The 57,671-nt window shown below is 40.7% G+C and carries 50 protein-coding genes (2 of these 50 running past the window's edge); 22 read left to right on the plus strand and 28 right to left on the minus strand.

Features of this window, described 5'->3' with window-relative positions; translation table 11 throughout:
* The 7 genes from FN809_RS03445 to FN809_RS03475 all read right to left on the minus strand — a co-directional run.
* Window positions 1–105: the beginning of an MGH1-like glycoside hydrolase domain-containing protein gene (locus FN809_RS03445; RefSeq protein ID WP_142532058.1), read on the minus strand. Its footprint begins 1,515 nt before the window's first position; the window shows 105 of its 1,620 coding nt (coding positions 1–105); the start codon lies at window positions 103–105; its stop codon lies beyond the left edge, outside the window.
* A 200-nt stretch (window positions 106–305) separates the two neighbouring features.
* Window positions 306–1,760, minus strand: coding sequence for a metallophosphoesterase (locus FN809_RS03450; protein WP_142532059.1), 1,455 nt, complete (start codon window positions 1,758–1,760; stop codon window positions 306–308).
* 57 nt (window positions 1,761–1,817) lie between these two features.
* Window positions 1,818–2,135: a PI-PLC domain-containing protein gene (locus FN809_RS03455; RefSeq protein WP_142532060.1), complete on the minus strand. Its 318-nt coding sequence runs from the start codon at window positions 2,133–2,135 to the stop codon at window positions 1,818–1,820.
* A gap of 128 nt (window positions 2,136–2,263) precedes the next feature.
* Entirely contained in the window at window positions 2,264–3,847 is a 1,584-nt protein-coding gene (locus tag FN809_RS03460; protein ID WP_142532061.1) for a RagB/SusD family nutrient uptake outer membrane protein, read from the minus strand.
* Window positions 3,848–4,153: 306 nt separating this feature from the next.
* Entirely contained in the window at window positions 4,154–7,474 is a 3,321-nt protein-coding gene (locus FN809_RS03465; protein WP_185957422.1) for a TonB-dependent receptor, read from the minus strand.
* A 285-nt stretch (window positions 7,475–7,759) separates the two neighbouring features.
* Window positions 7,760–8,797 (minus strand): FecR family protein, encoded by a 1,038-nt coding sequence (locus FN809_RS03470; RefSeq protein ID WP_142532063.1) that lies wholly within the window; start codon window positions 8,795–8,797, stop codon window positions 7,760–7,762.
* A gap of 313 nt (window positions 8,798–9,110) precedes the next feature.
* A complete protein-coding gene (locus FN809_RS03475; protein ID WP_246095421.1) occupies window positions 9,111–9,653 on the minus strand; it encodes an RNA polymerase sigma-70 factor in 543 nt (180 codons plus the stop codon).
* 170 nt (window positions 9,654–9,823) lie between these two features.
* Between FN809_RS03475 and FN809_RS03480 the strand changes: the two genes are divergently transcribed.
* Window positions 9,824–10,639, plus strand: coding sequence for a YoaK family protein (locus FN809_RS03480; RefSeq protein WP_221929345.1), 816 nt, complete (start codon window positions 9,824–9,826; stop codon window positions 10,637–10,639).
* Window positions 10,640–10,831: 192 nt separating this feature from the next.
* Here FN809_RS03480 and FN809_RS03485 read toward each other — a convergent pair whose 3' ends face one another.
* On the minus strand, window positions 10,832–11,083 hold the full coding sequence (locus FN809_RS03485; protein WP_142532065.1) for a hypothetical protein: 252 nt from the start codon (window positions 11,081–11,083) through the stop codon (window positions 10,832–10,834).
* A gap of 86 nt (window positions 11,084–11,169) precedes the next feature.
* Here FN809_RS03485 and FN809_RS03490 point away from each other — a divergent pair, with 86 nt between their 5' ends.
* Window positions 11,170–11,853: a DUF2293 domain-containing protein gene (locus tag FN809_RS03490; RefSeq protein WP_142532066.1), complete on the plus strand. Its 684-nt coding sequence runs from the start codon at window positions 11,170–11,172 to the stop codon at window positions 11,851–11,853.
* A gap of 103 nt (window positions 11,854–11,956) precedes the next feature.
* Window positions 11,957–13,207 (plus strand): DUF1015 domain-containing protein, encoded by a 1,251-nt coding sequence (locus FN809_RS03495; RefSeq protein WP_142532067.1) that lies wholly within the window; start codon window positions 11,957–11,959, stop codon window positions 13,205–13,207.
* 153 nt (window positions 13,208–13,360) lie between these two features.
* On the opposite strand, the gene FN809_RS03500 is transcribed toward FN809_RS03495, so the two are convergent.
* Window positions 13,361–13,579, minus strand: a complete 219-nt coding sequence (locus tag FN809_RS03500; protein WP_142532068.1) for a (2Fe-2S)-binding protein — start codon at window positions 13,577–13,579, stop codon at window positions 13,361–13,363.
* Window positions 13,580–13,884: 305 nt separating this feature from the next.
* Between FN809_RS03500 and FN809_RS03505 the strand changes: the two genes are divergently transcribed.
* The 8 genes from FN809_RS03505 to FN809_RS03540 all read left to right on the plus strand — a co-directional run bounded on the left by FN809_RS03505 (window position 13,885) and on the right by FN809_RS03540 (window position 22,781).
* The gene (locus tag FN809_RS03505) at window positions 13,885–14,880 is read left to right on the plus strand and encodes an AAA family ATPase (RefSeq protein ID WP_142532069.1); all 996 of its coding nucleotides are present in this window, start codon (window positions 13,885–13,887) and stop codon (window positions 14,878–14,880) included.
* 164 nt (window positions 14,881–15,044) lie between these two features.
* Complete coding sequence (locus FN809_RS03510; protein ID WP_142532070.1) at window positions 15,045–15,911, plus strand: DUF58 domain-containing protein; 867 nt, start codon at window positions 15,045–15,047, stop codon at window positions 15,909–15,911.
* Entirely contained in the window at window positions 15,911–16,960 is a 1,050-nt protein-coding gene (locus tag FN809_RS03515; protein WP_246095423.1) for a hypothetical protein, read from the plus strand. Before FN809_RS03510 ends, FN809_RS03515 begins: the two co-directional genes overlap by 1 nt.
* Window positions 16,961–17,247: 287 nt before the next feature.
* Complete coding sequence (locus tag FN809_RS03520; RefSeq protein WP_221929346.1) at window positions 17,248–18,240, plus strand: vWA domain-containing protein; 993 nt, start codon at window positions 17,248–17,250, stop codon at window positions 18,238–18,240.
* 60 nt (window positions 18,241–18,300) lie between these two features.
* Window positions 18,301–19,341, plus strand: a complete 1,041-nt coding sequence (locus FN809_RS03525) for a vWA domain-containing protein (RefSeq protein ID WP_142532071.1) — start codon at window positions 18,301–18,303, stop codon at window positions 19,339–19,341.
* Complete coding sequence (locus tag FN809_RS03530) at window positions 19,338–20,060, plus strand: tetratricopeptide repeat protein (protein ID WP_142532072.1); 723 nt, start codon at window positions 19,338–19,340, stop codon at window positions 20,058–20,060. Before FN809_RS03525 ends, FN809_RS03530 begins: the two co-directional genes overlap by 4 nt.
* 119 nt (window positions 20,061–20,179) lie before the next feature.
* Window positions 20,180–22,024, plus strand: a complete 1,845-nt coding sequence (locus FN809_RS03535) for a BatD family protein (RefSeq protein WP_185957423.1) — start codon at window positions 20,180–20,182, stop codon at window positions 22,022–22,024.
* Window positions 22,025–22,031: 7 nt separating this feature from the next.
* A complete protein-coding gene (locus FN809_RS03540) occupies window positions 22,032–22,781 on the plus strand; it encodes a tetratricopeptide repeat protein (protein WP_142532074.1) in 750 nt (249 codons plus the stop codon).
* A 954-nt stretch (window positions 22,782–23,735) separates the two neighbouring features.
* Here the strand turns inward: FN809_RS03540 and FN809_RS03545 are convergent.
* Both FN809_RS03545 and FN809_RS03550 read right to left on the minus strand, forming a co-directional pair.
* Window positions 23,736–24,062 (minus strand): STAS domain-containing protein, encoded by a 327-nt coding sequence (locus FN809_RS03545; protein WP_142532075.1) that lies wholly within the window; start codon window positions 24,060–24,062, stop codon window positions 23,736–23,738.
* A 15-nt stretch (window positions 24,063–24,077) separates the two neighbouring features.
* On the minus strand, window positions 24,078–24,557 hold the full coding sequence (locus FN809_RS03550) for an Hpt domain-containing protein (protein WP_142532076.1): 480 nt from the start codon (window positions 24,555–24,557) through the stop codon (window positions 24,078–24,080).
* A 272-nt stretch (window positions 24,558–24,829) separates the two neighbouring features.
* Between FN809_RS03550 and gcvT the strand changes: the two genes are divergently transcribed.
* From gcvT to fumC, 4 genes are all read left to right on the plus strand, one after another.
* A complete protein-coding gene (gene gcvT, locus FN809_RS03555) occupies window positions 24,830–25,918 on the plus strand; it encodes a glycine cleavage system aminomethyltransferase GcvT (protein ID WP_142532077.1) in 1,089 nt (362 codons plus the stop codon).
* A 135-nt stretch (window positions 25,919–26,053) separates the two neighbouring features.
* The gene (gene serC, locus FN809_RS03560) at window positions 26,054–27,124 is read left to right on the plus strand and encodes a 3-phosphoserine/phosphohydroxythreonine transaminase (RefSeq protein WP_142532078.1); all 1,071 of its coding nucleotides are present in this window, start codon (window positions 26,054–26,056) and stop codon (window positions 27,122–27,124) included.
* Between the two features lie 27 nt (window positions 27,125–27,151).
* Entirely contained in the window at window positions 27,152–28,066 is a 915-nt protein-coding gene (locus FN809_RS03565) for an NAD(P)-dependent oxidoreductase (protein WP_142532079.1), read from the plus strand.
* A gap of 487 nt (window positions 28,067–28,553) precedes the next feature.
* Complete coding sequence (fumC, locus tag FN809_RS03570) at window positions 28,554–29,948, plus strand: class II fumarate hydratase (RefSeq protein WP_142532080.1); 1,395 nt, start codon at window positions 28,554–28,556, stop codon at window positions 29,946–29,948.
* 35 nt (window positions 29,949–29,983) lie between these two features.
* On the opposite strand, the gene FN809_RS03575 is transcribed toward fumC, so the two are convergent.
* Window positions 29,984–31,252: an LVIVD repeat-containing protein gene (locus FN809_RS03575; protein WP_142532081.1), complete on the minus strand. Its 1,269-nt coding sequence runs from the start codon at window positions 31,250–31,252 to the stop codon at window positions 29,984–29,986.
* A gap of 174 nt (window positions 31,253–31,426) precedes the next feature.
* Between FN809_RS03575 and FN809_RS03580 the strand changes: the two genes are divergently transcribed.
* Together FN809_RS03580 and FN809_RS03585 are read left to right on the plus strand one after the other, a co-directional pair.
* Window positions 31,427–31,999 carry a hypothetical protein gene (locus FN809_RS03580; protein ID WP_142532082.1) on the plus strand — a complete coding sequence of 191 codons (573 nt, stop codon included), beginning with the start codon at window positions 31,427–31,429 and terminating at the stop codon, window positions 31,997–31,999.
* Between the two features lie 160 nt (window positions 32,000–32,159).
* Window positions 32,160–33,062, plus strand: coding sequence for a DMT family transporter (locus FN809_RS03585; RefSeq protein WP_142532083.1), 903 nt, complete (start codon window positions 32,160–32,162; stop codon window positions 33,060–33,062).
* Window positions 33,063–33,141: 79 nt separating this feature from the next.
* Here FN809_RS03585 and FN809_RS03590 read toward each other — a convergent pair whose 3' ends face one another.
* From FN809_RS03590 to FN809_RS03625, 8 genes are all read right to left on the minus strand, one after another.
* Window positions 33,142–34,335: a MalY/PatB family protein gene (locus tag FN809_RS03590; protein WP_142532084.1), complete on the minus strand. Its 1,194-nt coding sequence runs from the start codon at window positions 34,333–34,335 to the stop codon at window positions 33,142–33,144.
* A gap of 162 nt (window positions 34,336–34,497) precedes the next feature.
* On the minus strand, window positions 34,498–34,986 hold the full coding sequence (locus FN809_RS03595; protein WP_185957424.1) for a DUF4625 domain-containing protein: 489 nt from the start codon (window positions 34,984–34,986) through the stop codon (window positions 34,498–34,500).
* A 20-nt stretch (window positions 34,987–35,006) separates the two neighbouring features.
* On the minus strand, window positions 35,007–36,107 hold the full coding sequence (locus FN809_RS03600) for a GDP-L-fucose synthase family protein (RefSeq protein ID WP_317131252.1): 1,101 nt from the start codon (window positions 36,105–36,107) through the stop codon (window positions 35,007–35,009).
* Window positions 36,108–36,193: 86 nt separating this feature from the next.
* Complete coding sequence (gene gmd, locus FN809_RS03605) at window positions 36,194–37,309, minus strand: GDP-mannose 4,6-dehydratase (RefSeq protein ID WP_142532087.1); 1,116 nt, start codon at window positions 37,307–37,309, stop codon at window positions 36,194–36,196.
* A gap of 117 nt (window positions 37,310–37,426) precedes the next feature.
* Window positions 37,427–38,419 carry an SDR family oxidoreductase gene (locus tag FN809_RS03610; RefSeq protein ID WP_142532088.1) on the minus strand — a complete coding sequence of 331 codons (993 nt, stop codon included), beginning with the start codon at window positions 38,417–38,419 and terminating at the stop codon, window positions 37,427–37,429.
* Between the two features lie 77 nt (window positions 38,420–38,496).
* The gene (gene rny / locus FN809_RS03615; RefSeq protein ID WP_221929347.1) at window positions 38,497–40,026 is read right to left on the minus strand and encodes a ribonuclease Y; all 1,530 of its coding nucleotides are present in this window, start codon (window positions 40,024–40,026) and stop codon (window positions 38,497–38,499) included.
* Window positions 40,027–40,132: 106 nt separating this feature from the next.
* The gene (locus FN809_RS03620; protein ID WP_142532089.1) at window positions 40,133–40,423 is read right to left on the minus strand and encodes a cell division protein ZapA; all 291 of its coding nucleotides are present in this window, start codon (window positions 40,421–40,423) and stop codon (window positions 40,133–40,135) included.
* A 10-nt stretch (window positions 40,424–40,433) separates the two neighbouring features.
* Window positions 40,434–40,874 (minus strand): hypothetical protein, encoded by a 441-nt coding sequence (locus FN809_RS03625; RefSeq protein WP_142532090.1) that lies wholly within the window; start codon window positions 40,872–40,874, stop codon window positions 40,434–40,436.
* Between the two features lie 58 nt (window positions 40,875–40,932).
* Between FN809_RS03625 and FN809_RS03630 the strand changes: the two genes are divergently transcribed.
* Both FN809_RS03630 and FN809_RS03635 read left to right on the plus strand, forming a co-directional pair.
* Complete coding sequence (locus FN809_RS03630; RefSeq protein WP_142532091.1) at window positions 40,933–42,639, plus strand: M23 family metallopeptidase; 1,707 nt, start codon at window positions 40,933–40,935, stop codon at window positions 42,637–42,639.
* Between the two features lie 329 nt (window positions 42,640–42,968).
* Window positions 42,969–44,393 (plus strand): type III PLP-dependent enzyme domain-containing protein, encoded by a 1,425-nt coding sequence (locus tag FN809_RS03635; RefSeq protein WP_142532092.1) that lies wholly within the window; start codon window positions 42,969–42,971, stop codon window positions 44,391–44,393.
* An 80-nt stretch (window positions 44,394–44,473) separates the two neighbouring features.
* Here the strand turns inward: FN809_RS03635 and FN809_RS03640 are convergent, their stop codons facing one another.
* From FN809_RS03640 to trpB, 6 genes are all read right to left on the minus strand, one after another.
* Window positions 44,474–45,823, minus strand: coding sequence for an SGNH/GDSL hydrolase family protein (locus FN809_RS03640; protein WP_142532093.1), 1,350 nt, complete (start codon window positions 45,821–45,823; stop codon window positions 44,474–44,476).
* A 48-nt stretch (window positions 45,824–45,871) separates the two neighbouring features.
* The gene (locus FN809_RS03645) at window positions 45,872–47,095 is read right to left on the minus strand and encodes an OmpP1/FadL family transporter (protein WP_142532094.1); all 1,224 of its coding nucleotides are present in this window, start codon (window positions 47,093–47,095) and stop codon (window positions 45,872–45,874) included.
* Window positions 47,096–47,875: 780 nt separating this feature from the next.
* A complete protein-coding gene (locus FN809_RS03650) occupies window positions 47,876–48,289 on the minus strand; it encodes an acyl-CoA thioesterase (protein ID WP_142532095.1) in 414 nt (137 codons plus the stop codon).
* A gap of 128 nt (window positions 48,290–48,417) precedes the next feature.
* Window positions 48,418–49,464: a threonine aldolase family protein gene (locus FN809_RS03655; protein WP_246095425.1), complete on the minus strand. Its 1,047-nt coding sequence runs from the start codon at window positions 49,462–49,464 to the stop codon at window positions 48,418–48,420.
* Window positions 49,465–49,805: 341 nt separating this feature from the next.
* Window positions 49,806–50,357: a glutathione peroxidase gene (locus tag FN809_RS03660; RefSeq protein WP_142532096.1), complete on the minus strand. Its 552-nt coding sequence runs from the start codon at window positions 50,355–50,357 to the stop codon at window positions 49,806–49,808.
* A gap of 518 nt (window positions 50,358–50,875) precedes the next feature.
* Entirely contained in the window at window positions 50,876–52,081 is a 1,206-nt protein-coding gene (trpB, locus tag FN809_RS03665; protein ID WP_142532097.1) for a tryptophan synthase subunit beta, read from the minus strand.
* 519 nt (window positions 52,082–52,600) lie between these two features.
* Here trpB and FN809_RS03670 point away from each other — a divergent pair.
* A complete protein-coding gene (locus tag FN809_RS03670) occupies window positions 52,601–54,541 on the plus strand; it encodes a PAS domain-containing protein (protein WP_142532098.1) in 1,941 nt (646 codons plus the stop codon).
* Between the two features lie 5 nt (window positions 54,542–54,546).
* On the opposite strand, the gene FN809_RS03675 is transcribed toward FN809_RS03670, so the two are convergent.
* Window positions 54,547–55,164: an IMPACT family protein gene (locus FN809_RS03675; RefSeq protein ID WP_142532099.1), complete on the minus strand. Its 618-nt coding sequence runs from the start codon at window positions 55,162–55,164 to the stop codon at window positions 54,547–54,549.
* A 263-nt stretch (window positions 55,165–55,427) separates the two neighbouring features.
* Window positions 55,428–56,129, minus strand: coding sequence for a NigD1/NigD2 family lipoprotein (locus FN809_RS03680; RefSeq protein ID WP_142532100.1), 702 nt, complete (start codon window positions 56,127–56,129; stop codon window positions 55,428–55,430).
* Between the two features lie 235 nt (window positions 56,130–56,364).
* Here FN809_RS03680 and FN809_RS03685 point away from each other — a divergent pair, with 235 nt between their 5' ends.
* Window positions 56,365–56,598, plus strand: coding sequence for a hypothetical protein (locus FN809_RS03685; RefSeq protein WP_142532101.1), 234 nt, complete (start codon window positions 56,365–56,367; stop codon window positions 56,596–56,598).
* 320 nt (window positions 56,599–56,918) lie between these two features.
* On the plus strand, window positions 56,919–57,671 hold the 5' portion of the coding sequence (locus FN809_RS03690) for a sensor histidine kinase (protein ID WP_142532102.1). The gene runs 291 nt beyond the window's last position; 753 of the gene's 1,044 nt are visible here — the first part of the coding sequence; the start codon lies at window positions 56,919–56,921; its stop codon lies beyond the right edge, outside the window.

Raw genomic sequence — 57,671 nt, forward strand, 5'->3', positions numbered from 1 at the left:
ATATTGATGTTCTTTATTTTGGTTGCTACCGATTAAAGGAACACTAATTAGCGAAGCACCTGCGAGTGCCCCGCCTTTTAAAAAATTTCTTCGATTGATGGCCATAGTAATTTATTTAAGATGGTTATAGCTGAGCTTGACGAGCTGTAAAAATATTGAGTCAAGTGTCAAGATAAAAGTAGCAAGTAGCAAGATACTTAGTATTCGGCGTGAGTAATACGGGAAAAATGACATTCAACCCGCAACCTTTCGCAACCCATTCATGCACAAGTACAGCTAAGGAGAATGACTTGTCAGGCTCCAATTTATTCTTCAACAAAGAAAAAGGAATCGGGAATGATGCATTCCCTGATTTTTACACTCGAAAAACCAACTTCCAGTTTTTCGCCCATATAACTTTCGAAATACAGCAGTTTAAACTCATGAAACCCTTTGTCTAAGGCAATTACTCCTTCTTCGCGTTTTGCACTGTGCGATCCGTCATTGTCAACCACAACTTTACCGTCGATTAGTAATTTCGATCCATCATCTGAATAAGTATAAAAACGATAAAGCCCTTTAACGGGAATGTTGATCAATGCGTTGTATTCGAAACCGAAATAGTCCGTCACATCCGCTTCTGCCAAGGATATATTGCTGATAAGTCCGGTCTTTTTGGGTGTTTGCCCTGAGAGCTCATCAGTTGAACTGAATTCGCCCTCGAAGTATTTATATTTTACCCCGGGTTTTACCTTACCCACATTTTTAGCCGGTGAAAATTCCGTGTTCTCATCGTAGGCGGCGAGACCCGAGGGAAAATAATACATATGATCCGTTCCGCTGGGGGTTCTGATCCAGGTATCATAACTAAAATCGCCTTCGTGCATGCGGATAATACGGCAGCCCGGCTCCAATTGCCCGTATGCCTGGAAACCTGACCTTTGCCCAAAAGCAAGACCTATACCTTTATGAATTCCGATATAGTTATTGTCATGGTCGTGCCCTACAAATACACCGATAACATCATTTTTATCGATGAAAGAAGCAAACATACCGGAGTTTATATCGGCAGATGCTACTCCTTCGTATTGATCGCCCACCGTGGTTTCTGCCCCTACTATTTCGTTATATTCGATTAGCGGGATATGAAAAAACGCCAGAGAGGGAAGTGGCATTTGATTGTTAGCAGCGGTAAACTCATCACTCTTATTCCGGTACCACGCAATCTGATCGAAGCGAATCCAATCGTAGTTGCTGATCATTGGATTACTGGAATAATCATTGGAATCGATACAGTATAAAACTGCTGCGGTGCTATTTCCTTTAGCGCCTTTTACCGGTAATGCATAATTACCCGCACCGTGCACATCTCCGGCCTCCCCAACAAAGTAGGGTAAGCCTTCCAGTATCTCGAAAATTCCGTTACGGGTAACATCGGGTTCGGCATCGTGGTTACCCAAAGTAACTGCCCACGGGATTTTTTCTTCCTCAAAAATTTTAGCCAGCGATAACCAGCCTTCTTTTGCCGGGTCGGCAGTAACAATGTCGCCCGTTAAAACGGCCAAATCCGGTTTCTCGGCTCTTAGCACAATACGTATGGTTTCTTCTGTTTTCTTATATTCGTCGGAAGAGTTGTTCCAATGCGTATCGGTTATTTGTGCGATTTTAAATGTACCCTCATTATTGAACCTTAGCTCAACTTTATCTTGTGCGCCAGCTAATGTTATTCCAATATGAAATAACAATATAACAACGATAGATAAATGATATATATGTTTCATAATTATTTAATATTACCTATTTCATTAAAATTGAAAATACCATTTCATGGAAGGGTATTAATGGAGAAAAAATTTGATCTCATCTAAATAATCGGTCCCAATTAGATCAGCCCGGGCACCCAACAATTCTGTCCAGATAGCCCTTCTTTGCTTTTTAGTTGCGTTAGGGGTACCCCAAAAGCGAATTACGTAGCCTTCTTTTTTTACGTCAGAGATGATACTTAGTAATTTCTTTTTTTCTTCGAGAGGAATATCTCCATTTCCGTTCCAACTAAAATAATCACCCCAATGATCACTAATTATTGGCATTAATTTATTTGAGATGCCTTTATTTAAATGAATAAAACCATCCCATTGCTCAAATATAGTATCCACATAACACTCGATTTCATGGAATTTAAAATTGTACGGCAATTTTCATTATTGAAGTCTCACACCCTATTTATTCAAACGAAAAAAGAGTAGAGAAAGCCTTGAATTACAGGCTTTCTCTACTACACTTGTTAATTCCAACCTTCGTTTTGAGGTATTCCTGATATGGCAATATCATCGTTGGGAATAAGCCATACATGATGTACTGTCGGATCGAATTGTGAACGTGCAGCCAGCACCTCGATTACGGTATATGGCGAATCAGGATCGGTTTTATCAGCATGGTCACGACCGTGCAGGGGCATATTGTAGGTATCGTCGGCATCGCCCCAGCGAACCAAATCAAAGTGCCTGTTGGCAAACTCACCTGCGAATTCTACACGTCGTTCTTGTTTTAAATCGCTCATGCCAGCATTGGTAATAGGAGCCAAACCAGCCCTGTTACGAACCATATTTATTTCGGCATCGGCATTCTGGCTTTTCATAAGCAGGGCTTCTGCTTTCATCAATACTATTTCGGTGTAACGCATAATAGGCACATTGGCAATAGTTGTTGGAGCATTTCCGTTTGGATTGATGGTTGTTCCAACAGGGTTTTCATAGCCATAGGCGTCCATATATTTGTTAAACTGAAAACCCGATTGTGAGTTCTGCGAAGTATATCTCCGGGTTTCGCCGAACCATTTAAACTCCTGGCCAAACTCCAAAATAGTTTCGCTACGGCGCATATCGCCCGGTTCATAGGCATTATACAATTCAAGCGTTGGCTGATAGTATCCCCAACCATTGTAATCGCCCCATCCTTTGTTTTCGAGCATTACCCCGGGTAGTTTGCTTCCGGCATCCACTCCTGAAACTACCGACCAAATGTACTCTGGTCCATAATTTTGCTGGTAGGTGAACACATCCCCAAAATCAGTTGCAGGACTGTCCGTATCCAGGATTTTCCGGCCCGATCCGGAGTTGGTCACCTTATCGCAATACTCAATTACTTTGTCCCACTTGGAGTTATCGTACTGTGCCCAATATAAGTATGTTTTAGCTATGTAGGCCAGTGCAGCATCTTTGTGGGCCCGTCCCAGATCGGCAGAGGCATACGCGGTGAAAAGGGGCAGTATCTCAACCGCCTTTTCCAGGTCGCTGATGATGTGTTCGTAGTTTTCGACTACACTGGCAGGCCGTGTAAAATGATCCTGAAACATGTTCTCTTCAGTTACGATAGGTACACCACCGTTTGGTCCGTTATCGCCATAGGTATGAGCCAGCCAAAAATAATGGAAAGCACGCATAAAGTAGGCTTCGCCCAAGATTCTGTTTTTCAACGATGTCTCTATCTCAATGCTTGGCACATGTGCCAGCACGTCGTTTGCTCTGCGGATAATTTTGTACGACTGCGGATACATCCAACTAAAATACCCCTCATCGCCACTTAAGGTAAAGTTGACGGCAGCATCGGCTCGCGCATTATTACGGCCTGTTATCATATCGTCCGAGGCATTGATGTACCACATAAATCCACGGGCAAACATATCTTCGTCCTTCATGTAATAATACATGGCATTTGCTCCTGCCAGCGCATCATCCTGAGTCTGCCAGTAGTTTCCTTCCGTTGCACTTCCCTTAGGGGTTAAATCGGTAAAGCTATCCGAGCATCCCCAGGCTGTAAAAATCATTATCACAGCGGCAACAATATTCGATATTCTTATATTTTTCATGTGTCTAAATTTTGTTTTTCAATGGTCACATGGAACTCACCAAACTCAATCCTCCTCGTGTGTGAGAAAGGTTTGTCATGGCTCGTTTCATCATTGTTTTCGTTTTTAATCTTCTTAAAATAATCATTTTCTTCAAATCAAATTAACCCAAATAATTGACTATGTCGAACGTTGTTTCTTGAATTATTTCTACCTCCGGTAGCGACTAAGTTTCACTAATAATTTTTTTTCAAAAATAAAAGTTCCGCTATGTCGGGGTTAACCTAAACTTTATTCATATTTTAAAAAATTTATGAATAGTTCAGGCTAAAAAGTAAATGACAAACCAGTTGACAATGTGCGCGCTACCGGATAGGAACCTACATCAAGTCCTATTCCGCCTACTTCCGGATCCAATCCAGAATAATCGGTAATGGTAAACAGGTTTTCGGCTGTAACATAAATACGCAGATTAGAACCTTTAATTACCTTATTGAGCACATTTTGCGGAACGGTATAGCCCAGGGTCATATTCTTCATACGCAGGTACGACGCATCTTCGAGATACCACGTTGAGTTGGTAGCAAAGTTTCTGTTGTCGTCACTGGTTTGCAACCTGGGGATATTTGAATTGGGATTACTTGTAGACCAAGCACCTAAAATACGATTGTCGCGATTATAAGTTTGTTCGCTCATATTGTATGTTGAGTACTTATATCCATTAAACGCCTTCGACCCTTCAACTCCTTGTAAAATAATAGCCAGGTCAAAGCCTTTGTATTCCAGGTTAATATTGAAAGCATAGGTAAAAGTGGGAAAAGCGTTACCATGAAATACCCTATCCTCGTCCGAAATCTTTCCATCGTTGTTGGCATCGGTAAATTTAAGATCACCGGGTTTGGCATTGGGCTGAATGGGTGCACCGTTAAATGTGTGCGCATCTATTTCGGCCTGTGTTTTAAAAATACCCTCCGAAGTAACCAAATGGTAGCTATATAAAGGCTGCCCGGGCTCGGAACGGAACGGAAATAAAGAGGAGCGAACATTGTTGCTATGATAAATGTAATCGCTGGTATATCCGTCCAGATCCAATAGTTCATTATCTATCGTCGAAAAATTAGCTCCTATGGAGTATTTTAGTTGTCTATCGTTATTCCTATAAATCAAAGATCCTTCAAACCCCTTGTTTTTAACATTGCCTACATTGGAAGTTGGCCCATCGCTCACACCGGTATGCGGATCTGCAGCATTTGTCAGGATCATGTCGTGGGTAGTCTTCTCAAAATAATCGGCAACCAATTCCAGGCGACCGCCAAATAAAGTAGCATCTAAACCCAAATCGTAGGTTTCTGATCTCTCCCATTTCAAGTCTCTGTTCGATTGCTGTGCCACATAATATCCCGGAAGATAAGCCGGGTTCTCACCAAGGTAAGGCCTGTGGGAGCTCATGGGCACGTTATATGCATAATAATTCACTGACTGGATATTCCCAATCTCTCCCCAGGAAGCCCTCAGTTTTAAGGAGCTCAACCAATCTACATCATTCAGGAAAGGCTCTTCGGACAATCTCCAGGCTGCCGAAAGAGAAGAAAAAACATCACTATTGTTTTCTTTTGCCAGACGCGACGAACGATCTTTTCGTATGCTGGCCGAGAAGAAATAACGACTGGCATAATTATAACGGAAACGGCCGATTGCTGAGGTTAAAGCGTCTTCATATACATCACTGTCCCACTCTACTATTTCGCCCGCATTTTTTAAATAATGATACCATTCTTCTTCGCGTGCAAAATCCTGTGCATTAACCACGTTATACTCATAATCGGTATGCTGGGCCGAGTACACTGCAGTAAGGTTAAAATTGTGTTTTTTATAAGATCTTTCGTAATTAATCTGATTATCCCAGATCCATTTGTTGCGATTAGACCAGGATTGATCCATATAATTCATATCCGTACGACGACCGGACTCCGGTATCCTGGGTGTAAACTTTTTATAATCGTCATCTCTCAGGTCGATAGCAAACGAGGTACGGAACTTGAAACCTTCAAAGGCTTTATAATCCAGGTAGGCGTTCGCATTCATGTTTGTAATAGGATTCGTTGTGCTTGGTCTGCTCAATAAGGCAACGGGATTATACACATCGCCATAAGCACCGGCAAATACAGAACCTTCGGGGGCAACTCCATGAAAATTACCTTGTTCGTCGCGTATAGGTGCAGCTGAAGGCATGTACATGGCGTTAATAATCGCACCGGAATAACTGGAAGAGGTATTGGCACCTACCGCTTCGGTACGAGCCATATAAAAATTCTCACCTACTGTTATTTTATCCGTAATATCATATGCACTTTTTAACCTGAGGGCAAAACGTTTTGAGTTTGTTCCTATTAGTAGACCGTCCTTATCCTGGTAATTGAACGAAGACATATACCGTCCCTTTTCACCGCCGCCGGATACAGAAGCATTTACATTATTTACTTTGGCTGTCCTAAATATGGCATCCACCCAATTGGTACGCGTAACAGCACCCCACGGATTTTGGGCAGCATCGTGAGCCGGTAAGCGCGACGCACCGGAATTATCGGTTGCCGTATTATAGGCCCAGCTCTGCTGCTCGGCATTCAAAGGTGTTGGTTTGTTCATGGCCTGTTGTACACCGGTAAAAAAATCGAAGCTAACCTTGGGCTTGCCACTCTTACCACTTTTGGTGGTAACAACAATTACACCTGAAGCAGCCTGTGCTCCATATATGGCAGCCGAAGCCGCATCTTTTAATATGGACATTGTTTCAATATCGTTGGGGTTGATTGCTCCGCCATAGTAAGGCATTCCGTCAACCACCCACAATGGCGACTCGTCGCTAACCGAACCAACACCACGTATTACTACTTTAGCCGTTTTAGTTGGATCGCCACCCTGCTGCACTACAGTAACACCGGCCGTATTTCCCTGCAGAAAGTCCGATGGACTTGTAATGGCACGACTGTTAATTTTATCCAACCCGGTAACGGTAGCTATAGATGAAGAAAGATCTGATTTTTTTGCTGACCCATAACCTATGGCCACCACTTCGTCCAGTCCTATGGTTTCTTCCTCCAAGGTGATATTTACAACTGACTGTCCGGACAAGACCACCTCTTGGTTTATCATTCCTATAAACGAAAACACCAATGTGGCATTAGCAGGCACCTCGCTCAAACTGTAATTACCATCCATATCTGTTATGGTTCCCATTGTACTGCCCTTCACCATTATAGATGCACCCGGAACCGGTTCGCCCAATTTATCGCGTACTTTACCCGTAATAGTTCGCTGCCCGGCCTGTTGTACACCACTCATCGCTTTAGCCGATGACAAAACAATTTGCCTGTCGAGTATGGCGTAGGTCACATCGGTGCCCCTAAACAACTGATCGAGTACAGTACTTATCTTTTCTTTTTCTACATCTACATCAACCTGTCGTTCAACATCAATAAGCTTGTTGTTATAGGCAAAATAAAATTCCGATTTATCTTCAATAACTTTGAGCACATCGCGAACCGTTGTGTTGCTCTCGCGCACAGTGATACGGGTGTTTTGCGAGTAACTATTGGAAGCCTGCAGGCTAAATATCGCACCCAACATCAATAGTAATGTTATTTTCATAACTCGTCTGTTTTGCTTTGAAAAAGGTACATAGTTCCTTCTCCAAAAATTCGACATTTTTTTCATATATTTGAGCGTTTTTAAATTATGGTTTTTCCTGTTTCAGCAGGTTAAAATCGTTTGGGAGAGTGCTGGTAACACTCTCCTTTTTTATTTAATATTAATTAGTTTAATAATGGCCTAACCATCATTGATTTCTCCATTTTTTTTAAGGGGGTTTTTGTACGTTTCGTTTCATAGATTTTTTTTATTTAGTTAATAATTAGCACTCACCTTATGTACTTATCATTGTGCCTTTCGTAAAATTATTTTTCTCTTGCTAAATACGCCCTCGTTATTTTCATTCTGTTCAATAACTTCAGATGATATGGGCGACGATAGCTGCAGTATTTTCAACGCCCTTTCCAGCGTTTCATTGGTAAAGGTAAGAGTAAAACGGTACTCCAAAAGCTCATCATTTTCAATCACTACATCCACATTGTACAGTTTCTCAAAACGGGCTACTACAACCTCAATGGGGTCATTATCAAATATGGTACGCCCTGATTTCCAGGATGTAAACTTACTGATATTGTTTGATTGGCTGATATCTAAAGTATTTTTGGCTTTGTTTAAAGTAGCTACCTCATTGGGGTTTAAATCTGCTATATTTTTAAATATTCCTTCCGTTTGGTTTAGTTCTCCTATTTCAACGGCTCCCTCCACCAAGGCCACCGACATCAGGTTTTCGTCGGTGTACGATCGGATATTAAAGGCCGTACCGGTTACTTTTACATCCAGGTTGTTCATGTCTATAATAAAGGGTAGCTCAGAATTATTCTCTACATCAAAATAAGCTTCGCCTTCGAGTTGAACCAGGCGCATATCATTTGCTTTAAAAGACGACGGATAGGTGAAGGTGCTTCCTGAGTTAAGCCAAACCAAAGTGCCATCGGGCAAGGTTAATTGACTTACCGCTCCCAACGGAACTGTAATTTTGTTGCTGGCAACATAGTTATCCTTTGTGCTTTTGCCAATATAATATACTAAGGCCATCAACAAAGGTATCATCACAATGGCAGCAATCTTCGAAAACAGGAGATAGACCTTGCGCCCGGTTGATATTTGTTTTGCTGACAGGTTAATTTGGTGATGTACCTTACTTAATATCCGATCGAAATGCTTTTCATCCCCGATAGGGTCGTTTCCACATTTTTTCCAATATCCATGCATTACTTTTTCCAACTCCGGCTCAGCTTCCTTATCGTTAAGTATAGATATGACCTCATTTAGTTCTGTATTGGAATAGTTTCCCTCAATATATTTATCAATCTTCTTCTTCATATTTTATCGCTCTGATATCTGTAAAACGCACAAGCCGCCTTTTACCCCTGCTCTCTACTTGTTTTTTTACTATTTATTCTTATTATTTTTTCAACGACACAATTGTCGAGTTGGAATTCAACTAACGTATTCCGCATTTATTACAGGTATAACGCACAAGTTGTATGCTACCCCTGCTTTATTTTTAAAAATAATTTCTTTGAATCGCAATACCGATCCGTCACCGTTTCTCACAATGCAGTAGATTACACTGAAACAGGCCATTGGCTTGATAAGGAAATAAAATAATAGTAAGGAAAAACTTGCGCGTTATTTATTGTAAAAATAGGTTGACGTATAGCCCGGCCCATACGCCAAAAAGCAAAAAATCTTTTCGAAGAAATGCGAGCGCTTTAGTAATATGATCTTCAACTGTTTTTTCCGAAATTCCTTTAAGTTTAGCAATTTCTTTATTAGAAAGTCCTTTTTCCCTACTCAATAAAAAAATGGCCTTTCGTTTTGGTGGTAGCTGGGGAACTAGCTTATCATACTGTTCCTTCAAAAAAAAGTAATCGACTTGTTCTTTTGTCCCTGAGCTGTTGGTATCCACCGTTTGTTTTAAATAATTCAGGTATTTTTGTTCGGAAGAACGCTTGCGAAATATTGAAAGTATGGTATTTTTTGCAATGGTAAAGAAGAGGGCCTCTATATTACTGTCTGAATTTAAAGATGAGCGCTTCTCCCAAAATTTAACAAACACCTCTTGAACAACATCGTAGGCGTCTTCTTCGTTTTTTAAAAACGAAAATGAAAAGCGAAAAATTTTATGATGAAACTGCTTGTAAATTTCATCAATCACTCTTTTGTCATTATTCATTAATCGCCTGCAATATGCCTGTTGAATATGCTCCATGTGGGGTTTGCGTGTAGATTTAAAAAGAGCCTTCACAATAGTATAAAGGATTATTGAAAATTCCAACTCCAACGTTAATTTCTCTTAAATTGAATAGTTCAGATGCTTTAGTCTTATCGAAACATTATATTTGTATGCTTCAGATATACAGCACGCCAGCAACCCATAACATAAGCTGCGCGGTGCTGCACAGTCAAATTACCTCAAATCAATTAAAAATGTTCCGACACCAGGGAGAATCACGCACACCCAGGCACAATGTGCGAATTGCCGTGCCCCTTTCTTTTATTGCAGGCCTGGTTAATATAACAGGTTTTTTAGGTATACATACGCTCACTTCAAATGTTACAGGTCATTTTGCCACCTTAATATTAGGTACGCATGCAATGGATTGGACTATCGTATTTATATATATAGGCTATCTCGCCTCATTTTTAGTTGGTTCATTTACTTCGGGCGTATTAATAGAATGGATAAGAATACACAGGAAAATAAACAAATATTTACTGCCCACATTGTTAGAGTTTACCATACTTGTTATTGTTCCCTTTATGGTGTATAGCAATGTTGCAATATCACCAAGTTGGATAGCATGCTTATTACTGTTTGCCATGGGCGTACAGAACTCATTTGTAACCCGAATATCAGATGCAGTTGTAAGAACCACCCACCTAACCGGATTATTTACTGACTTGGGACTGGAGTTGTCGCATTTATTGTTTTCGTCGCAGAAACAGTTTTATCGTGAAAATGTATCCACCATAAAGTTGAGGTTAAACATTATTTTCTTCTTCTTTTTAGGTGGTCTCGTGGGTGTAATCCTCTATAATAAAATTGGATTCTTTGTACTACTATTTGCTGCAGGCATTTTACTAATAGGTTTATTTTTGGATGATGTGCAATACAATGTTAAAAAGCTGTTCCGATGGGTAAACAACAAGTCTGCCTAACTATTATGACTGTATTTTTTCATGACAACGAATTATCATCTTTATAACTTTGTGAACTAAATAAAATTATGGGGAAAACATACCACGTTTCGCTGTATCAATTGATAAAATAAACGCTATGCTTCACTACCTTTAAAAATATATTATTACAAAATAAATTAGTACTTTACTTTCCAAACCAAGTTTTTCACTTTAAAAAACAAGCTTCACAACAAAGTAAGCCATTTCGGATGTTCTAACGGCTATGGTTATTGGCATCGTAGCACTCAATGCCTTTCCCGTAGCCTCCGGAGCAACACCAGTAAAAGGATTGGTTACCGGATAATCGCCGGTATCATTTAAAAAAGCTATTTCAAAAGCATTAAGGGCAAAAATCGCCGCTTTTTCTAATCCCTGACACGAATTATAAGTACACCCAATAGCGCAATTTTCATATTTCCTCAAACTATTCGCTCTACTTTAATGTAGTCTTTCCGCTTACCTTTTTAACAGCATATTGATCCGTTTTTTCGTTTCTTTGCTTAAAAAAAATGAGCGAAAAAAACCTAACCGTCACGAGCAATAAAACCGGACAATTATTTGATGCAAAAGGACAGCTCTTGAGCCCTCCCTCGCAGTGGAGTTTTTTACCTGCGGGCGATGCAGGGGTGACCCGAAAAGTGACGGCCAATGGCAAATATTGGCGGGTAGTATTTAAAAAAGGTCGTCGCATTATGTCCAAAGGTGTTTGGGCACCTACCCAAGTTATTGAAATGGCAAAAAAAGAAATGGAGGCTACCCGAAGCACCGATGATTACCTAAAGAAAAAGGAATATAATGCCAAACGTCGCAAAAAACAGCAACAAGCCTATGAAATAGAATTCTGTGCCGAGGTGGAGAAATTCTTAAACTTTCATTCCGATTATGCACCTGTTGCACGGGCAATGGCCATTTTAGTTACACGCCATGCAGTACCTGTGGGTAGCGGAACCGTAGCACGTACCGCCATGATACCCGTCCATGAGCGGGCTGCACGTGCTGTAATTGCCTGGATGCGCCACCAAACAACGGCCTACGACCACATGAAAATTGCCCGTATAAAAGGCGAAAGAAGAGAAGTGCGACGTATGCTGGCCCAAGAATCTACACGCTTAATGAACAACTATCGGCGTGGTTTGCCCATACCGTTCACTTGCCCTTTAAAAAAAGCCCTGGATAAAATCATATCACCATAATGAAATAAAACTCCTTCCGAACTACTTGACAAAAATCACCTTGTGTTGCAACAATTAGTGCTTATCTTGTAAAGCGTTTAAAAAATGTATAAAACCAAAGCATATGGCAATAGTAAAACCATTTAAAGGCCTTCGTCCTCCTCAAAAAATAGCAGCTACCTTAGCCTGCCTACCCTATGATGTGATGAACCGCGAGGAAGCGGCACGCATGGCGCAGGGAAAACCGGAATCGCTACTGCATGTTACACGAAGCGAAATAGATTGTCCGGCGGATACGGATATCCACTCGCAAGAGGTATATGATAAGTCGGTACAGAATTTTAAGCTGTTTCAGGAAAAGGGCTGGCTGGTGCAAGATACCGAAGCCCATTTTTACATCTACGCCCAAACCATGGACGGCCGAACGCAGTATGGCATAGTGGGTGCAGCATCCATTGACGATTATTTAAACGGCATCATTAAAAAACATGAGCTTACGCGCAGCGAGAAAGAAAAAGACCGCATGGTGCATGTACGCATTAACAATGCCAATATTGAGCCTGTTTTTTTTACCTATCCTAATGTAAAAGAGATAGACCGAATAGTTGAAGACATTGTAGCCAGGCAAAAACCGGAATACGATTTTATCGCCGAGGATGGTTTCGGACACCATTTCTGGGTGGTTAAGGATGCCCAAACCAATCAGCATCTCGAGCAGCTTTTCGCTAACAAAGTACCTGCCACCTATGTTGCCGACGGCCATCACCGAACTGCCGCAGCCGCTTTGGTGGGCAAAGAAAAACGCGAACAGAATCCCAATCATACCGGGGAAGAAAACTACAACTTCTTTTTGGCGGTACATTTTCCGGATACACAACTTAAAATTATCGATTACAACCGTGTGGTAAAAGATCTGAACGGTCTGAGCAAGGCATCCTTTATCCATAAGCTAAGCGAAAGCTTTGAGGTGGGGCCGGCTGCAAAAGAAATCATTAAACCTACTGCCTTGCACGAATTTTCGATGTATTTAGATGGGCATTGGTATAAATTGAATGCCAAGCCGGGCACCTATAACGACAAAGACCCTATTGGCGTATTGGATGTAACGGTATTATCGGATCTTGTTTTAGATAAAATTTTAGGCATAGTAGATTTACGTACCGATAAACGGATTGATTTTGTTGGCGGTATTCGTGGTCTTGGCGAATTGAAGAAAAGAGTGGACAGTGGTGAAATGGAAGTGGCTTTTGCCATGTATCCGGTTAGCATGCAGCAGCTTATCGATATTGCCGACACAGGCAACATCATGCCGCCAAAAACTACCTGGTTCGAACCTAAGCTACGATCGGGATTGGTGATCCATAAGCTCGATTAAATATTCCCTCGTTTAATGGCAGAAGCTGCTTTTAATTTAGATGGAATCGAAATACATCATTTACAATGTTTTGTACACGGAGGTGGCGCTATGCTCACCTCCTTTTTTATATATCATCGGCCACCGTCTCCTGGCTTTTAAAGTTCTGTGAACCTATCCGCGAAGCAATTTCAACTTCCTTTCTTTTTCCAGTTCTTCATGCAATATCTCCTCCACATCATCGTAGCAAGCTCCGCAAATGGTGGCAGCACCGGTCTCATCCTGCACATCGTCCACCGTTTTTAGTTGTTTATCGTGTATGGCTTTTACCAAATCCTGCTTTCGGAGCATCATATGCTTACATACAAAATCTCTATCTTTAAATTTGCTCATTATTTTTTGTTTTATTTAATGTCTGTTACAAACAACCATGGACGCACTTAATCATTTCAACACAATCCATGCGCTTGATTATCTTAAATGAATTATTACTTTAAACCAAACTTTGCCAAATTAGTTCAAAGCGTTAAAGCAATCCATACAATAAGTTAAGGAAGTGTTAAATTATACTATTTATAGGTCATCAGAACAATTCATTAACATCTTTTAACAGTCCTGAACTCTCCACTGGACATTAAAAAACTAATTTTGAAATCCATTGAAAAAAGCATTATTTAATTAACAATAACAATATACCCATGGAGCAATCTGTTGATATTAGGGAGTTAAACGAAAGGATAAAAAACGAAAGTTCGTTTGTAGATTTGTTGACCATTGAAATGAACAAGGTCATCGTAGGCCAAAAACATCTGGTAGAGGGTTTGTTAATTGGCTTGTTGAGCGATGGCCACATCCTGCTGGAGGGAGTGCCGGGATTAGCAAAAACATTAGCCATCAACACCTTAGCCACTATTGTGGATGCCGATTTTAGCCGGATACAATTTACACCGGATTTGCTGCCTGCCGACCTTTTGGGTACGATGATTTATAGCCAAAAGAACGAAGAGTTTATTATTAAAAAAGGGCCTATCTTCACCAATTTTGTACTGGCCGACGAAATAAACCGTGCCCCGGCCAAAGTACAAAGCGCCTTACTTGAAGCCATGCAGGAGCGTCAGGTAACCATTGGCGAAACCACGCACAAATTGCAAGAACCCTTTTTGGTGATGGCCACGCAAAACCCCATTGAGCAGGAAGGAACTTACCCTCTTCCTGAAGCACAGGTTGACCGGTTTATGCTCAAGGTTGTTATCGACTATCCCAAAAAAGAGGAGGAACAAATGATTATCCGACACAATCTGGCACAATCATTCCCTAAAGCATCGTGCATTTTAAAACCCGAGGATATCCTCCGCGCCCGTAAAGTGGTAAAGGATGTTTATATGGACGAAAAAATTGAAAAGTACATCGTTGATATTGTTTTTGCTACTCGTTTCCCATCGCAATATAAACTAGAGAAATATGAGGAGATGATTTCGTACGGTTGTTCGCCTCGTGCCAGTATCAACCTGTCAATGGCAGCTAAGGCCTATGCTTTTATCAAACGCCGGGGGTATGTGATACCTGAAGATGTTCGCGCTGTTTGCCACGATGTGATGCGCCACAGGATTGGACTCTCTTACGAGGCGGAGGCCAATAATATTACTTCGGTAGATGTGATCAACGACATATTAAATACGGTGGAAGTTCCTTAAAGGGTGAAGAGTTAAAAGTGACATGTTTAAAGCTTTAGCGAGCTATAAACTATTCATTGCCAACTAATTTCTCGTCAGTAAATTCATTAGATTAAGATGACGGGATGTCACATTGTTGCAACGGATGACTGATAACTGAATACCGATCATTACAGCAAAAAAACATGGATACAGCAGATCTAATAAAAAATGTACGACGGATAGAAATAAAATCCAGAGGGCTTTCCAATAATATATTCGCAGGCGAGTACCATTCGGCATTTAAAGGTCGTGGTATGACCTTTAGCGAAGTGCGCGAGTACCAATACGGCGACGACATACGGAATATCGACTGGAATGTTACTGCGCGCTTCAACCATCCCTATGTTAAAATATTTGAGGAAGAAAGGGAACTGACGGTGATGCTGCTCATTGATGTTTCAGGTTCGCGGGAATTTGGAACCTCATTTAAATACAAGAAAAACATTATCACCGAAATAGCTGCTGTATTGTCTTTTTCGGCTATACAAAACAATGATAAAATAGGTGTTATCTTTTTTTCGGATAAGATAGAAAAGTTTATCACTCCCCAAAAAGGACGTAAACACATTTTGCATATTATCCGCCAGTTGATTTCGTTTACACCCGATAACCGTACCACCAACATTGCCGAAGCTTTGCGCTACCTCACCAATGCCATAAAAAAAAGGTGTACAGCATTTGTGATTTCCGATTTTATGGATGACGACTTTGAGAACGCACTTAAAATTGCCAATCAAAAACACGATGTGGTGGCGCTAAAAATTTACGACAAACGCGAAACAGAAATGCCCGCCGTTGGTCTGGTAAAAATGAAGGATGCCGAAACGGACAACTATTCCTGGATTGACACCTCAAACAAAAGTGTACAGGAGGCCTATGCCCAATGGTGGAGAGACAGTGATGCAAGCACACAAGCCATATTCCGCAAGTGCGGTATCGACAATACCTCTATCCGTACCGACGAGGATTATGTGAAATCGTTGATGTACTTATTTAAAAAACGAATGTGATGAGCGGAATGGTAATTTTAAATACGATGAAACGTTTTGGCTTAAAAATTAGCTTTGTGGCCATGCTGCTTTCGGCTATGAGTTTTGCTATGCAAGCGCAACAAGTAAATGTAACGGCCACATTGGATAGTACCATGATTGTTATTGGCGGACAAATAGACTTAAAGTTGGAGGTAAGTCAACCGGAAGGATTAATCGTCAATTTTCCGTTTTTTACCGATACCATCACCAAAAATATCGAGATAGTGGATAAAGGCGGGGTGGACAGTATGAAGATAGACAATAACCGTCTGGTACTTTCTCAACTGTACCGGATTACCTCATTCGATAGCGGATTACATTACATTCCGCCCATACAAATAGAGGTTATTCAGCAGGAAGCAAAAAACATCGCTTCGTCTAATGCACTGAGTTTGATGGTGGTTAACCCCTTTAAAGAGGTTAACCCCGAAAAAGGGGTGATGGATATTAAAGGGCCGCAGGAGGCGCCATTTAAATTGAGCGAAGTACTACACTATATTTACTTATACGGGGGAATCGCAATAGCCTTGGCACTCCTGATATGGCTTTTTCTGTACTTACGTAATAAGCACACCAAAGGTGGATTATCGTTGATTAAAGCCAAACCCGAAGAACCGGCTCACATTATCGCACTGCGCGAACTCGATAAAATTAAAGCATCCAAACTTTGGGAACATAATAGAGTGAAGGAGTTTTATACCCAGGTAAGCGACACTATTCGTAACTACATCGAAAAGCGTTACGAAAAACCGGCCATGGAACAAACATCACAGGAGATATTCGACTCACTCAGCAAACTGGAGATTGGGCCTAAATCGATGGAGCAACTAAAGCAAGTACTCGAACTGGCCGACTTGGTTAAGTTTGCCAAGTTTACTCCCTTACCCGACGAAAACGGGATAAGTTTGATGAATGCCTACTTTTTTGTAAACCAGACCAAAAAAGAAGAAATAAAACCCCTGGAGGAAGAAAAAGAAGAAATGCTGGCTAAAGAAGCCGAAACCAGTATAACGGTTTCCGATAAATAGCATATTTAAGCTGAACGATTCATCTTTTATTAAATATGAATAAATTTCAGAGCCTGCCCGTCGTTTTTACGGGGTGAATCCCGATACAGCTGAAGTCAAACTTTTGGAAAAAGTTTTTTACCGAATTGAAAATCGACAGCCTGCTCGCTGATTTTATTTCTGGATGCCGAACATAGTCACTATCGGTGACAGAGATAATTTTTGAAATAAGGATAGGCATAGCCAATTATTTGGGCTAAGAAAAACCAGGACAGTTTAATTAATATAGTTACAGAAGATTATTTACAATGAACGACATAACTTTTTTACATCCCAATTACCTATATCTGGCGTTGCTGGTGTTGCCCATGGTAGCCTGGTATGTCTGGAAACACAAAAGCGCCCAAGCCTCGCTGCAAATATCATCGCTTAAAGGATTTAAAAAGGCGCCTGTGAGCTGGAAAGTATATTTAAGGCATCTGCCTATTGTGTTGAGATCGTTGGCCATACTTTTTCTGGTAATTGTACTGGCGCGCCCGCAATCGTCCAACAGTTCGCACAACGTGGTTACCGAGGGTATCGACATTATGATGGCGATGGATATATCATCAAGTATGGAGGCACTGGATTTTAAGCCCAACCGACTGGAAGCGGCTAAAGAAGTAGCGATACAGTTTATGTCGGCACGCGAAAACGATAAAATTGGTATTGTAATATTTGCCGGACAAAGTTTTACGCAATGTCCGCTTACCACCGACAAAAAAGTGCTGGTGAATATGATGGCCGACATTACTACCCATATGGTAGAAGACGGTACTGCCATAGGTTTAGGGCTGGCTACAGCAGTGAGTCGTATTAAGGACAGTGATGCGAAATCGAAGGTAATTATTCTGTTAACCGACGGTGTAAACAACCGCGGCGAGGTGGCACCTCTCACAGCAGCCGAAATAGCCAAAACATTTGGCGTTAGGGTGTATACCATTGGCGTTGGAACACAAGGCGTAGCGCAACGACCCGTACAAACGCCTTACGGTACCCGGCTTGTAGAAGAGGAAGTACGGATAGATGAAGAGATGATGAAACAGATTTCGAGTATAACCGATGGAAAATACTTTAGGGCTACTGATAAAAGCGGCCTTAGAAAAATATACGAGGAGATTGACCAGCTGGAGAAAACCAAAATAGAAGTTAAAGAATATACCAAACACTCCGAAGAGTATATGCTGTGGGCTATTTTAGCTGCTGTATGTGTATTAACGGAAGTGTTTTTAAAAAGTACTGTGTTGCGCAATCTGCCATAACGGATTCGCCGCATAAAAACTCAACTAATGATAATTTCTTTGCATTAATTATAAAACACCATGTTTAGATTTGAACATCCCGATTTTTTATACTTGCTGATTCTAATTCCCGTATTGGCCTTTGCCAGTCTGTTGATAGCTCGTAAGCGCAAACGGGCTTTGCAACGTTTTGGCAATCCCGAGCTGCTGGAGCCGCTTATGCCGGGAGTCTCAGCTATTCGTCCGGTCATCAAATTTTATTTGATACTGCTGGCACTTAGCGCCATCATCTTTACCTTGGCAGGGCCACAGTTTGGTACAAAGCTTCAAACGGTAAAACGTAAGGGCATCGAAATAATGATAGCTTTAGATGTGAGTAACAGCATGAATGCGCAAGACATTGCACCCAGCAGACTCGACAGGGCAAAAAGAGCCATTTATCAATTGGTTGACAAATTACAGAACGATAAGGTGGGATTGATTGTTTTTGCCGGAGAAGCGTATACACAGTTGCCCATCACTACTGATTATCCCTCGGCAAAAATGTTTATCTCTTCCATTAATACCGACATAGTACCAACGCAAGGGACCGCTATCGGGGCGGCCATTCGGCGTAGCATGAGCTCTTTTAGTGCGCAGGAAAACGTTAACAGAGCCATCATAGTTATCACGGACGGCGAAAATCACGAAGACGATGCCATCGGTGCCGCTAAAGCAGCCGTAGAAAAAGGCATAAAGGTTTATACCGTAGGGATGGGATTACCCAAGGGGGCACCCATCCCCATACCTGGTGGTGGAAAAAATAATTTTATGAAGGATCGGGAGGGCAACGTGGTGATATCCAAACTCGACGAAGCCATGTTGGTTGAAATTGCTAAAGCAGGGGATGCCGAATTTATACCCGCCAACAATATACGTAAGGGAATAAACGATTTAGTTGACTACCTCTCTAAACTCGAAAAAACAGAAATGGAGGCTAAGATTTATACCGACTACGAAAACCAGTTTCAGTATATAGCACTGATAGCACTGATTATGTTGTTGATAGATTTTATAGTATTAGAACGGAAAAACAAATATTTAAGCAAAATTAAATTGTTTGAAGAGGAGGATAAAAAATGAGAAGCTTACTGAGTATCCTATTGATATTAATTGCGGCACAAACATTTGCCCAAAAGGAACGCAAACATATACGCAGCGGAAACGACCAATACAACGAAGGGAAGTTTATCGAGTCCGAGATTGAATACAAGAAAGCTTTAGATAAACTTAAAGAAGGAAAGTCGTCGTTCGAGGCTGAATTTAACCTGGGTGATGCCTATTTTAAACAAGAAAAATACGAAGAGGCCTATAATCAGTTCCAAAGTATAAGCCGGGAAGGACTCACTAAAGTGCAAAAATCCGAACTATGGCACAACATTGGCAACACCTATATTACTAAAAAAGAAATAGATAAGGCCATTGATGCGTATAAACAAGCCCTGCGCAACAACCCTTTAGATGACGAAACACGGTATAATTTGATTGCAGCCATGAAAATGAAGGAGCAGCAAGATCAAAATAAAGACCAAAATCAAGAGCAGGAACAGGAGCAGGATAAAAAAGATCAGGAACAGGAGGAGCAGGATAAAAAAGACCAGAAAAAAAAGGATCAGGAGCAGCAAAAACAAGATCAGAATAAAGAAGATCAGGCCAATAAGCCGGAACAACAGGAAAATCAAATATCCAAAGAAGCGGCTGAGCGTATCCTCAATGCACTGGATCAGGACGAACAGGAGCTTCAGGACGAAAAAAGAAAAATTAAAGGAGCACCTGCTAAAAATATCGAGAAAAACTGGTAATAGGTCTTTGTAATAAAGAAACCTTGACTACAAAAAACTGATTCCTTTGTAGCACTATTTACATTACCACGGCACATTTAGAATTATGTGCTATTTTTGCGAAGAATTACAATATGGAGATGATGCACAAATTAAAATATATATTATTCGGGCTTCTGTTGCTTAGTGCTTTTAATAGCCTTAGCGCCCAGGACATACAGTTTTCGGCACAGGCCAAGCAAGCAGTATTGTCGGGAGAGAAATTTCAGCTGGTATATTCGGTCAACGAAGAAGGCAGTGACTTGCGCTTACCCCCCCTGCCCGACTTTACCGTTTTGATGGGTCCCAGCGTAATGACAAGCTCCAGTACGCAAATAATCAATGGTAAAGTTACGCGGAGCAAACAATATACCTACACTTACATCTTAAAATCGGACAAGCCGGGTAACTATGTGATTGAACCGGCACAGATAAGCATTGACGGGCGAAAATATTCGAGTAACAAATTGAATATTGAAGTGGTAAAGGGGACATCCGGATCCGCACCCCGGCAACAGCAGCAACAGCAACAAAGTTCGGCAGGTGATGGTTCTTTTAGCAAGGACGATCTTTTTATTAAAGTAAGCCACAACAAAAGCAGCATTTATCAGGGCGAACCACTTGTGCTAACAACCAAAATATACACGCGCATCGATCTGGACAATGTATCTGATATCAAACATCCCGATTTCCGTAACTTTATTGTGCAGGATGTGGCCGATGCCAGTAACATAGACTGGTCGTATGAAGTGATCAACAACAAGCAATACCGGGTTGGCACTTTCGAGAAAAAAGTTTTGTATGCTCAAAATACCGGAACGCAAACCATTGAACCCACCGAGATAGAATTTTTAATAAAGCAACGCATACGCCGCAGATCGCAAAGTATTTTCGACGATTTTTTTGATAACAACTACCGGGTAATAAAAAAACGGGTGAAATCTGATCCTATAAAAATTCAGGTTAAACCTTATCCTTCTGGCCAACCGCAATCCTTTTCGGGAGCAGTAGGCCAATTGAACATGGCTGTTTCTGCCTCCACCGATAAGGTGAAGGTAAACGATGGCATCACCATCAAGGTAGTTGTATCGGGTACGGGCAACCACAAACTAATGTCGGCACCGGAGTTGAATTTCCCCAGCGATTTTGACATTTTTGATCCTACGGTGAAAAATAGTTTTCAGAATACCATTGCCGGAATGAAAGGAAGCAAAACTTTTGAGTATCTGATAATTCCCCGCTTCCCAGGTAATTTCACCATCGATCCGCTCAAGTTTTCGTATTTCGACTATAAAACCAAAAGTTTTAAAACAATAAGTTCTCAAGCCATAAACATAACCGTTGAAAAAAATGGAGATGGACAGGAATATACGGGCGGCACCTACAGCCCGTCGGGTGTTAACCGCGAAGATGTACGGTTTGTGGGTAAGGACATACGTTTTATCAAAACCGGTAATCCCCACCTTAAACCCCGAGGTACGTTTTTATTTGGTTCTACTTTATTTTATCTGGGTTACATTGTGCCTTTGCTATTGCTGGCTTTAGCATTTATTTTGTACCGTAAGCGAATGCACGAAAATGCCAATGTGCTGCAAACAAAAAACAAAAGAGCCAATAAGATAGCCAAAAAACGCTTGAAAAAATCGTCCACCTACTTAAAGGCTAAAGATCATGAAGCCTTTTACGACGAAGTACTCAGGGCTTTGTACACCTATTTAAGCGATAAGCTTTATTTACCTGTAAGCGAACTGAACAAGGACAAAGTAAGTATGCTGATAGAAGAAAGAGGAGCTAATGCAGAGGTACGCCAAGAGCTGATTTCGATACTCGACACTTGTGAGTTTGCCCGCTTCTCGCCCGGATCCGCAGGGGCTGAGCAAATGGATAAACTTTACCAACGTGCACTGACCAACATTAGCCAACTCGACAACCAAATTAAAAACTAAAGTAACAATGAAGAAATTAATCCTATATACGCTTATCCTGTTGTCGTTTACCTCGGTTTATGCCCAGGATAACAGATTCCAGGATGCAAACGCCTTTTATACCGATGGCAAGTTCGAAGAAGCTGTTTTGGCTTATAACGATATACTTAAAACAGGGGTAGAAAGTGCCGAGTTATATTATAATTTAGGCAACGCGTATTATAAATCGGGCCAATTGCCCCAGGCTATATTAAACTATGAGCGGGCGTTGTTGCTTGCACCACACGACAAAGACATTAGGTACAATCTGGAGATGAGCAACATGCAGATAACCGATAAAATAGAAACGGTCGGTGATTTTTTTCTAATTACCTGGTTCAACGATTTTAAAAACAAAACAAAGTCCGATACCTGGGCAATGATATCAATTGTAGCTTTTGCTCTTGCTGTATTTAGTTTCGGTATCTTTTTATTTTCACGTACACGAAACCTAAAACAAGCCACATTTGCATTGGCCATCTTTTTATTTGTGGGTGCCATGGTGGCATTTAATTTTTCGTCATCACAAAAAAACCGACTGACCAAACGCAATGGTGCTATTATTTTTGAACCTTCGGTAAACGTTAAAAGCTCCCCCTCGGCAGGAGGTACCGATCTTTTTATCCTGCACGAAGGAACCAAAGTAAACATATTGGAAGAATTGGGCGAATGGAACAAAATAGAGATAAGTGACGGCAGTGAAGGCTGGTTGCCCGTTTCGGCTATTGAAATAATCTGAAAAAATAAAAAAAACCGAATTAAAGGTGACCAAGCCCCTGAAATTATAAGTGTTTATTATTCTATTCTTAATGAAATATCCGGGTAAATCTACCCCAAAATTCAGATGGCAATCAATTTCAAGATGAAATTAATCGACTTACTCTTTTAATTGAAAAATAGGATAATGAACACAACACATTTAAAGCCTCAGACCCAATTGAATATTTAAATCTTTGATGTAAAAACACAATTTAAAGGCGGAGGATTGAGGTGATATTTTGGATATATCGAAATGGACTATATCTAAAATTTTAATTTATTACAAAGGCCTTTCAAAAGATATGATCAGGAAATTATCTGAATACTTTAAAATGCTGCCAGAGGCATTTAATCGTCTATATAAACTTACCAATAAAGTAAACAGACATTTTAAGAATACCAGTTTGATGAATGCTATAAAAGTATGATAAGCAAGATAATGCACATTTTGCACAACCGAATGCTTGCTTCCGTTTTAGTATTCCAAAACCTTCCCTTGAAAAAGTAGGTTATAGACCTCACATTCTACAATAATAAAATTTTCAACATAAACAGATTAAGTAATGAAGTTAGCTACTGTTAATTTAATTACTGCATCGTGTTGCAAATAACAATAATCAAGGCATAATTAAAGGTGTAATTAATGGTACACAAATAAATATCCCGTTATTGTTAAGTCGTGTTATGTTCCTATCTGAAACAAGTTCAAATATTATCGAAACACATCAAATTAAACCGTTTAAGTCAGCCAATTAGAATTTAGTGCAGGTTATTCATTCAATAGAATTTCAGGTCTCGTTTGGGTCTCAATCGTTGTGCGTTGCGTTAAGCCTCATTACCAAAGCACCTAGGGCAAAGTAAAGGAAGAAATGGTTTTATGAAAACAGCCAGTCTGGCAATAAACAAAAGCAATAAAACACGCTACTTGCTTACCTTATTCAAGTATGCTTTCATCTTCACATATTTCAAACACTTTATCCAATTTCATCAGTGTCAGCAGGCTCATCACATCTTTGTGGATGCAACATAAAACAAAGGGGACATCTTTTTGCCGAGCTGTTTTTAAAGCCGATATGAGCACCCCAAAACCGCTACTGTCGATAAATTGAATATTCGACAAGTTAAGCACCACTTTACTATTGCTTTCGGATATTATTTTTGTGAGCACTCTTTTTACATCATCCGCTACTGCGGCAGTAAGTCTGTCCGAATCTTTAATACCGGCGACTACTATTCCGTTATTCATTCTTGTTTCAATCATAAGAGTATTTAAGGTTTAATAGGTACTTATCACTGTACTCAGCTCATCCCCAGCTTTTAAGCACAGGGTGTTAAATTTATCTATAAGATTTTGCAAAACATCTCGGTTTGCATTTTCAATCACCCACTCCACTCTATCTTTAGGGTAACTCTCCAGATTTAATTTTATTTTTTTTATCTCCTCTTCCTGCTCTTGCGTAACGCTTTCCTTTTCGGATAGTTCAATCACACGGAGCTGCTTAGCCAATAGTTCCGTATTTTTAAGGTCTATATTACCCAGCTCTTTCATCCCCATTGACATAACCGATGATTTGGCTTTGTGCGCAATAGCTGCCACTTTCATCCAATCATTGTTTAGCATACCTTCCGTAAAGCCATCCGTAAACTCTGGGATCTGATCTATAAATATCTCTACCAATTCTTTTATAATATCAGTATCTCCTTCTGCAATCCCCTCAAGATAAGTCAAATCGACGTATTTAAGATCCCCTTCCATAGAGCATGGCTTTTAATATTTAAATAGATTACAAATCTATGTTTTTTTATCATAAGAACATAAACCTGTAAGTTAATAATTCTTTATTGGACTTAAAGATATATATTCTTTAAAAAAAACAAATACTATATTGTATTTTTAGCGCCTCCTTCCCAATTATTTAGCCAAAACCTAAAAAGAAAGTAATTGTCATATTGCAAGGAATAACAATTGTATACATTTGTATCAGCAACAAAAACATTAAATATAAGACAATTAAAACGAACTAAGGTATGACCATTAAAAAAACTGCATTCCACGCCATCCATAACCGTCTACATGCCAAAATGATGCCTTTTGCCGGCTACGAAATGCCCATTGAATATACAGGTATAAGCCTTGAGCATCTTCAGGTTCGCAACGCAGTAGGTGTTTTTGACGTATCGCATATGGGTGAGTTTTGGGTTAAAGGACCCAATGCACTCGATTTTATACAAAAAGTTAGTTCAAACGATGCCTCCAACCTTGATGTGGGGCAGGCGCAATATGCTTATTTCCCTAACGGTAAAGGCGGTATCGTAGATGATTTTTTGGTTTATAAGTACGAAGAGGAAAAGTACCTGCTGGTGGTAAATGCTGCCAATATACATAAAGATTGGGACTGGTGTGTTAAAAACAATACTGCCGGAGCCGAACTGGAAAATGCATCCGATGCTATCTCGCAGTTGGCTATCCAGGGGCCAAAATCTATCGATACTTTGCAAAAAGTAACGGATATTGACCTATCCAAAATCCCTTTTTATAGTTTTGTAAAGGGTAAAATTGCCGGCGTAGAGGAAGTGATTATATCTAATACAGGATATACCGGAGCCGGTGGTTTCGAGTTATATATGTACAACAAAGATGCGGTACAAGTTTGGGAAGCAATATTTGAAGCGGGCAAAGAGTTTGGTATACAAGCGGTAGGTCTGGGAGCCAGGGATACCCTTCGGTTAGAAATGGGTTACTGTTTGTACGGCAACGACATCGACGAAACCACCTCTCCGATAGAGGCAGGCTTGGGATGGATTACAAAATTTACCGACAACAAACAGTTTATTGATAAGGAAACCCTGCTGGCACAGAAAACCCATGGCGTTAAGCAGCGTTTAAAAGGTTTTAAAATGATTGACCGAGGTATCCCACGTAAAGGATACCAAATTGTTGATGCCATGGACAAGGTGATAGGTCGCGTGACTTCCGGAACACAATCGCCTGTATTAAAAACGGGGATAGGCCTGGGCTACGTGGAAAGTGAAAAAGCTAAGCCGGGTTCCGAAGTTTTTATTAAGGTGAGAAATAAAACCCTAAAAGCCGAGATTGTAAAAACCCCATTTATATAATGATCGAGAAATATAAATGATAAAAATCATTAAATAGTAAATTACGCACAGATTAAATTCTATATTTTTCTATTTTTGCGAATAAATCATCAGCGAACTACAAATTACTTTAAGTAAGTTTAATATATTCAATTTATGAAAAAACACAATTTTTCCGCCGGACCATCCATTTTACCGGAATTTACCATTAAAAACACAGCCGAAGCAGTAACTAATTTTGCCGGAACAGGTTTATCTGTTATGGAAGTATCGCATCGTTCAAAAGAATTTGTTGCGGTAATGGACGAGGCCATTTCTACGGTTAAAGAATTATTGCACGTTCCCGCAGGTTATCACGTACTTTTTTTGGGAGGTGGCGCTAGCACGCAATTCTGCATGGCTCCGTACAACCTGCTAAAAACCAAAGCCGGTTATTTAAATACCGGAGCCTGGGCTGCCAAAGCACAAAAAGAAGCCAAGTTATTTGGTGAGGTAATAGAGATCGCTTCTTCTAAAGACAAAAACTACAATTATATCCCCAAAAAATTCGATGTACCATCTGATTTAGATTACTTGCACCTCACCACCAACAATACTATTTATGGTACAGAAACTAAAACCGATTTAGATCTTGGGGTACGGTTGGTAGCCGACATGTCGTCCGATATTTTTTCTCGTCCCGTGGACATCTCTAAATATAACCTTATATATGCCGGAGCGCAAAAAAACCTTGCTCCTGCAGGTGTTACGCTGGTTATTGTAAAAGAAGAAGCACTGGGAAAAATGGATAGGGCTATACCATCCATGTTAGATTACCGCACACACATAGCGGCCGCCTCTATGTACAATACACCTCCCGTATTGCCTGTTTATGCTGCGTTACAAACATTAAACTGGCTTAAAAACAATGGAGGCATTAGCACCATAAATAAAAAGAATATTGAAAAAGCTGCGGTTTTATACGATGAGATAGACAGCAACAAGTTTTTTAAAGCTACTGTTGAGGATCCTGAAGACAGATCCATTATGAACATTTGCTTTGTAATGCAGGATGAGTATGCCGATCTGGAAGGCGAGTTCATGCAGCTTGCCACTTCCAAAGGATGTGTAGGCATTAAAGGGCACCGCTCAGTTGGAGGTTTTAGGGCTTCTACCTACAACGCCATGCCTAAAGAGAGTATTGAAGTATTGGTAGCTGCCATGCAGGAATTTGCCGCCAAGCATTAAAAACAAAAAGAATTCAAGAAAATTATTATGACAAAAGTACTTGTTGCCACTGAAAAGCCTTTTGCTAAGGCTGCCGTGGATCAAATAAAAACAATTGTTGAAAACGCTGGTTTCGATTTTGCTTTGCTTGAGAAATATAACGATAAATCAGCTTTGTTGGAAGCCGTAAAGGATGCCACAGCAATGATTGTGCGTTCGGATGATGTTAATGCGGATGTTGTACGCGCTGCCAAAAACCTGAAAATTGTGGTAAGGGCAGGCGCCGGATACGATAACCTTGATTTAGATGCTTGTACTGCCAACAATGTGGTGGCAATGAACACACCGGGTCAAAACTCCAATGCCGTTGCCGAGCTGGTTTTCGGGATGCTGATTTCGATGGTACGTAATGCCTACAATGGAACTGCCGGAACAGAACTTAGAGGTAAAAAAATTGGTATTCATGCCTACGGAAACGTAGGTATCTACGTGGCCAAAATTGCCAAGGGAATGGGAATGGAAGTATATGCATTCGATCCATTTGTAAGCGCCGACAAAATAAAAGCCGACGGTGTTACCCCCCTTGATACTGTAGAAGAGCTCTACTCCACTTGTCAGTATGTTTCGCTGCATATACCGGCCACTGAAAAAACCAAAGAATCTATCAACTACGCATTGCTTAACAGAATGCCTAAAGGTGCGGTTTTGATAAATACTGCACGTAAAGAAGTAATCCACGCCGATATTGTTAAGCTGATGAAGGATAGAAGTGATTTTGCTTACATCTCGGACATTATGCCCGATAATAAAGACGATTTTGCCCCCTTTGAAGGAAGATATTTTTTCACTCCGAAAAAAATGGGGGCGCAAACCGCCGAGGCCAATATTAACGCAGGTGTAGCGGCTGCCAACCAAATTGTTGATTATCTTAAAAACGGCAATACTACCTACAAGGTAAATTAATACGCACTGTAGATGATACCATTGTAACAATAGTTACATGCAGCAGATAAAATAAAAATGGGCAACGCTTAAATGCAGTTGCCCATTTTTTTATACGCAAATTATATGTAGAATGACGAATTACGATAGTGATTTTCTTTAGTAAAAACGCTTTTAAAAACCCTTTGAACTCGATTTTTACTGCGGGGATTAGCCATAAGACACCTTGAACCATCAGAACAGCAAGCAGCGGTGCTATTCACTTCACCCATCGTGTTTATAGGATCTTATCTACGCCCAATACACCTATTTAATACGAGCGAACGAATCATGCTACCAAAACAATCCACATACAATACGGCTGTAAAACCATTAAAAAAAAACTTGCCATACACAATAAAACCCTAACTTAGGGTAGTAGTAGTTATTAAGAGATACGATTTTAAAGCCCAAAAGCTTCTTCAAGCAAAGGATTTAAAAAATTCAACTTACATATATTTTACCAATTATGGATTTTAGAATAGAAAAAGACACGATGGGTGAGGTTAAGGTACCTGCCAACAAATACTGGGCAGCACAAACACAACGTTCGCTCCTGAATTTTCCCATTGGCCCGGAAGCTTCGATGCCAAAGGAGATTATTCAGGCTTTTGGCTACCTTAAAAAGGCAGCTGCCTATGCCAATCACCAACACGGGGTGTTACCCAAGGAAAAACGCGATTTAATCGCTAAAGCATGCGAAGAGATTATACAAGGTAAATTAAACGACCAGTTTCCTCTTGTAATATGGCAAACAGGCAGCGGAACACAATCGAATATGAACTGCAACGAGGTGGTAGCCAACCGCTCGCATGTGCTCAACGGCGGAAAATTAGGACGAGGCAATATGCTGGTTCATCCTAACGATGACGTCAACAAATCGCAATCGTCCAACGATACTTTCCCTACAGCTATGCACATTGCAGCTTATAAAATGCTTATTGAAAAAACCATCCCCGGCATCGAAACCTTACAACATACCCTGGCTGCCAAATCAAAGGAAATGATGGAAGTAGTAAAAATAGGCCGTACCCATTTGATGGATGCCACACCACTGACTTTGGGGCAGGAGTTTTCGGCCTATGCCTATCAGCTGAGCTTTGGACTGAAAGCCCTGAAAGCTACACTGGCACATCTATCGCAACTGGCTCTGGGGGGAACGGCCGTAGGCACAGGGCTCAACGCGCCCGGGGGGTATGACATTACCGTAGCCAAATACATTGCTCAATTTACCGGTCTGCCCTTTATAACGGCCCAAAATAAATTTGAATCCTTAGCAGCGAACGATGCCATCGTGGAGAGCCATGGAGCACTTAAGCAAATTGCGGTGAGCCTGATGAAGATTGCCAACGACATTCGCCTTCTGGCATCCGGCCCGCGGTCGGGTATTGGCGAGATATCTATTCCCGAAAATGAGCCCGGTTCTTCCATCATGCCCGGAAAAGTGAACCCTACGCAGGCCGAAGCTTTGACTATGGTGTGTGCACAAGTAATGGGCAACGACGTAGCTATAATGGTGGGTGGTTCCAATGGTCATCTTGAACTCAACGTTTATAAGCCCATGATGATTTACAACTTTTTGCAAAGCGCCGAATTATTGGGTGATGCCTGTATGGCTTTTAACAACAATTGTGTGCTTGGCATAAAGCCGAATCATACGCGTATAAAAATGCATTTGGACAACTCTCTGATGTTGGTAACTGCACTTAACACGCACATTGGTTATTATAAGTCGGCTGAGATTGCCAAAAGAGCCCACAAAGAGGGAATTACCCTTAAACAAGCTGCTTTGGCACTAGGATACCTCAGCGCCGATGAATTCGACAAGTGGGTGGATCCCGGTAAAATGACCGGAACACTTTAAGGGGAAAAATGCATAAGTTTGTTTATTAAGGATAGCTAATTGCCATATACCTTAATATGGCTAAGCAGCTTTATATTTTTAATATCGGAGTAATCGTACTGGTATAAACCGTCTGTACCAATCATAAGTAATACATTGCCCAAGGGGATTACATCAAAGGCATTAATTTCTTTATAATGTGCTAATAAGTTATCGTCGATAGCCAAAGGGTCGCTGGCATCATATATTTTGAGTCCATCGTTACCATCGCACACAAATAAAATTTCATCGTCAATACCCAGGCCATAAGGCTCTCTCATGGGATACTCTTTTAACAGCTTAGGCGCTTCAATGGTTGAAATATCTATCACATCAAGCTGGCTTTCGATAGCCCCACATAAATTGCCACCGCGTAAAGTTACATAAGCATAATTACCATTTACTACCACCGGATCGCAGGCAGTAGCATGCTGAAATTGCGATATAAATTGCGGATTGGCCGGGTTTTGTAAACTATAAATATACATTCCGCTTTGTGCACCTATAAAAAGCATTTGCTCATATGGGAAAAGCGTTTCTATTTGCCAGCTTATAGGTATTTTTTTTGTAAATGCGGGATTAGAGGTATCCGACACATCAAATAAATGCAACGAAGCTTTATCTATGGCATAAAGAAAATTACCATACAATGTAAAACGAGCCATCGAACCACCCGTTCCTATGCCGGAGGCATTGACTTTGTTCATGGCGGCTTCTAAAGCAAAAAAACCTCTGTCCCACATAGGGAATCGAGGGTGCTGATAATAATCGTGGATAGCATCCGTTGTTTCATAGCTCACAGTATAACCAACAATAACTCCTTTGCTCATATCAAGTTCGGACAATATACCCTCACCATAATCGGGAATTATATACGGAAAAACACTGGTATCCCGATCCACCTCGCGTAGGTTACTCATATCGCTGATATCAATGGTAAGGAGGTCGATATAACTATCGGCATATAACTTATCACCTTTAACGGCCATGTCCACATTGCCGGGTATTTCAATAAAAGAAACGTTTTGCGGATTGGCGGGATTGGAATTATCGATCACATGAATACCTTTTTGATATTCGTTGATAAAAATAAAATCGTCCTTGAAGTATAGTTTTCCCGGTTGTTGCACCGTTTCTGCACTTTTTAAGGAAACAGACGAACGCAGGTCGGCGTAGCTCATGTATTTTGGATTGTTTACTTTAAATGTTTCCTCAATTTTATCGCTACAAGAAAATTGTATAAGCGCTGCGCTCATTAGAATAAAATAGGCTAATACTTTTTTCATGGTGTTTTTTTTTAGATCGTTAGATAATTAGAGCTTTTGGATGCTATTAAGTATGTACATGATGTAAAAAAAAGGTAATAGTTGCGTATTATTTTTTTATTACGCAACTTTTTATGCTTCAAACAGTCAGTATCATTGTATAGGCTTATATAAATATCATATAAAAACCCGGCTATGAAACTACGCGCAACCATTTTGCTTATTTTAATCCCTCTACTGGTTTACACCCAACAAACAAAAGAGCCCGCATTCCACATATGGGATAAGGGATATTGTAATTTCACCTCGTTTGGATATTTAATAGGATCAGGGCAAGATGAAAAAACTTTTGTTCCGAGTTTACAGATGGAACATAACTACCGCTTTAACAAGAATTTTGCTTTTGGACTCTACACCGGTGCGGATTGCTTAGACATTACCGTTGCAACAATAGGTCCTCATCTTAAAATATTTTTCCCTCATAGTAATAACAAAACATCGTTATTTATAGGTTCTGCTATAGGGGGGTCGCTGGTTTTAAAGGATAAAAAAATAGAACATGTTGAAATTACCGATACAGGAGGAGGCAGGTTTGCCAATATAGAGATTGGGATTTCCATACGCGACAAAAGTAAAATAGGTTTTTTTGTAGCCAGCGGATACCGGCACCAGCAAATTTCATATACCCTAAAAGATAGTAGAGTAAATAGCATAAATAAGGCGATTACCTACAATAGATTTGTTTTAAAGTTTGGGATAAGGATATGAGTTTTTAAGCCCTTACTATTCTCTTTTAAGTGGGCTATCCCATTCCCTTCCCTTAGCCCATTTTCTTCTAAAAAAGAATTTAGCTATTCTGAACATGGCTTTACCCACACAGATAATAATTAGAGTTATCTTTACGATTTAACTTTAAAATTACATTCACTTGGAACGTTCGCATAAGGTATCATTAATTTGGATGCATCTGGTTGTACTGATATACGGCTTTACTGCTATTCTGGGCAAGTTGATTGAAATGCAGGCCTTACAAATGGTGTGGTACCGAATGGCATTTGCTGCTATGGGACTGTTTGTTTATTTAATTGTAAGAAATAAACCAATAGTAAAAATACCTTTTAAAGAAACAGTTGCCTTGCTGGGTATAGGACTGGTGGTAGCCTCACACTGGATTGCTTTTTTTCATGCCATAAAAATATCCAACATATCGGTTACCCTTGGCGTAATATCTTCGGGTGCACTGTTTGCAAGCATTTTGGAACCATTATTTTTTAAAAAGAAAATCGATTGGCTCGAACTTTTAATCGGTATCTTTATAATACTGGGGCTATACATTATTTTTAGTTACGAATTGGAATATCTAAACGGAATTATTGTTGCCATTGTGGCCACTGTTTTAGCTACGGTTTTTACCATCTTAAACAAAAAATATACCACCCGATATCCGCCTACAATAATTAGTTTTTACGAAATGTTGGGCGGTTTTATAGGCATAAGCGTATATATGCTTTTTTCCGGTGGATTTGAAAGTGATTTTATAAAGCCAAGTACCATGGACTTTGTTTATCTTTTGATACTGGGATTGATTTGTACAGCCTTTGCGTTTGCCCTTAGCGTAGATGTAATGAAAGAGCTTTCGGCATACACCGTCATTCTCTCTATCAATATGGAACCCATCTACGGTATTCTACTGGCCTTTTTGATTTTTGGAGAATCGGAATATATGACCTGGGGTTTTTATGTGGGTGCCGCAATAATTTTAGCTTCGGTGTTTTTGTATCCTTTGCTTAAAAGAAGAAGAGTAAGGAAAATCAGGTCGATAGGACTATAGGCTCATAGCTTTTTGGTCAATAGGTGGGTAGGTCCTTATGTTTTTTGGGTTAATATCTGTTGGGCAGGTTTGGCATCGGTTAATATTGGCTCTGTTTATACACTTCATTTCTTACTTTAAGTATCCTCTTTAAGCCTTCTCCGATAACAGATTTTGGTGAACCTATGTTTAAACGCTGGAAACCGGCACCTTCCGTGCCAAAGGAAACCCCATCGTTCATTCCCACTTTACCCACTTCTATCAACGCTTTACGTAACTTGGCGGGCGAAAGACCCCACTTTCTGAAATCGAGCCACAGCAGATAGGTGGCCTCCGGCAGTACAAAGCCTACTTCGGGCATATTTTTAGCGATAAAATCCTGGACCATCAAAGCGTTTTCTTCCAGGTATTTTTTTAATGCTTCTAACCAATCTTCCCCATCATTGTAAGCAACTCTTAAAGCAACACCACCAAAGAGATTTCCCATATGTAGTTGCATAGCCCAGAGACGTTTGTGGAACCTTTTGCGTAATTTACTATCTGCAATTATGGCATATGCCGATGACAGCCCTGCTATATTAAAAGTTTTACTGGGTGCCATGCAGGTTATGATGCGATCGTTTATTTCAGGGAAAAGTTTTGCCATGGGCAAGTGCGAATGACCAAACAAGCACAAATCGCTGTGTATCTCGTCAGACACTATCATCACATCGTGCTTGATACAAATATCTGCTATGCGCTTTAACTCCTCTTTATTCCATGCTCTGCCTACCGGGTTATGCGGGTTCGAAAAAACAAATATTTTTGTCCTAGGATCGCTGGCCTGCGCCTCTAATAAATCAAAATCGATGGTATAATAACCCGCTTCCTCTATCAAAGTATTCCGCAACAACTCCCTTTGGTTTTCGGTAACGATAGAATAAAATGGAGGATACACCGGCGTTTGGATAATAACCTTATCACCCGGATTGCTGAATTCGTGCAGCGCTACCATAATTGAAGGAAGCACACCCGGCGAAAACTCGATCCACCCATCTTCAATATCCCAAAGATGTCTGTTTTTTAGCCAGTTAACAATAGCGCTCGTAAATTTATTGTCGCGGATAGTATAGCCATAAATATGATGCGACGCTCTATCTTCTAATGCTTTAACTACAGCCGGAGGAGCCTTAAAATCCATATCGGCCACCCAAAGCGGCAACACATCATCGGTTCCAAATACCATTTCCCTTAAATCCAGTTTGTATGCATCGGTACCTTCACGAGGTATTATTTCGTCGAAATTATAGTTCATGGCAATAAAAGATTGTGATTAATGATTAGTTGACTAATATCCTGCTATTAAAATGGAACAATTACATCCTGTTTACAAATAGGAATACATAATTTACCAACAAAAACATCCGGGACGGGATACGTAACGGATGTTTTTATTTAAATTACCGGCAGAAAATTGCTACTCAATAATTATTTCAACAGACGAATTGGCTATATTACCGGCCTTATCGGTACATTTTATATTTAACACGTAGGTACCTGTCCAGACCCGTTTAGGAATATTCTCGCCAAATAATGTTTCCTCTGTGAATTGCTGTTCTTTGCCGGATAAGGATATTTTAAACGCTTTATCTTTGGTAGGCTCCCACGGATCATCATCCACACCAGTGCTTGTTTTTAATGTGGCAGGCGCTGCTGTTTTGGTGTGTGTCAGCGTAAATTCCACCGCTTGCAGCTCTTCATTATCTTTAAATGTTCCTGAATACAAAAAAGGGTTAGTAATGGCATACTTCTGTCCGGAAGCTGCAGGCAATATTGTTTCAATAGTTGGTGCGGTAGTATCCGGCTCTGGTTGGGGTTCTTCCTTATTATCGTCGCCCCCACATGCCGTTAAAAACATGGTTACAACTGCCACTAATGCCAACATCCTTGTTAATTCGGTTCTCATATTATTTTTATTTATCATTATCATTTAACATATTGCGAAAACACTTTCTCGATGCCCTCTTTTAAACCGATGGAGGCGGTCCATCCCAGTTCGCTCATCTTTGAAACATCCAACAGTTTTTGATAGGTACCGTCGGGCTTTTCATTATCCCACTCCAGGTTACCGGTAAAACCAACGATATCTTTAATTAGCTCGGCCAATTCTTTTATAGATTGATCCTCTCCTACCCCAATATTGATATGAGTGTTGCGCACTTCAGCTCCCTTGCCTTGCACTAAATCATCGAAATCAACTTTTTCCATGGCATACACGCAGGCCTCGGCCATATCGTCGGAATGCAAAAACTCGCGACGGGGTTTACCCGTTCCCCACAGCTTTATAGAGCAAGCCCGTTGCCCGCCCTCTGTAGTAATTTGTATACCATATTTTGCCAATATATTCAACATCTGTGCCTGCGTAGCCTTACCTGTAAATCCTTCTACCGGTCTTTTATTCAAATCATTTTTTATGCCCTCCCAATTTTCATTTTCAAGGCATTTGCCAAGATACATTTTTCGTATTAAAGCTGGCAGAACATGTGATTTTTCCAAATCGTAATTATCATTAGGACCGTACAAATTGGTGGGCATCACCGATACAAAGTTGGTACCGTATTGTAAATTGTACGATTCGCACATTTTAATACCGGCAATTTTTGCAATGGAATATGACTCGTTGGTGTACTCCAGAATATCGGTCAGCAAATAATCTTCCTTTATAGGCTGCGGGCAATCCTTGGGATAAATACAGGAACTCCCCAAAAACAACAGTTTTTTAACTCCGGCTTTGTAAGCATGGTGTATCACGTTGTTTTGAATTTGGATATTCTCGTATATAAAATCGGCTCTATAAGTATTATTGGCCACAATACCCCCCACTTTGGCCGCCGCCAAAAAAACATAATCCGGCTTTTCGTTGGCAAAAAAATCTTCAACGGCTTTGGCATCTAACAAATCCAGTTGAGCTCGTGTTTTTACCACAATATTTCTGTATCCCTTTTGTTCAAGGCAACGAACAATGCCCGAACCCACCAAGCCGCGATGTCCGGCAATAAATATTTTACCTTGTTTATCCATCATCATTAATTATAAAAAAATCCGTTATAAATCATTGCCTTATGAGAGAAGCGCATGCTTTCCAAATTATTGGTTAAGTAGTAGGATACATACTATTCAAAATAATTCAAGGTTTTATATCCACCATCTTGCAAAAACTTGTCTTTTTTCATCAACTTGATGTCGTTTTCCATCATATCGTCTACCAACATATTTAAGTTGTATTTAGGTTTCCAACCTAATTTATCGTTGGCCTTTTTGGGGTCACCGATTAGCAACTCCACTTCGGTAGGGCGGAAATAACGCGGATCTACTTCCACCACGCAGCGATCGGTATCAATTTTAAAATCAGGATTATTACAACTAACAACATATCCTTTTTCTTCAACGCCCTCTCCTCTAAACTCAATGCTAACGCCAATATTGTTAAATGCCATACGCACAAACTCGCGCACCTCGGTTGTTATGCCTGTGGCTACCACAAAATCTTCGGGTTTATCCTGTTGAAGCATCAGGTACATAGCTTCTACATAATCTTTGGCATGCCCCCAGTCGCGCTTTGCCGATAGGTTGCCCAGGAACAATTTCTCTTGCAGCCCTAACCCTATACGCGCTACGGCACGGGTAATTTTACGCGTTACAAAAGTCTCGCCCCTGATGGGTGATTCGTGATTAAAAAGGATACCGTTACAAGCGTAAATATCATATGCCTCACGATAATTGACTGTAATCCAATATCCATACAATTTAGCCACTGCGTAGGGCGAACGAGGATAGAAAGGTGTTTTCTCCGATTGGGGTACTTCCTGCACCAAACCATAAAGCTCACTGGTAGATGCCTGATAGAAGCGGGTTTTTTTGGTTAATCCTAATAGCCTGATGGCTTCAAGAATGCGTAAGGTTCCGATACCATCGGCATTGGCTGTATATTCCGGCGTATCAAAACTAACGGCTACGTGCGACATGGCCGCCAGGTTGTAAATTTCGTCGGGCTGCGTTTCCTGAATAATGCGAATGAGGTTGGTAGAGTCGGTGAGATCGCCATAATGAAGAAAAAAGTTCTTGTTATCCACATGCGGATCCTGATACAAGTGATCAATCCTATCCGTATTAAAAAGTGAAGAGCGACGTTTGACACCGTGCACCACATATCCTTTTTTCAATAAAAATTCCGACAGATACGCTCCGTCCTGTCCGGTAACACCGGTAATTAAAGCAACCTTTGCCATGCTGTTTGTTTTATATTTATTTATATTCTTTTCTATCCCTTTGGAATAACAAAAAGAGAACCGTAAAAGGGCGTGTGCCTTGTGATATTTTGCTAATGCCTTACAGACCTTAATTTTTTATGGCGTGGATAAATTATTCCAATACCAATCTATGGCTTTTTTTAATCCCTCCTTAACACTGTATGTTGGCTTATATCCCAATAAATGTTTGGCTTTATCAATTGATGCGAGGGAATGCGGTACATCCCCTATCCTTTCGGGACCGTAATTCACTTTTACTCCACTTATCGCATTATCGTAGGTCGATAAAAACTCCTTTAAATAAGCGATGAGCTCATTTAGTGAAGTACGCTCTCCAAATGCCACATTATATACCGTGTTAACGGCTTCCATATTATTGGTAACCGCTGCCAGCTGATTGGCCTGTATCACATTATCGATAAAAGTAAAGTCGCGCGAAAATGAACCATCACCGTTTATTGTGGGCGATTGGTGCGCAATGAGTGCCTTAACAAACTTGGGTATAACGGCGGCATAGGCTCCATCGGGATCCTGTCGCTTACCAAAAACATTAAAATAACGCAAACCCACCAGTTCCATATCGTATAAGCGTGCAAAAACATCGGCATAAAGCTCATTTACATATTTGGTTACCGCATAGGGCGACAATGGCTTGCCAATTATATCCTCTACCTTAGGTAAAGATTCGCTATCGCCATAGGTTGATGAGCTGGCAGCATACACCACTCTTTTTATACCGGCGTCACGGGCAGATAATATAACATTGACAAAACCCGATATGTTTACATCGTTGGTAGTTTTAGGATCATTGATAGAACGTGGTACAGAGCCCAAAGCTGCCTGGTGGAGCACTAAGTGACAATCTTTGACAGCCTTATCGCAACCCTCGCGATTGCGAATATCCCCCTCCACCAATTTAAAATCCGGATTCGCTAAAAATGGTTCAATATTGATACGTTTCCCTGTGGAAAAATTATCCAGACAAACCACTTTATTATTCTGCTTTAACAGGCGTTCAATTAAGTTAGAGCCAATAAAACCAGCTCCTCCTGTAATTAAAACATTTTTATTTTTGATTTCTTCTTTCATACACAGCTACATTGGAGTTGGTCGCCAAATTAAACATCTTTATTTTGGCGACCTAAGCTTTTATGACCAATGCCTTATTATTTAGCGTAATTAACCGCTCTGGTTTCACGAATAACGGTAATCTTTACCTGTCCGGGATACGTCATTTCGGTTTGTATTTTTTTGGCTATTTCGTAAGATAGTGTTTCGGCATCCTTGTCCGACACTTTTTCGCTGCCTACGATAACGCGTAATTCACGACCTGCCTGTATAGCGTAGGTTTTCAACACTCCCGGATAATTCAGCGCCAGACTTTCCAAATCCTTCAAACGCTTAATGTAGGAATCAACCACTTCGCGACGAGCACCCGGACGGGCACCGGATATGGCATCGCAGACCTGCACCACAGGTGCTATCATGGTGGTCATTTCAACTTCGTCGTGGTGGGCGCCTATGGCATTACAGATATCCGGTTTTTCCTTGTACTTTTCGGCCAGTTTCATACCCAGTATAGCATGTGGCAATTCCGGATCCTCATCACTCACTTTACCAATATCGTGCAACAGTCCGGCACGTTTGGCTCTTTTGGGATTCAGTCCTAACTCGCTGGCCATTACGGCACACAAATTGGCTGTTTCGCGTGAGTGTTGCAAGAGATTTTGTCCGTATGAGGAACGATATTTCATTTTACCTACCAACTTAATGAGTTCGGGGTGCAGGCCATGAATACCCAAGTCGATGGTAGTTCTTTTTCCCGTTTCAATCATCTCCTCCTCAACCTGCTTTCGTACTTTATTTACAACCTCCTCGATACGTGCCGGATGAATACGGCCGTCGGTAACCAGCTGGTGCAGCGCCAGGCGGGCAATCTCACGACGCATAGGGTCAAAACCACTTAGCACAATGGCCTCTGGTGTGTCGTCCACAATTATCTCAATCCCTGTGGCTGCTTCCAGGGCACGAATATTACGACCTTCACGACCAATAATACGCCCTTTTATCTCATCGGAATCGATATGGAAGATGGTTACAGAATTTTCGATAGCATTTTCCGTGGCCACCCTTTGTATGGTTTGCAATACAATACGCTTAGACTCTTTATTGGCATTTATTTTTGCCTCGTCCATAATATCGTTGATGTACGACAGGGCTTCCGTTTTAGCTTCCGCCTTTAAAGATTCAATCAATTGATTTTTGGCCTCATCTGCTGTAAGACCCGAGATAGCTTCCAACTGCTCCAGATGTTGCTTTTGTACACGTTCCAGTTCGGATGACTTTTTTTCAACTAAGCTTAATTGACTCTCCAGGTTTTCCCGAATTGTTTCGGTTTCTTTACGTTTGCGCGAGAGCTCCTCCTGCTTTTGGGAAAAAACAGCTTCGCGTTGCTTCAGTTTGTTTTCTGCAACCTGTATTTTACTATTTCTACTGTTGATTTCCTTTTCGTGATCACTCTTCAGTTGCAAAAACTTTTCTTTGGCCTGTAATATCTTGTCTTTCTTTATTACTTCGGCTTTACTTTCGGCCACACGTAAGATCTTTTGGCTGTGCGATTTCAAAATCTTGCCATAAATCAGCCATGTGCCAAAAGAACCTATTAGCAGGCCAATTATTCCTATCATTATTTCCATTATAGTTATTATTAAATAAAACAAAACCGCAATTATCATCGCTATACAAGATGCAGTACATCTTATTGCAAAAACAATGCGGACCTTATTGACATATATAGTTTATCTACTCTTTTTCAAGAACATCGCTTAAATACTGATCCAGCTCACGAGCCATCTCAATAATAGGCGAAACATCCCTCTTCTCCTCCAACTCCAGAAGTTTATTTACAAACTGTAAAGCGGCCATTCCCAAAAAGTCTTGTGGATCTTTGTCGGAATAGTGTTGTTTATATTGTAATACCTTATCGTTGATCAGTTTGGCCGCTTTCCGGATACGCTCTTCCTCCTTACGCTCAATCCGCAAAGGATAAAACCTATCGGCCACATTTACGCGTATTGAAAGTTTATCGTCCACCGGCTTTCTGTTATTTGTTTAAAAGAGCAATGCATTTATCAATTTCCCGCACAATCTGGTTGATTCTTATTTTGGCAAAGTGAACGTCTCCACCGCTTGCCTCCATCGTTTTAGAAAATTTTAATGTATTGTATTTTTCTTGTAAATTGGCCATCTCCCTATGGGATTTTTCCAATTCTGCAGCAAGCTGATCGTTTTGTTTTTTTAAAAGCCTGTTATCGGACTTAACACTACCATAACGCTCAACTAACTGCGATATTTTATATTGCAAATTATGTACTATTTCTATATTTTCGTTTGCCATATTCACAAAAATGCCACACAAAGTTAACATTGCATTTAAAAAATAAAAACAAAGGTCTGTTTTCTTTTTATTAACCGCTTTAAGTAATTGGAGCGAACAGCTTAAAATTAAAGTTTTACACTTAAAAAAAAGTGTGTTTTTTGGCATTGTGCGTAAAAATAACTAAAGTTGCCACCACATTTAAAAGAGATAAAATATCCGTTCCATGATTAAAATCAACACTGTTTTTATTGTCGCAAGTATTCTGCTCGGCTCCTTTACCAATGCGCAACAACCACCTGCAGCCAATTTTATTTTTCCCATGGAAATTACACCCAGCGTGAGTGGATCGTTTGCCGAATTACGCAGCAACCATTTTCATTCGGGGATTGATTTGTCAACCCAAGGTAAAATAGGTGTGCCTGTAAAAAGCATGGATTCAGGTAAGGTGTCACGCATTAAGGTTTCACCCGTGGGTTATGGCAATGCTGTTTATATAAATCACCCCAATGGCTACACTACGGTTTACGGACACCTGAACAGTTACGCGCCTAAAATTGATTCTGTTATCACAGCTCAGCAATATAAAAAACAATCTTTTGCCATTGATTATTTTCCGGTAGAGGATATACCTGTTGCCCGCGGCGAAATAATCGGATTTTCGGGAAACACAGGAAGCTCTAGCGGACCGCACCTTCATTACGAAATTAGGGACACAAAAACCGAAGAACCTTTGAACCCTTTTTTCTTTCAGGAAATTATTCGAGACGATGTACGTCCCAAATTACTTAAAATCAGACTGTATCCCTTGGGGGAACGTAGCGCTATTAACGGAGTTAATAAAGCTAAAAATTATGATATTGTATTTTACGATGGTGCCTATCACCTGAAAGGCAAACCCAAAATTTATGCCAGCGGACACATTGGTGTAGGTATTGAGATGCTGGATTACATGACTGGTTCATGGAAAAAATGCGGAGTGTACAAACTGAATATGAAGGTTAACGGGGAAGATTATTATAGTTGGAAACTCGACCGTTTTTCGTTTTACGAATCCAGATACATCAACAGCCATATTGATTATGCGTACAAACAAAATAATGGTAAGCGTTTTGAGCGATGTTTCCGCCAGCCTGGTAACCGCCTTAGCATATATGGCTCAAACAAAAACGACGGTGTTTTTTTTATGGACAGTTCTAAAACAATTCATATTGAAGTTGCAGATGCGGCCAAAAATATATCGAATTTAAAATTTGAACTTTCACAAGGCAAAGAGCTTAGTATTGAGCATAACTTAAATACCACAAAACTATCCTATTTACACGAACATTTGTTACAAAACGAACACATGCAATGCTTTATTCCTAAAGGTGCCCTGTATGATGATACCGACATAAGTATTGAGGCCCAAAACGATACCGACAAGGGAATGATATATCAGGTAGGCCGTAAGGATATTCCGCTTCATAAAAGCATACATATTTCTGTAGCATTGCCACAGCATCTTGAAAAATGGAAGGATAAAGTAGCCCTGGCGAGCATCAATAAATCAGGTAAAAAACAATATGCAGGTGGATATGTTAAAAACGACAGCATTAAATTAAAAACAAGAGATTTTGGTAAATATATTGTAGCCATAGATACCATTGCCCCTAGCATAAGAGCGCATCAAAACATACGTGGCAGAGTATTCCGAACCAATTCAAAATTTGTTTTTACCTTGCATGACGATTTTTCGGGAATCGCTTCGTACAATGGTTATTTAAACGATAAATGGACCCTATTTGAGTACGACGCAAAAAACCGAAAGTTAAGCTGCCCCCTTGCTAAAGCACCTATCGAAAAAGGTGGTAAATACCGGTTTAAGCTAGTGGTAAAAGACAATTGCGGTAACGAAAAAATATTAGAAAGCCATTTTACCGTTGGGGGTTAACTTCTTTATTTATAACAAGCAAGCCCCTTAAGTAAAATGCGGGTAGCAGGATGTTTTTTTTCAAACAGATCCCCGTATTCTATGGTCAGATGGCTTACCTGCGTATCACAAAATCAGCCCGTAACAAATTATTGAACTTTAACGGATTCAGCGCACGGGATATCAATAAAAAAACATTTCTTTGCACTTTGTGCCAAGCCTTATTACAAATTAGGCTAAACAATTAATTATTAGCATCGTGCGCTTATATTTATCCGGAATAATTACTGTATTTTTAACCTACGTTTGTTTATTACTTATTAGTTTTCACTTTGGTTTATTATCTGTAAATGAAAAATACTTATTTTGATTTGATAGAGCAGAGTTATTACTTTCCGCAGGAGGGTTTTGACCTTAGAGATAATTCTTTGACTTTTCATGGTGTTTCGCTTAAATACTTAATAGAAAAACATGGAACACCTTTTAGGTTTATCTATTTACCCAAGATTGGCGATCAAATAAAAAAAACGAGAAATCTATTTAACCGTGCCATTAATAATAATGCCTATACCGGTAAGTATCACTTTTGTTATTGTACCAAATGTAACCATTTTTACCACGTTATAAAAGAAGCTCTCAAGCACAATGTTAATCTGGAAACTTCTTCTTCATTCGATATTGACCTAATACTCAACCTCCACAAGAAGAAACAGATAGACAAGGCCCGCATTATCATTCATAACGGGTATAAAACCGACGATTACCTTGAAAAGATAGTGAGATTACAGGAAATGGGTTTTAAAAATTCCATTGTGGTATTAGACAGTATTAATGAGTTACGTCGTCTGCTAAAAATAAACAGCACCGAAAAAATTAAGGTTGGCATCCGCATGGCCATCAGCGAGGAGGCGCAATCGGCTTATTATACTTCGCGACTGGGTATTCCGCCATCCGAAATTATAAATTTTTTTAAGGAGGAGATACGCGACAACGACAGAGTGGAACTAAGGATGCTGCATTTTTTTGTGGATTCAGGGATCAAGGACACCCTTTACTATTGGGGCGAATTCCAGAAAGCGCTAAAACTATATATTGAGCTTAAAAAAGAAAGCCCCAACCTACATTGCTTTAATTTAGGTGGAGGATTCCCCATACGCAATCATCTGGGCTTTGAGTATAATTATGAGTACATGATTAACGAGATTATCGCCAATATTAAACAGGCCTGTGCTAAAGAAAATGTGCCCGATCCGGATATATTTACCGAGTTTGGTAAATATACCGTTGGTGAGTCGGGCGCCATTATATTTGAGGTACTGGAGCAAAAACAACAAAACGATGCCGAAACCTGGTACCTGATAAACAATAGTTTAATGAATACCATACCGGATGCCTGGTCCATACACGAGAAGTTTATATTGCTGCCCGTAAATAAATGGAATAATGAGTATGGCAGGGTGCACATTGGTGGTATTAGCTGCGATCATTCCGATTATTACAACTCGGAGGATATGAACCAGGAAATATTGCTACCCAAGTATGATGAGTTTAACGAAGAAGATGACCGAAAAGAGCCCTTGTACCTCGGTTTTTTTCATACAGGAGCCTATCAGGATTCTATCAGCGGCTATGGTGGTATAAAGCATTGTCTTATTCCTTCGCCCAAACATGTAATTGTAGATCGCGACGAGCGCGGAAACATAGTAGACTATGTTTATCGTGAGGAACAATCAGCCGCCGATATGTTTCATATATTGGGGTATAATAAGGAATAGAATGGTTGTTAACTTCTCATCCATAATAAAAAAAGCCCGGCAATACCGGGCTTTTTTTTAAAAATATAAGATCCTGCAATTTACGGATAGCTCACTGTTTCATAACTATTTATAGCCGCTTGAGGGATATTGGTATTATATTGCTTGTTGATGGCTTTGATAAATGCATTGGCAATAATGGCCGAACCGCGGGCCGTGGCATGAATCCCGTCCAAGGAAAAAATTCCCCCAGAAATAAAAGTAGAGGTATATGTATGTCCATCCAGCAACAGGCCTGTAGTACCGGCTTCTTGCATCAAGGCGTTCAAATCAACAAAGGCCAATCCGTATTGGTTGGCTATGCTTTTAATGGTTTGATTGTAGGCCTCGGTTGCGGCATCAATATCAGCCACATCGTCTGCATCTAACACATATTCCTCAGGTATTGGCATTTTGGATCCCCAGCCCACTTCCGTATCTCTGATATTGCTTAGTGCAGGCAGCAGCACTTTCTCGCCATTTTTAATTTGACGTATCTTTCCGGGATGCGCATAATCATCATCTGCAATTACCAATGCGTTTTTACCTTTCACAAATTCTATTTTTGCTAAGCCCATTGCTTCAGATCCTGCGTTGTATTGTGCATACCCGGCATTTAGCAAATCGGCGGTAGCCTGATCAATTTCCAAAGCATCATAAGGTATTGCATCAAAGTAAGGCAAGGCTTCAATATCCGGTACATTAGCGATAACCCCTAAGGTAGAGCCCCGAAACAATTGAGCGGCTATGGCGCCCATATAATTGGCAAACATATTAGGGTTTGTAATTGAATCTGCCTCGCCCCCTGCGAGAGCATAGGTGAGCACATCGTTGCCACCTATCCAAAGCGATACAAAAGTTGGGTTTTGCGCCAAGGCATCTGCCAACACGCTGGTGTTCATACTGCTTGCAAAGCGGCTAAAAAAAGGATTTGCTTGCGAATAATAAGTTAAAGGATCGGCATTAACAACCGTGGCCAACAAATGAAAGGATTTGGCTCCCGGAACACCCAGGTTGTTGATTGGGGTGCTGGCATCGTAAACCCGCTCGGCAAATATATCTATGTTTCCGGGGTTAGGCACAGGGGCCATCCCCTGATCCACTATTTTTAATTGAAGATAACCCGCTCCTGTACTGCCCACACTTCCATCCAACCTTACCCATGGCTGTGTAAAACCTTTATTACCTACCGAGGCCAACTGCCCGGCTATAATATTAGGGAAGCTACTCTGCTGTCCCCTGCTGCCCAGGGCGCCATCGGTATATCCGGCCGTATAGGAATCGCCAAGCGCCACGAAGGTAGAAAAATCGACCTCTCCACTTGAAGGTTTAAAGTCCTTGTGTTCAACTTCGCACCGCGTAAACAGCACAACAACAAGTAACAATAGGGTATATTTAATTTTATGTATCATCTTAATATTCTATTGAAAAGTTTAATCTTAATTTATTTCAGGTACCACCTAAAAAGCATAAGTAATACCTATTCCGGGTATAATGGCTCTACTATTATAAGTGCCATAAAAATTGGCCGGTTGGTATCCGGCATCGCGCTCCATACCGGTTATATAAAGAAAGGAGGCATCCACGCTCCATTTGTCGTTAAGGAAATAAGAAGCACCCAAGGACATACCCACTTTATTCATTCCCGGCGTTTCCGGATTAAGGTATTCGTCGGAGATCGGGGTCTCGTCGAAATAAGCTCCTGCCCTAACAATGAGCTTATCGCTGAATAGGTACTCGGCTCCCAAACGGTATATCATAGTGTTTTTGTATTCTCTGGGGTTGTACGAATCGAATAATTGTGGTGTATTCTGTTGAAAATCGAACACCAGTTCCTGATAGGCATCCCAAAAAACATATTGCAAGTCGGCGGCCAAGGTTAGTTTATTGTTCACTTTATACCCTGCACCCAAAGTAAGGTTGGCGGGCAATGGCAGCTCGGCATCAAATTTATTTTTAGCAGGGAAAGCAGCGGATAGCCCTGGAGCCACAAAAAAATCGGCATCGCCCCCCTCCATTTCCATGGCCACCTTTGATCGGTAATCCAATCCAAAGGATAGGGCATCGCTAGCCTGATAATACAATCCGGCATTAAAACCGAAGGACGTAGTTGTTCCATTAATATTGACATGCGCCTCACCATCAGGCCCCATTAGCGGTAAAGCTTTATTTAAATCAACACCTCCAAAAACAATCATGGCTCCGGCACCAAAACCCAGTTTATCACTTATTTTAAACGACAAGGTTGGCTGTACAACAATAGCCCTGAGCGATATATCCTGTATAAGATATCTTCCATCCCAATCCTCCTTCCAAGCCAGGGAATTACCAAAGGGTGTGTTTATCCCCAAACCGGCCACCAACCTGTCCGATAAGCGAGCTGCTCCATAAAAGTAAAAAGGGGTACCCGTTGGGCTCTCCGTTTCTGTCTGGTATGTGGAGTTTTGCTTTGAAAAAGTAACATTAGAAAACACAAAACTACCTCCTAAGGTAATATCATAATTTTTTTTCATTAATCCCAAAGCACCGGGATTAAAGTGAACCGAAGAAGCGCCAAGCATTAGTGCCGTTCCGGTATGTCCCATGGCCGTGTTCTTTTGGCTTTGAACATTTACCTGGTATCCTTCGGCATGGCTATTGATGGCTAAAGCAGCCAGCCAAATCACAATAATAAATCTATTCATCGTATTTAATTTTTTACAAACTCAAAAAACATCGCAACGTACTAACAATATTTTTTTTAGTATATATAGCACTGCCAAAAAATGAGCATGCCACAAACAATTACTACTTTTAACTTTATTGGTCACATCGTCAAATGAAAAAGGTTGGCCGTATTGAATAATAGGCAGGACGCCCGGGCCGGTAACTAATAATTTTTATATTTGTCACTACCTACAAATTACATTACAACCCTATGTACGCATGAATAGCCTGCTATGTGCTTAACAAATCGTTAAATACTGGTGCTGCTGAAGTACAAGCTTTTATTGCAGGCTTTACCAAATTATTCAATGACTACCGGGATGGGAAACAAAAATACATCCGGAGATAATCCAAAGGCAACCAGCAAAAGGTTGAGGCGATTGTTGCTTTGACAGGCCTACTCCGGATTGTTATTTTTAGATGAACTTTTCAGTCGTCTCCTTCCACATCGCCGTATAGGTTACGAACGATCCTCAAAGATCTTTCTACACGGAACAATAGTACTTTACTTATTCCGGGCCACGTTTTAAACCTGTGGCCGAGCTGTGTACCCGCATCGTTAGCTTGGAAAAAGGGAAAGTAACTAACAATGTTATTAGCTCCGGGCAAATCATGGAACGTTTAGCGCGTTATTTTTTGCGGTTTGATGTTTCACGGGCCGCAAATTGAGGGTAAACTCAAGGAACCCTGTACTTTATTTTTAATCTTGCTTTAATAAGAAAAGAGCCGTTATTCCTGACCAGGCCTTACTTAACAACCTACCCTTTCCTAAACCTATCCAGCGCCTCCCCTATTTCCGTGCATATACCCAGCTTACCATTTATCAAGGTCGTGGTGGTGATTGCCGCCTTGAGGCATAGTTTTTCGTCGGCCAGGCGGTAAATATCCTGGTAAAACATATACTTTACGCCTTTGTGCTCACACCTCAATCTCACCACAAAAACATCATTGCTGCGAAGCGGGTATTTGTACTGCATATCGGCGCGCGCCACAACAGCCAGAATATTGCGTTGGAACAGATTGGCAAAGTTAACGCCTATCGAATCCAGAAATTCGTGGCGCGTATGTTCCAGGTAATTTTGATACACGGCATTGTTCACCACCCCTTGCAGGTCGCACTCGTAGTCTCTTACCTTAAATTCCAGTTCAAAGTCGTATGTAGTTTTGTTCATATCAAATTTATATTACTATGCTAACCCACTGCCTTTCTGCTAACACTAACAGATCTGGGCCACATTAGGTTATACCTTTTACACTCATCCCTCTCCGCATCCCTCTGTGCCGTATCAATGCACGCGGCTTAAGGGTGCTGACAGGTCTCCGCTACTTCCCTTTTTATCAGTGCAACCAAATCATCAATATCTTCCTCCCGGGTATCAAAGGAGCACATCCATCGCACTTCCGATTTGTGTTCGTCCCACACATAAAAAAAGAATTCTTTTTGCAAGGGTGCAATAATTTGGGGCGGAACAATGGCAAATACCCCATTGCTCTGCACCTCCTGGGTGATTTTTATCTGTGGGATGGCCTTAAGCTTTACAGCCAGTTTCTGGGCCATTTTATTGGCATGGAAGGCATTCGTACGCCATAAATTGTCCGATAGCAAAGCCTCAAACTGCGCAGCAGTATAGCGCATTTTAGAGTGGAGCTGGGCTGTTTGCTTACGTATATATTTTACCGCCCCGGTAGGCTGCTTAAAGAACAATACAGCCTCGCCGAACATTAAACCATTTTTAGTACCTCCAAAAGAGAGTACGTCCACACCGGCATCTATTGTCATCTCCTTAAAAGTACAATTTAATGCCGCAGCCGCGTTGGATATCCTGGCTCCGTCCATGTGCAGGTACATGTTATTTTGATGCGCATAATCTGCAATTTCCCGTATCTCTTCAATCGCGTATAAAGTACCCAGCTCTGTGGCCTGGGTAATGCTCACCATACCCGGCTGCGAGTGATGCTCAAACCCTATGCCGTGCATTTGCGCCGCAATGTTTGCGACCGTGAGTTTTCCATTATCCGTTTGCACAGGCAACAATTTACACCCCGAATGCTTTTCGGGAGCACCGCACTCGTCCACGTTTATATGTGCCGTTTCGGGGCAGATAACCGAATGATACGGTCTGGTCAACGCCTGAATGGCAATTACATTGGCACCGGTTCCGTTATATACAAAAAACACATCGGTATCCATTCCAAATAATTCCCTGAACTTCTGAATCGTTCTGTGCGTTAGTTCATCACCGCCATACCCCACAGCATGGCCATTGTTTGCATTGGTCAATGCTTCGAGCACTTTGGGGTGAACCCCGGAGTTATTGTCGCTGGCAAAACCTCTTATTCTTCCCATATACAGATTTTTTAAAGTCCGAATTTGCAAAGAATTATTGTAAACTTATACCCCTTAACCTAAAAAAAAGCCGATACATTTATGTACCGGCCTCCACAGTTAATAAAACAAAACACAATATAGCCTTTCCGGATAGGAAAGCTCCATTTCGCTTTTCTTTAATAAGTAAAGTAGTAACGCAATCCTCTGCTCCATGTGCTACCTTATGCTTCAGCAATGTACCAATTTTTTGAATTAAAGACGTCTCGAATAATTTTATTAATATTTTTCAATTAAAAAATCAGCAATAGAATGAGGGGTTCAAAAAGAGGATAGCCGTATTTTTACATTATCCGGTAGGACTAACTCTTACCTTCAATCCAATCCAATATTTCCTGGTCGTCGGGTTTGGTACGTGGCGATATCACCTTAACCAAATTACCCTGCTCATCAATCAGGTACTTCTGAAAATTCCATTGTACCTTGCTGTCTTTCACCCCATTTTTTTCTTTTTGGGTAAGCCATTGGTACAGCGGTGCCATATCGTCGCCTTTAACCGATATCTTGGCCATCATGGGAAAGGTGACTCCGTAATTTAGCGTACAAAATTCTCTTATCTCTTCTGCCGTACCCGGCTCCTGTTTCAGAAAGTTATTAGCCGGAAACCCAACTATTACAAACTTGTTACCCCCGTACTTTTTATAAATGGCTTCCAACTGTTCATACTGCCCGGTCAACCCGCATTTTGATGCCGTATTCACCACCATTACTTTTTTCCCTTTTAATGCAGCCAACGAAAAATCTGCTCCTTCCAGGGTTTTAACTTTAAAATCGTAAAAAGACTCTTGGGCATTTAAACCACCCATCAGTAATAACAAGGTGGCAGCAAAAAATATTGATTTAATAGTTTTCATTTTTTCTGTTTTAATACAAATAATAAACCTAAAAACAGTAAAATTGTTTAACGTAAACAATAAAAAATACAACATTACATATCAGAAGTATCCCTCGTATGCAGCTAAAAATTCTATTTTAAGCAATCCGTTATTCAGGGCGTTCCCCTCCATTTAACACTGTTCTTTGCCTGTTGTTACTGTCCTCGGGTCGGGCTTTTCGCTCCTAGTCCTCGCTTGCTTCTGCCCAAGCCGATAGCCTACCCGATAGTTCCATCCTATTTTGTATTTACAGTTATCGCATCACCGTAGTTCGCTGTGGGCTATCCACTTCAATCCCTAACGCAAAAGCGGAAATTTTCCTGATGCGAATCTATACAGCAATATAAATCACAGCACCAGGAGTATTCCCGCCTTTTTTATGCCTCCACGAAATAGTTATTACGTTGGTATCTATTGACAGAGCCGATAACGTCTATGTTGAAGGGCCTGACTCAGGCCCTGGGATACTAGGCGTAACTACGGTGGTATATTTTGTCCTACAAGCCATACGCCTTTCCGTATTTTTCCACAACAAAATCAATATCCTTATCGCCCCTACCCGACAGGTTAATCAATATGGTTTTATCCTTGCCTAATTGAGGTGCTATTTTTATGGCATACGCCACTGCGTGGGCACTCTCCAGCGCCGGAATAATCCCCTCGGTGCGCGACAAGGTAAAAAACGCATCAATGGTTTCCTTGTCGTTAATACTTTCATACTTTACCCGCTCAATATCTTTCAGGTAACTGTGCTGCGGTCCAACGCCGGGATAATCGAGCCCACTGGCCACCGTGTTTACTGCTGCCGGCTCACCATTCTCGTCCTGCAACAGATAACATTTAAAACCGTGTATCATACCGGGCTTACCCAAAGTTAAGGTTGCGGCATGATTGCCCGTTTCAAAACTGGTTCCGGCAGGTTCAATGCCGTACATTTTCACCTCCTCATCATATAAAAATGCCGTAAACAAGCCAATTGCATTGGATCCACCACCTACACAGGCCACCAGATTATCGGGTAATTTACCTGTCATATCCATAAACTGCTCCCGGGCCTCCACACCCACAACTGATTGAAAATCACGCACCATCATAGGAAAAGGGTGTGGTCCTACCACCGATCCAATGGCATACAGTTGCGTAACGGGATCCTCCAAATATGCTTCAAAGGCGGCATCCACTGCTTCTTTCAAGGTCTTCAGTCCACTTGCTACCGGTACCACATTGGCTCCCAATATACGCATGCGCACCACGTTCAGGTATTCTTTTTTTATATCTACCTCTCCCATGTAAATATCACACTCCAAGCCCAACAAGGCAGCTGCGGTAGCCAAGGCCACACCATGCTGCCCGGCTCCTGTTTCGGCTATAATTTTTTTCTTACCCATTTTTTTGGCCAAAAGCGCTTCGCCCAGGCAATGGTTAATCTTGTGTGCCCCGGTATGGTTCAGGTCTTCGCGTTTCAAATAGATCTGCGCTCCGCCCAACTCATTGGATAAACGCTCGGCATAAAAAATAGGCGACGGCCTGCCTGTATAATGCTTTTGTAAATCGGTCAACTCCTGAATAAACGATGGCTCATCTTTAATTTTAATATAGGCATCGGTAATTTCCTGCATCAGGGGTTCCAACATTGGGGGCACAAAACGGCCACCAAATTCACCAAAAAAACCATTCTCATCGGGCATTACCGAATTCGCCATTAGGGATTTATCAATTTTTTTCATAGTACGCTTTACTGCTATTTGCTATATTTGCTTAAATAAAAAACTGCCACAATAATAATTTAATAATTTTAGAGGACAAAACATACGATGCAGTTCACCGAGCCGCGAAAAATGCCTCCCTCCCGTCTGCTAAACATAAGCTGGCAAGATTAGTGGGAAGAAACATGCAAAGCAAGGTATTATCAACACAAATTGTCCCAAACAACTGACTTTGCCCCTCGTTGTTTCATCATTTACTTCTATCTCATAATGCGGTTCTTTTTTTAAAAAATTAAAGTTCTATTAAGTCGCTTGTCGGTAGGTCAGGAGTTAAGCCGAACTCTATTCAAAATAGAATCAATATATGAATAGTTAATATTAAACTACAATTATCTTCATTTACTCAAATAAAATAAGAGGTATATAATATTAATGATTTGTACAAAAACAAATAATTGTAATTTGTAAAAAATGTAATCATGTACATTCATTAATTTCGCAAATTAAATATACACCTTGAATTTATCAGACCACAATTATAATCGCTATCTCAAACGGTGGAAAAGTCAATTTACCATTTATGCCGATTTGATGAAGGTAAGCCTGGCATTAGTTGCAGAAATTAAGCCAGGCGAACTAATTACCCTGGCATACACCTCATTAGCAGACAACACCATCTTTTTTAATAAAGACATTAGCCATAGTATTTGCAAAACAATTATAGACCGATGCGAGCCACAGCAGCATAGCAACTTGCAACTATCCGCAACTGCAGGCACACTGGAAGCCCGAGCCGGAATAAAATTCTTTTATGGCGTACCTGTACTCAACGAAAAAGGTAAGGTGTTTGCCACACTCTGCACCTACTCTAAAGAGTTAAGCTATATGGAGGAAGAAAAACTAATCCATATCAATACCATAAAATCACTCATTGAAGAAGACATATTTTATTCACACAAGGAATTATCTCCAACCATCAATCACCCGGCCGACCTGCCAAGTAATGACCAGAAATTGCAACACTTCTTGCGCTTTTCGCCAGTAGGCATCTTTTATTACAACAAGCAACTTATTATTAGTGGCCTAAACGATAGATTTGCCGAAATGCTTAAAGTAAATGCAGCCACCATAGTGGGAATGGACATGCACGACATTTACGATAAAAGGGTGCTTCCCGCCATACTCAATGCCTTATTGGGCATTGAAAGCGAATATGAAGGCGAATACCATACTACATCCAGTAATACCAGTATCACTATTTTATTGAAAACGGCTCCGGTGTATGCAGGAGAAAAGATAGTTGGTGGCATAGGCGTGCTGCAAGATATATCCGTAAAGACCAACATAGCTAAAGCCTTGGCAAAAAGTGAAAACAAATATAGAGAACTGGTTGAAAAAATAAACGATGTTATTTATTCCATCGACACCAATGGCATTTTCACCTACGTAAGCCCCGTTGCTAAGCTTTTAACAGGTTATACGCCCGAAGAACTAAGCGGTCATGATCTTGCTGAATTTATACACAAGGATGACAACCTTATATATAACAATGCCATTAAAGAAGTAAAACTGGGTTCAACGATTCAGTCGGAAATAAGAATTAAAGGAAAAAGCGGATCTTATACCTGGATACGAAATTCGATGCGTCCCATCTATAACGAAAACGGTGCTTTTGCGGGTATACACGGCATAGCTCAGGATATTGAACAAACAAAGCTTGCCGAAAGAGATCTGATTGCTGCAAAGGAAAAAGCAGAAGAAAGTGACCGCCTTAAGTCATCGTTTTTGGCCAACATGTCGCACGAAATAAGGACGCCTATGAATGGTATCATCGGTTTTTCGGAGCTACTATCCTCAAAAACCATTAATCCAGCAGAACGCGAATACTACACCTCAATTATTGTAAAGAGCGGACATCAGTTACTGGATATCATTAACGACGTTCTGGAAATATCCAAAATAGAAACAGGACAGATCAATATTAACAACACAGATGTAAACATCAATTATCTGATCGACGTGCTGTACTCCTTTTTCAGAAGAAAGGCGGAGGACAAAAACTTGCAATTGAACACTTTTAAAGCATCTGAACAAAGTGCGTTTTATATAACAACTGATGAGGGTAAACTAAGGCAGATTTTAAATAACCTGCTAAGTAATGCCATTAAATTTACGAAAGCCGGAATGGTATCCTTTGGCTATTACTTTGCAGATGATAATTGCATTGTGTTTTACGTTGAAGACGAAGGAATAGGCATTGCTAAGGGTGAACAAATTAAAATTTTTGATCGTTTTACGCAGGCCAATGCAGAAATAATGAACCAACACGGCGGAACAGGTTTGGGTTTACCCATCTCCAAAAGTTTGGTTGAGCTATTGGGAGGTGAAATTTGGTTAGAATCGGAATTAAATAAAGGATCTAAGTTCTGCTTTTCGCTGCCCTGCAAAAAGTTATAAACAATTTACAGGCTGCCAAGGTATTCGCATCTAACCGTTTCTACATGCTGCAAGCGTGCAATCACTTTTTCCGTTTCTGATTGCCGCAAACTAATGGCAACAGAACATGCTAAACCAAATTGCTGATCGGTAATAACCAGATTCTCTTCTTTTACAATTTTCATAATATCGTTCATGGCCGCATAGGCAAAGTACACCTTATAATTATCGTTTACTGTACGTTCGATTACTATCGCGTTGTTTATGGCATCGGCAGTGGCTTCTTTATAGGCACGGATAAGACCGGGTACTCCTAATTTTGTACCACCAAAATAGCGTACCACAACAACCAATATGTTGCTTAGCTCGTTCGATCTAAGCTGACCCAGAATGGGCTTACCTGCGGTGCCCGAAGGCTCACCATCGTCGTTGGCTCTATACCGGGCTCCATCCGCTCCAAGCTGCCAGGCAAAACAATGATGACGGGCATTGTAATATTCCTCGCGCAAGTGGTGGATATGTTTTTTAATTTCTTCTTCTGAAAAAACCGGATATGCATACGACAGGAACTTACTACCCTTTTCTTTATACACTCCTTGCGAGGGTTTTTCAATCGTTTTATAGGAATCAATAATACCCGACATAGATAAAAGAGACAGTTAGATTATTAGACAACCTGCCTGCGGCAGACAGAGAGATGACCAGCTAAGAGACTTATTTGACGGTCTTAACTTTACAAAGCTACAAAAACATACGTACGATGGCTTAACATTTGCGCAAAAAAAAGGGCTGCCCCATTTTGGAACACCCCTTTTAATAAATTGGATTATACTTATTTAATTTGCATTAGTGCAAGAAGCTCATTTTTTGAACGTAAACTGATGCCGACACACTTTTCAAGCCAAAACTACTCTTGAATAGGGGCATAAATTAAATTAAAATCCCTTTGCTGCGAATCGCCACTATTAATGCGCAGTGTAAATTTCATTTTATTCTCGCTATCCAATTCCCCCCATTGCATTAAACCGGAAAGGTTATACGACTGATACGTCCTAACCATCTGACCACTATTTCCCTCTTCCGGTTTTTTGTGTTTGAGCTCTAAAACTACAGGCTCATCATCTACCTGACTTTCGGGATCGTAACAAAGCGAGAATACATGATCGCCTTCCTGCTTTTTATAGAATACATTCAGGTTAAGGTAATCACCCACCGGTACGGGAGTATACTCAAGCTCTACGTAGCCATCGCCAATGGTATCTCTGCTTACGGCGTTTAATTCTACAATATCCGAATAATCAATAAACCATATTTTACCTAACACATTCACCAGGTATCTAACTGGAGCCTCTGTACCATAATCTTTTTCAACAGTAAACATAAACAAGACTCTGTCGTCACCTTCAAATTCAAGTTCCGAATCGTCAAAAGGCGCCAATTCCACTTTCATCCCTCCGTCTAAATCAACATAATACTTCTCTCCCGTTTTGTTTAAAAAACCATATGCCGTGTAACGCATTGGAGTAGGTTCACTATCTTCGATACAGCCTACCCCCAATACCACCATAAGCAATGCCAATGCAATCTGTTTTAGTTTAAAATACTTCATTCTTGTTTTTTTTTATCTGTTATACTTTAAAAAATTCTATTTACTGCGGTATGACTGAATAAATACCAAATGGTTGCGTTAAAAATAAAAATTCGACTTATTTTTGGAATAGGAAACAAAACTCTGTAGAGTCGGTATGGACTATGGAGGGGGAGGCGTAGCCTCTCACACAGGCTTGTCGCTCATTGCTCTTCCACAGTTTTAACCCTTTGGTAAAGCCTTTATACTGAGCTGAGTGAGCTACGACAACAAGAAATTGAAGACTACTACAGAAGAGCTTAAGGCAGCACTTAAAAACCGGACAAAATTAAGCTATGTATCGGACAATGCGCCCGTGGGAAACCGTGAGATTGAAATTGAACTGAAGGAAAAAGCGTTGCGGCTCAGTGTTACCTACCACAAAGTGATTTTGCAGGTGTACTATACGTACTTTAGCAGCGAAGCCCAATATTTGCAACACGCACGCTAAAAAAAGCATATATAACTACTTTAAACGAACAGGAGTGTATACGCCAAATAAAATCGCTGTAAGAGCGCGATACGTCCAATGCCCATAGCGATTATAAAAAAAAGATTGTGGAACAACAGAGGCAGAGCCATGGCAAGCTGAACTTTATTTTGAGCAAACCAAAGAAATGTTTAAACTTGGCAGGTTAACATGCATCGAGTTTCGCATGGCTCAGCAAAACATGCTTAACGGGGCCAATAACTATAACGATGCTCGCTTTAACGCGAAGTTAGGCGGATATAATTTATTAGTCTCTTATACTAACAGTCCATTTTCAAGCTATGCAAAACAGTCGTTTTAAAATATTTCTGGTTCCGCTGGTGGTCATTTTAATCATCACCTCATCCATGTTGTTTATGCTGTTTTTTGGCCATAAAAATCTGGACGACCTCACCCCGTATATGCCATTGGGTAAAGTTACTTCCATCATTATTCAGGCATGCATCATTGTGGCGGTATTTTACTTTGTCGTTAGGTTTTTAAACAAAAAACTACCGTGGAACAAAAGATGGTTGCTCCGGCTTTTGCTCGATATAGCTTTGGTATTAGCAATGGCCTTTGCGGGAATATCCCTTTTGTTGTACATCGAAAGCAATCAGATATTCCCAATGGGAATGGGACAGGCGGAGAAGGAATTTATTTACTTTATTCCGATTCTGATGAATGCCTTATACCTTGTGATTATTGAGACGATGCTGGCCATTGATGAGCGGAACAAGCTGGTAGATAAGCTCAACAAAATGGAACAACTGCACCTAAAAACAAAGTATGGTGCTCTAAAGGCACAGCTCGACCATCACTTTTTATTTAACAACCTAAGCGTGTTGTCTTCAATTATTTATGAGGATGTGGAGAAAGCGGACAAATTTATCCAACGGTTTTCGCAGATATATCGCTATGTACTAACGATGAACAAGAAGGATTTGGTTTTACTGAGTGACGAAATCAATTTTATCAACAGCTATCTGGAGTTGTACAAATGTAGGTTTGAGGAGGGCTTTGATTACCAAATGAAAGTTGATGCAGATAAGCTT

The organism is Saccharicrinis carchari (genome assembly GCF_900182605.1).
GTDB lineage: Bacteria > Bacteroidota > Bacteroidia > Bacteroidales > Marinilabiliaceae > Saccharicrinis > Saccharicrinis carchari.

What these genes read in the sequence shown, in the direction of transcription:
- FN809_RS03450 (WP_142532059.1), bottom strand. Translation starts at nt 1,760, where the DNA reads ATGAAACATATATATCATTTATCTATCGTTGTTATATTGTTATTTCAT.
- FN809_RS03460 (WP_142532061.1), bottom strand. Translation starts at nt 3,847, where the DNA reads ATGAAAAATATAAGAATATCGAATATTGTTGCCGCTGTGATAATGATT.
- FN809_RS03465 (WP_185957422.1), bottom strand. Translation starts at nt 7,474, where the DNA reads ATGAAAATAACATTACTATTGATGTTGGGTGCGATATTTAGCCTGCAG.
- FN809_RS03470 (WP_142532063.1), bottom strand. Translation starts at nt 8,797, where the DNA reads ATGAAGAAGAAGATTGATAAATATATTGAGGGAAACTATTCCAATACA.
- FN809_RS03475 (WP_246095421.1), bottom strand. Translation starts at nt 9,653, where the DNA reads ATGAATAATGACAAAAGAGTGATTGATGAAATTTACAAGCAGTTTCAT.
- FN809_RS03480 (WP_221929345.1), top strand. Translation starts at nt 9,824, where the DNA reads ATGCTTCAGATATACAGCACGCCAGCAACCCATAACATAAGCTGCGCG.
- FN809_RS03490 (WP_142532066.1), top strand. Translation starts at nt 11,170, where the DNA reads ATGAGCGAAAAAAACCTAACCGTCACGAGCAATAAAACCGGACAATTA.
- FN809_RS03495 (WP_142532067.1), top strand. Translation starts at nt 11,957, where the DNA reads ATGGCAATAGTAAAACCATTTAAAGGCCTTCGTCCTCCTCAAAAAATA.
- FN809_RS03500 (WP_142532068.1), bottom strand. Translation starts at nt 13,579, where the DNA reads ATGAGCAAATTTAAAGATAGAGATTTTGTATGTAAGCATATGATGCTC.
- FN809_RS03505 (WP_142532069.1), top strand. Translation starts at nt 13,885, where the DNA reads ATGGAGCAATCTGTTGATATTAGGGAGTTAAACGAAAGGATAAAAAAC.
- FN809_RS03510 (WP_142532070.1), top strand. Translation starts at nt 15,045, where the DNA reads ATGGATACAGCAGATCTAATAAAAAATGTACGACGGATAGAAATAAAA.
- FN809_RS03515 (WP_246095423.1), top strand. Translation starts at nt 15,911, where the DNA reads ATGAGCGGAATGGTAATTTTAAATACGATGAAACGTTTTGGCTTAAAA.
- FN809_RS03520 (WP_221929346.1), top strand. Translation starts at nt 17,248, where the DNA reads ATGAACGACATAACTTTTTTACATCCCAATTACCTATATCTGGCGTTG.
- FN809_RS03525 (WP_142532071.1), top strand. Translation starts at nt 18,301, where the DNA reads ATGTTTAGATTTGAACATCCCGATTTTTTATACTTGCTGATTCTAATT.
- FN809_RS03530 (WP_142532072.1), top strand. Translation starts at nt 19,338, where the DNA reads ATGAGAAGCTTACTGAGTATCCTATTGATATTAATTGCGGCACAAACA.
- FN809_RS03535 (WP_185957423.1), top strand. Translation starts at nt 20,180, where the DNA reads ATGATGCACAAATTAAAATATATATTATTCGGGCTTCTGTTGCTTAGT.
- FN809_RS03540 (WP_142532074.1), top strand. Translation starts at nt 22,032, where the DNA reads ATGAAGAAATTAATCCTATATACGCTTATCCTGTTGTCGTTTACCTCG.
- FN809_RS03545 (WP_142532075.1), bottom strand. Translation starts at nt 24,062, where the DNA reads ATGATTGAAACAAGAATGAATAACGGAATAGTAGTCGCCGGTATTAAA.
- FN809_RS03550 (WP_142532076.1), bottom strand. Translation starts at nt 24,557, where the DNA reads ATGGAAGGGGATCTTAAATACGTCGATTTGACTTATCTTGAGGGGATT.
- gcvT (WP_142532077.1), top strand. Translation starts at nt 24,830, where the DNA reads ATGACCATTAAAAAAACTGCATTCCACGCCATCCATAACCGTCTACAT.
- serC (WP_142532078.1), top strand. Translation starts at nt 26,054, where the DNA reads ATGAAAAAACACAATTTTTCCGCCGGACCATCCATTTTACCGGAATTT.
- FN809_RS03565 (WP_142532079.1), top strand. Translation starts at nt 27,152, where the DNA reads ATGACAAAAGTACTTGTTGCCACTGAAAAGCCTTTTGCTAAGGCTGCC.
- fumC (WP_142532080.1), top strand. Translation starts at nt 28,554, where the DNA reads ATGGATTTTAGAATAGAAAAAGACACGATGGGTGAGGTTAAGGTACCT.
- FN809_RS03575 (WP_142532081.1), bottom strand. Translation starts at nt 31,252, where the DNA reads ATGAAAAAAGTATTAGCCTATTTTATTCTAATGAGCGCAGCGCTTATA.
- FN809_RS03580 (WP_142532082.1), top strand. Translation starts at nt 31,427, where the DNA reads ATGAAACTACGCGCAACCATTTTGCTTATTTTAATCCCTCTACTGGTT.
- FN809_RS03590 (WP_142532084.1), bottom strand. Translation starts at nt 34,335, where the DNA reads ATGAACTATAATTTCGACGAAATAATACCTCGTGAAGGTACCGATGCA.
- FN809_RS03595 (WP_185957424.1), bottom strand. Translation starts at nt 34,986, where the DNA reads ATGAGAACCGAATTAACAAGGATGTTGGCATTAGTGGCAGTTGTAACC.
- FN809_RS03600 (WP_317131252.1), bottom strand. Translation starts at nt 36,107, where the DNA reads ATGATGATGGATAAACAAGGTAAAATATTTATTGCCGGACATCGCGGC.
- gmd (WP_142532087.1), bottom strand. Translation starts at nt 37,309, where the DNA reads ATGGCAAAGGTTGCTTTAATTACCGGTGTTACCGGACAGGACGGAGCG.
- FN809_RS03610 (WP_142532088.1), bottom strand. Translation starts at nt 38,419, where the DNA reads ATGAAAGAAGAAATCAAAAATAAAAATGTTTTAATTACAGGAGGAGCT.
- rny (WP_221929347.1), bottom strand. Translation starts at nt 40,026, where the DNA reads ATGGAAATAATGATAGGAATAATTGGCCTGCTAATAGGTTCTTTTGGC.
- FN809_RS03625 (WP_142532090.1), bottom strand. Translation starts at nt 40,874, where the DNA reads ATGCCAAAAAACACACTTTTTTTTAAGTGTAAAACTTTAATTTTAAGC.
- FN809_RS03630 (WP_142532091.1), top strand. Translation starts at nt 40,933, where the DNA reads ATGATTAAAATCAACACTGTTTTTATTGTCGCAAGTATTCTGCTCGGC.
- FN809_RS03635 (WP_142532092.1), top strand. Translation starts at nt 42,969, where the DNA reads ATGAAAAATACTTATTTTGATTTGATAGAGCAGAGTTATTACTTTCCG.
- FN809_RS03640 (WP_142532093.1), bottom strand. Translation starts at nt 45,823, where the DNA reads ATGATACATAAAATTAAATATACCCTATTGTTACTTGTTGTTGTGCTG.
- FN809_RS03645 (WP_142532094.1), bottom strand. Translation starts at nt 47,095, where the DNA reads ATGAATAGATTTATTATTGTGATTTGGCTGGCTGCTTTAGCCATCAAT.
- FN809_RS03650 (WP_142532095.1), bottom strand. Translation starts at nt 48,289, where the DNA reads ATGAACAAAACTACATACGACTTTGAACTGGAATTTAAGGTAAGAGAC.
- FN809_RS03655 (WP_246095425.1), bottom strand. Translation starts at nt 49,464, where the DNA reads ATGGGAAGAATAAGAGGTTTTGCCAGCGACAATAACTCCGGGGTTCAC.
- FN809_RS03660 (WP_142532096.1), bottom strand. Translation starts at nt 50,357, where the DNA reads ATGAAAACTATTAAATCAATATTTTTTGCTGCCACCTTGTTATTACTG.
- trpB (WP_142532097.1), bottom strand. Translation starts at nt 52,081, where the DNA reads ATGGCGAATTCGGTAATGCCCGATGAGAATGGTTTTTTTGGTGAATTT.
- FN809_RS03675 (WP_142532099.1), bottom strand. Translation starts at nt 55,164, where the DNA reads ATGTCGGGTATTATTGATTCCTATAAAACGATTGAAAAACCCTCGCAA.
- FN809_RS03680 (WP_142532100.1), bottom strand. Translation starts at nt 56,129, where the DNA reads ATGAAGTATTTTAAACTAAAACAGATTGCATTGGCATTGCTTATGGTG.